This window comes from Methylobacter sp. (assembly GCF_030680395.1).
GTDB lineage: Bacteria > Pseudomonadota > Gammaproteobacteria > Methylococcales > Methylomonadaceae > Methylobacter_A.
Map to the genome: position 1 here is coordinate 57672 of NZ_JAUXVR010000034.1, position 54852 is coordinate 112523.

The 54852-nt window shown below is 45.7% G+C and carries 44 protein-coding genes and 2 pseudogenes (1 of these 46 cut by a window edge); 14 read left to right on the top strand and 32 right to left on the bottom strand.

Annotation, left to right across the window (positions count from 1 at the left end):
• Positions 1-334, bottom strand: partial view of a hypothetical protein gene (locus Q8L79_RS14275; protein WP_305272399.1) — the beginning only. It extends 1199 nt beyond the left edge of the window; 334 of the gene's 1533 nt are visible here — the first part of the coding sequence; the start codon lies at positions 332-334; its stop codon lies beyond the left edge, outside the window.
• Between the two features lie 808 nt (positions 335-1142).
• Here Q8L79_RS14275 and Q8L79_RS14280 point away from each other — a divergent pair.
• Both Q8L79_RS14280 and Q8L79_RS14285 read left to right on the top strand, forming a co-directional pair.
• Entirely contained in the window at positions 1143-1502 is a 360-nt protein-coding gene (locus tag Q8L79_RS14280) for a hypothetical protein (protein WP_305272401.1), read from the top strand.
• Positions 1503-1680: 178 nt separating this feature from the next.
• Positions 1681-2079 carry a rhodanese-like domain-containing protein gene (locus Q8L79_RS14285; RefSeq protein ID WP_305272402.1) on the top strand — a complete coding sequence of 133 codons (399 nt, stop codon included), beginning with the start codon at positions 1681-1683 and terminating at the stop codon, positions 2077-2079.
• A 147-nt stretch (positions 2080-2226) separates the two neighbouring features.
• On the opposite strand, the gene Q8L79_RS14290 is transcribed toward Q8L79_RS14285, so the two are convergent.
• Positions 2227-3603 (bottom strand): 3'-5' exonuclease family protein, encoded by a 1377-nt coding sequence (locus tag Q8L79_RS14290; protein ID WP_305272404.1) that lies wholly within the window; start codon positions 3601-3603, stop codon positions 2227-2229.
• Positions 3604-3733: 130 nt separating this feature from the next.
• Complete coding sequence (locus Q8L79_RS14295; protein WP_305272406.1) at positions 3734-6646, bottom strand: UvrD-helicase domain-containing protein; 2913 nt, start codon at positions 6644-6646, stop codon at positions 3734-3736.
• A 46-nt stretch (positions 6647-6692) separates the two neighbouring features.
• Here Q8L79_RS14295 and Q8L79_RS14300 point away from each other — a divergent pair, with 46 nt between their 5' ends.
• A complete protein-coding gene (locus Q8L79_RS14300; protein WP_305272407.1) occupies positions 6693-6947 on the top strand; it encodes a hypothetical protein in 255 nt (84 codons plus the stop codon).
• Between the two features lie 183 nt (positions 6948-7130).
• Here the strand turns inward: Q8L79_RS14300 and Q8L79_RS14305 are convergent, their stop codons facing one another.
• The 4 genes from Q8L79_RS14305 to Q8L79_RS14320 all read right to left on the bottom strand — a co-directional run bounded on the left by Q8L79_RS14305 (position 7131) and on the right by Q8L79_RS14320 (position 11992).
• Complete coding sequence (locus Q8L79_RS14305; protein WP_305272409.1) at positions 7131-7616, bottom strand: copper resistance protein NlpE; 486 nt, start codon at positions 7614-7616, stop codon at positions 7131-7133.
• A 353-nt stretch (positions 7617-7969) separates the two neighbouring features.
• Positions 7970-8440, bottom strand: a complete 471-nt coding sequence (locus Q8L79_RS14310) for a hypothetical protein (protein WP_370869989.1) — start codon at positions 8438-8440, stop codon at positions 7970-7972.
• A gap of 421 nt (positions 8441-8861) precedes the next feature.
• The gene (locus Q8L79_RS14315; RefSeq protein ID WP_305272411.1) at positions 8862-11288 is read right to left on the bottom strand and encodes an FtsX-like permease family protein; all 2427 of its coding nucleotides are present in this window, start codon (positions 11286-11288) and stop codon (positions 8862-8864) included.
• 5 nt (positions 11289-11293) lie between these two features.
• Positions 11294-11992, bottom strand: a complete 699-nt coding sequence (locus Q8L79_RS14320) for an ABC transporter ATP-binding protein (RefSeq protein ID WP_305272413.1) — start codon at positions 11990-11992, stop codon at positions 11294-11296.
• A gap of 19 nt (positions 11993-12011) precedes the next feature.
• Between Q8L79_RS14320 and Q8L79_RS14325 the strand changes: the two genes are divergently transcribed.
• The 8 genes from Q8L79_RS14325 (at position 12012) to Q8L79_RS14360 (ending at position 20902) form a co-directional block, all read left to right on the top strand.
• Positions 12012-12650 (top strand): isoprenylcysteine carboxylmethyltransferase family protein, encoded by a 639-nt coding sequence (locus tag Q8L79_RS14325; protein ID WP_305272415.1) that lies wholly within the window; start codon positions 12012-12014, stop codon positions 12648-12650.
• 50 nt (positions 12651-12700) lie between these two features.
• Positions 12701-14206, top strand: coding sequence for an NAD(P)/FAD-dependent oxidoreductase (locus tag Q8L79_RS14330; protein WP_305272417.1), 1506 nt, complete (start codon positions 12701-12703; stop codon positions 14204-14206).
• A complete protein-coding gene (locus Q8L79_RS14335; RefSeq protein WP_305272419.1) occupies positions 14203-15798 on the top strand; it encodes an aldehyde dehydrogenase family protein in 1596 nt (531 codons plus the stop codon). The genes Q8L79_RS14330 and Q8L79_RS14335 overlap by 4 nt, the downstream gene beginning before the upstream one ends.
• A gap of 44 nt (positions 15799-15842) precedes the next feature.
• Positions 15843-17342 carry an NAD(P)/FAD-dependent oxidoreductase gene (locus Q8L79_RS14340; protein WP_305272421.1) on the top strand — a complete coding sequence of 500 codons (1500 nt, stop codon included), beginning with the start codon at positions 15843-15845 and terminating at the stop codon, positions 17340-17342.
• A 338-nt stretch (positions 17343-17680) separates the two neighbouring features.
• The gene (locus tag Q8L79_RS14345) at positions 17681-17833 is read left to right on the top strand and encodes a hypothetical protein (RefSeq protein WP_305272423.1); all 153 of its coding nucleotides are present in this window, start codon (positions 17681-17683) and stop codon (positions 17831-17833) included.
• Positions 17830-18678 (top strand): 5-bromo-4-chloroindolyl phosphate hydrolysis family protein, encoded by an 849-nt coding sequence (locus Q8L79_RS14350; protein ID WP_305272425.1) that lies wholly within the window; start codon positions 17830-17832, stop codon positions 18676-18678. The genes Q8L79_RS14345 and Q8L79_RS14350 overlap by 4 nt, the downstream gene beginning before the upstream one ends.
• A gap of 27 nt (positions 18679-18705) precedes the next feature.
• Positions 18706-19845 (top strand): toxic anion resistance protein, encoded by a 1140-nt coding sequence (locus Q8L79_RS14355; protein WP_305272427.1) that lies wholly within the window; start codon positions 18706-18708, stop codon positions 19843-19845.
• A 715-nt stretch (positions 19846-20560) separates the two neighbouring features.
• Positions 20561-20902: a DnaJ domain-containing protein gene (locus Q8L79_RS14360; protein WP_305272428.1), complete on the top strand. Its 342-nt coding sequence runs from the start codon at positions 20561-20563 to the stop codon at positions 20900-20902.
• Positions 20903-20955: 53 nt separating this feature from the next.
• On the opposite strand, the gene Q8L79_RS14365 is transcribed toward Q8L79_RS14360, so the two are convergent.
• From Q8L79_RS14365 to tssB, 24 genes are all read right to left on the bottom strand, one after another.
• Positions 20956-21798, bottom strand: a complete 843-nt coding sequence (locus Q8L79_RS14365) for a VacJ family lipoprotein (RefSeq protein WP_305272430.1) — start codon at positions 21796-21798, stop codon at positions 20956-20958.
• A 100-nt stretch (positions 21799-21898) separates the two neighbouring features.
• Positions 21899-24106 (bottom strand): cache domain-containing protein, encoded by a 2208-nt coding sequence (locus Q8L79_RS14370; protein ID WP_305272432.1) that lies wholly within the window; start codon positions 24104-24106, stop codon positions 21899-21901.
• Positions 24107-24281: 175 nt separating this feature from the next.
• Complete coding sequence (locus Q8L79_RS14375) at positions 24282-25601, bottom strand: dicarboxylate/amino acid:cation symporter (RefSeq protein WP_305272435.1); 1320 nt, start codon at positions 25599-25601, stop codon at positions 24282-24284.
• Between the two features lie 2 nt (positions 25602-25603).
• Positions 25604-26464: an ABC transporter substrate-binding protein gene (locus Q8L79_RS14380; RefSeq protein WP_305272437.1), complete on the bottom strand. Its 861-nt coding sequence runs from the start codon at positions 26462-26464 to the stop codon at positions 25604-25606.
• A gap of 81 nt (positions 26465-26545) precedes the next feature.
• The gene (locus Q8L79_RS14385) at positions 26546-27802 is read right to left on the bottom strand and encodes an alginate export family protein (RefSeq protein ID WP_305272439.1); all 1257 of its coding nucleotides are present in this window, start codon (positions 27800-27802) and stop codon (positions 26546-26548) included.
• Between the two features lie 199 nt (positions 27803-28001).
• A complete protein-coding gene (locus Q8L79_RS14390; RefSeq protein WP_305272441.1) occupies positions 28002-28430 on the bottom strand; it encodes a hypothetical protein in 429 nt (142 codons plus the stop codon).
• Positions 28431-29377: 947 nt separating this feature from the next.
• The gene (locus tag Q8L79_RS14395) at positions 29378-29836 is read right to left on the bottom strand and encodes a hypothetical protein (RefSeq protein ID WP_305272443.1); all 459 of its coding nucleotides are present in this window, start codon (positions 29834-29836) and stop codon (positions 29378-29380) included.
• A 3-nt stretch (positions 29837-29839) separates the two neighbouring features.
• Positions 29840-33406: a hypothetical protein gene (locus Q8L79_RS14400; protein ID WP_305272445.1), complete on the bottom strand. Its 3567-nt coding sequence runs from the start codon at positions 33404-33406 to the stop codon at positions 29840-29842.
• On the bottom strand, positions 33407-36019 hold the full coding sequence (locus Q8L79_RS14405; protein ID WP_305272446.1) for an ATP-dependent Clp protease ATP-binding subunit: 2613 nt from the start codon (positions 36017-36019) through the stop codon (positions 33407-33409).
• 352 nt (positions 36020-36371) lie between these two features.
• A complete protein-coding gene (locus Q8L79_RS14410; protein WP_305272448.1) occupies positions 36372-37889 on the bottom strand; it encodes a DUF6765 family protein in 1518 nt (505 codons plus the stop codon).
• Positions 37890-37913: 24 nt separating this feature from the next.
• Positions 37914-39605, bottom strand: a complete 1692-nt coding sequence (locus tag Q8L79_RS14415) for an AMP-binding protein (protein WP_305272450.1) — start codon at positions 39603-39605, stop codon at positions 37914-37916.
• A gap of 27 nt (positions 39606-39632) precedes the next feature.
• Positions 39633-39953 carry a DUF4280 domain-containing protein gene (locus Q8L79_RS14420; RefSeq protein ID WP_370869991.1) on the bottom strand — a complete coding sequence of 107 codons (321 nt, stop codon included), beginning with the start codon at positions 39951-39953 and terminating at the stop codon, positions 39633-39635.
• A gap of 72 nt (positions 39954-40025) precedes the next feature.
• Positions 40026-40970, bottom strand: a complete 945-nt coding sequence (locus Q8L79_RS14425; RefSeq protein ID WP_305272452.1) for a type VI secretion system protein IglI family protein — start codon at positions 40968-40970, stop codon at positions 40026-40028.
• 12 nt (positions 40971-40982) lie between these two features.
• The gene (locus Q8L79_RS14430; RefSeq protein ID WP_305272455.1) at positions 40983-41837 is read right to left on the bottom strand and encodes a hypothetical protein; all 855 of its coding nucleotides are present in this window, start codon (positions 41835-41837) and stop codon (positions 40983-40985) included.
• Positions 41834-42178, bottom strand: a complete 345-nt coding sequence (locus Q8L79_RS14435) for a hypothetical protein (protein ID WP_305272457.1) — start codon at positions 42176-42178, stop codon at positions 41834-41836. Before Q8L79_RS14435 ends, Q8L79_RS14430 begins: the two co-directional genes overlap by 4 nt.
• A 14-nt stretch (positions 42179-42192) precedes the next feature.
• Positions 42193-42822 (bottom strand): DotU family type IV/VI secretion system protein, encoded by a 630-nt coding sequence (locus Q8L79_RS14440; protein WP_305272459.1) that lies wholly within the window; start codon positions 42820-42822, stop codon positions 42193-42195.
• Entirely contained in the window at positions 42819-44465 is a 1647-nt protein-coding gene (locus tag Q8L79_RS14445) for a type VI secretion system baseplate subunit TssF (RefSeq protein ID WP_305272461.1), read from the bottom strand. Before Q8L79_RS14445 ends, Q8L79_RS14440 begins: the two co-directional genes overlap by 4 nt.
• A gap of 5 nt (positions 44466-44470) precedes the next feature.
• A complete protein-coding gene (locus Q8L79_RS14450) occupies positions 44471-45058 on the bottom strand; it encodes a hypothetical protein (protein ID WP_305272463.1) in 588 nt (195 codons plus the stop codon).
• Positions 45059-45060: 2 nt separating this feature from the next.
• On the bottom strand, positions 45061-46695 hold the full coding sequence (locus Q8L79_RS14455) for a hypothetical protein (protein ID WP_305272465.1): 1635 nt from the start codon (positions 46693-46695) through the stop codon (positions 45061-45063).
• On the bottom strand, positions 46692-47060 hold the full coding sequence (locus tag Q8L79_RS14460; protein ID WP_305272466.1) for a GPW/gp25 family protein: 369 nt from the start codon (positions 47058-47060) through the stop codon (positions 46692-46694). Before Q8L79_RS14460 ends, Q8L79_RS14455 begins: the two co-directional genes overlap by 4 nt.
• Entirely contained in the window at positions 47060-48310 is a 1251-nt protein-coding gene (tssK, locus tag Q8L79_RS14465; RefSeq protein ID WP_305272468.1) for a type VI secretion system baseplate subunit TssK, read from the bottom strand. The genes Q8L79_RS14460 and tssK overlap by 1 nt, the downstream gene beginning before the upstream one ends.
• 47 nt (positions 48311-48357) lie before the next feature.
• Positions 48358-48936: a hypothetical protein gene (locus Q8L79_RS14470; protein WP_305272470.1), complete on the bottom strand. Its 579-nt coding sequence runs from the start codon at positions 48934-48936 to the stop codon at positions 48358-48360.
• 42 nt (positions 48937-48978) lie between these two features.
• Positions 48979-50520: a type VI secretion system contractile sheath large subunit gene (gene tssC, locus Q8L79_RS14475; RefSeq protein WP_305272472.1), complete on the bottom strand. Its 1542-nt coding sequence runs from the start codon at positions 50518-50520 to the stop codon at positions 48979-48981.
• Between the two features lie 18 nt (positions 50521-50538).
• The gene (gene tssB, locus Q8L79_RS14480) at positions 50539-51078 is read right to left on the bottom strand and encodes a type VI secretion system contractile sheath small subunit (RefSeq protein ID WP_305272474.1); all 540 of its coding nucleotides are present in this window, start codon (positions 51076-51078) and stop codon (positions 50539-50541) included.
• Positions 51079-51757: 679 nt separating this feature from the next.
• Here tssB and Q8L79_RS14485 point away from each other — a divergent pair.
• Both Q8L79_RS14485 and Q8L79_RS14490 read left to right on the top strand, forming a co-directional pair.
• On the top strand, positions 51758-53422 hold the full coding sequence (locus Q8L79_RS14485) for an ExeA family protein (protein ID WP_305272476.1): 1665 nt from the start codon (positions 51758-51760) through the stop codon (positions 53420-53422).
• A 4-nt stretch (positions 53423-53426) separates the two neighbouring features.
• Positions 53427-54194, top strand: a complete 768-nt coding sequence (locus Q8L79_RS14490) for a general secretion pathway protein GspB (protein WP_305272478.1) — start codon at positions 53427-53429, stop codon at positions 54192-54194.
• A gap of 89 nt (positions 54195-54283) precedes the next feature.
• Here the strand turns inward: Q8L79_RS14490 and Q8L79_RS14495 are convergent.
• Positions 54284-54670: pseudogene (locus Q8L79_RS14495) on the bottom strand (transposase); the annotation flags it as partial.
• A 49-nt stretch (positions 54671-54719) separates the two neighbouring features.
• On the opposite strand from Q8L79_RS14495, the pseudogene Q8L79_RS14500 reads away from it, so the two are divergent.
• Positions 54720-54852 (top strand): annotated as a pseudogene (locus Q8L79_RS14500) (IS30 family transposase); the annotation flags it as partial.

A 54852-nucleotide genomic window follows, 5' to 3' on the forward strand; every position in this document is an offset into this window, starting at 1 on the left:
ACAGCCCGGCGGTAATCAAAGGTATGATCGTGCGCCCGTCCAAGCCATTCAGAAGATTTACTAATTCCCCTGAGCGTAAGTTCTTCACGATCAGTGTCACCAGCGGTTCCAAGGGCAGCCACTGCCAAGTAAGCAGCCAATAAAGTGCGGCCATAAGCGTGCAGTACGATGCGATCCCTACCCAGTAGGTGCTTCTGCGACTAAAGTATTGGGGTAGCGTCGGTTCTGCGCCAAGCTGAATCCGGCGTTTTTGGAAGGATCGATAGGCGAGGAAGAATGCGGCCCCGGTGCCCAGAAACTGCACCGCAAAGTTAATCAAGAGTTCGGAAGTCATCGTGCGGCTGCTCCTATGTACTTTTCACAAGGTTTCGAGTTTAGAAAAAAGCCAAGTCCCGCCTGATTATAAACGCGCTCATTAAACAATTCCGGTCGTTTTTACGCCAGTTTTACAAGGCCTGAATTGGCGTGATAGGGCCGGGCGCGCGTTGCGGGATTGAGTGCTTGTATTATAGCAGGACATAGCGTGTCAAGGTCCCTTCATGAGTCGAAGCGGGGGTAGACAGAACTTCCTGCATCGGTCCGTTGACGCGCTCGGTTATGCTATCTCGGTGAAAGCAATAAGAAGGAAGAATACCGAACCAAGCCTTTGACGTTATTATCTAACTCAGTCAGTCTTGTTATGTCGTGTAAAAATCGTTTAGTTCAGCGTAGATCCGCTCATCCTTCACTTCCTGGTCGACTGCGGCCGGTCGTGGCAATCAGTTATCGCCCCATTCTTTGAGTAACGGCCCTTTCTATAAGGTTGTACGTGAATTATGACAACGGTTGCCAGATGGTTCGAATTACCAAACTTGCGTTTGGTAATTCGATTTTGGAAGCTGGAACTCTTCAGATTGGAAACCAGCGGATTATATTAAATTCTCGTTAATTTCATTAACTCTTGGAATCTTTCTTGGATTTCTTCACAGCCTTCTTTTCTTTCGGACTCAGAGCTGGTTTTTTCTTGTCTTCTTTATTGCTTTTTTGTTCTTTGCTCATGGCACTTACTCCAAATAATTGATGGGTTTTTTTGAACATTCATACGAATGGCGCCGGTATGTCAATGTTTTGATGATTGATATGGCAATGCTTGACTGCCGAATGTGGAAGATTCAGCATACTCCGGTAAACTAAAAAGAACAACTTTAGCTACTTCTACCTCACTTTTTAAAGCGATGGAGCTTATTGAAAAGTCTATGAATACGGATAAGCTAATAATTCGTGTTGAATGTTATGCCGGTTACCAGGGCGAGGAAACACCTCGACGTTTTTTTATGGGCGCTAAATGTATTGAAATTGAAGAAGTAATCGACCGCTGGTTAGCTCCCGAACACCGTTATTTTAAAGTGCGTGGATCTGAAAACGATATTTACATACTGCGGCATGATGAATTAGCGCATCGATGGGAGCTGACCATGTTCCAAAGCGGGAAGTATGATGGCAGCCCATTGTCCTCAACCTGAAAAGGCACTACAAAGCCCGGCGGATTAGCCGGTCAGTTCAGATGTGGTTGTTAGCGATTGTTAAAGCCAATATACTGATCTTCAGATCAGCCATAATTGGCTTCAATTTCCTGTGATTTTCAGTTAAGTCAATATCTGAATCACTCGATTGTCCAGTATCAACGAGGTACCTGCCGTTATGAACTCCAAAACTATCGTTATAAAAAAACTTTATCCCATCATAGCTTTTATTTTTATCGTGACCGGCTGCGCGTTTCAAAAGCCTGACTACGTGAAAGTTATAACCGCGCCTGAATTAAACCAAGTCATGCAAAAAGAGGATATATTTCTTGTTGACGTTCACACACCCAAACAGCGACATATAAAAGGCACCGACCTTTTTATTCCTTACAACGAAATCGAAAAACAGAAAGACCAACTTCCCAAAGATAAAAATACGCCTATCTATCTTTATTGCGAAAGCGGCCCGATGGGAAATGCAGCTGCAAAGTCTCTTTATGAATTAGGTTACCGTAACTTAACCAATCTTGACGGCGGCGCAAAGGCCTGGAATAAGGCTGGTCTTGATTTTGAATAAGTAGATGCTTCGACCGGCTCGAACCTTACATTGACTTACCGCTATTTGACCGATAGCGGTAAGTCAACAATGTCTATTTCCGACGACCCGCTTGACTGACATAAACGCCCTTTTCAACACTACACCAATCAACAGGAAACACGGGGATCATTCGTAAGTACGCCCTCCCCTGTCAACGTGTATCAACCGCACAGGTTTCTTCAAGGCTTTGCTCAGAATCAGGTAAGTATCGCGATCAAATGCCGGTCGACTGGAATCCAATAAATCCTGTACGTCTACTTCATTTTTCGCGGTCCCCAAGTAGCACCAATGATCAATGACATGAATCTCGTCACCTTCCTGAATACCTACCGCGCCTGGATAGGTCCAGGTGGCGAGTTTAAGCGTGTTCATCGCGATGAGCAGTCGCGCGGCATGATCGAGCGGCTTTTCCTGACCGATGCAGGCGCCTTTACATTTTTTTAACTGCTGAGCAAAACAAGGACGTCCCTTTGCTGTCTTTTCGATGCCGAGCACGCTCAAACATAGCTGGTTTTGATCGGCGATACTGCGGAGCGCTTTTTGGGCATCGCGTTGGCTGTGGTACAGACCATGCAGATTACTCTGCGCACCAAAATCAAGGTCGTCAGCCCACGTCAGCACCGGACGCAGATGTTCGGCGTGTTGTTGCAGCTGCCATGCGCACAACGCATTGTTGCGGCGCAATCGCCGGTTATGGATCGGCTGCAGAGTCTTGATCAGTTTCGCTTCCATCAGCAGCGCGCCCAGCTCGCCAGCGGTTTCTATCCATTCAATACGGCGCAGCTGTTGCGATAAACTCATTTCCTTGCCATGACTGTGATCGGCTGAGAAATGCGCTAACACCCGCTGCCTGATATTGATGCTTTTGCCGATATATAACGGCAAGTCATTTTCGCCATAAAACAGATACACGCCCGGTGAGTCGGGTAGATCGTCGATCAGACCGCGATCAATATTCGACGGCAGACTGGATCGTCCGACAAGCTTTTTTACGGTCTCGGCAATAAGCGCCGGATCATGGATTAAATGGATCTTCTGCCAAAACTGATGAATCAGCTGAGCGTCGGCCAGAGCCCTGTGCCGACCGTTAGCGTTCAAGCCATAACGTTCAATCAAGCTATCGAGATTATGATGTGGGTAGGCTGGAAACAGGGCTCTGGACAATTTGACGGTACACAATACGTCGGGCTGAAACGTTAGCCCGACGTATTTGAATTCATTCTTCAGAAAGCTGTAGTCAAACCGGGCATTGTGGGCAATAAACAGATACCCGTGCAACAGCGCTGCCAGCTCTTTTGCAACGGCTTCAAAACGTGGGGCATCGGCTACCATGGCGTTGGTGATGCCGGTTAATTGTTCAATGAATGGAGGTATGCGGGTTTGCGGCTGAATCAATCGGCTCCACTCATGCACGCCGTCTTCGTCCACCAGCACAACGCCGATCTCAGTGATGCGATCCACCGTCGCTTTAGCCCCCGTAGTTTCGAGGTCAACAAACGCCAAGCGCGGGAGTGTAGAAATTAAAATACAGCCTCCAGTAATCTACTGGATTTAAAAATAAAAATCATAGGCGCTAAATATGCGCTTTAAGTGCTGACCAAATCAAGCGATTTATCTATCAGCTGTCAGGCAGTTACGATGAATGGGCTTTTAAATCAATAAATTTCTCGGTATGCGAACAAGAGAACCCGGCATCTTTACGGTAATGCGAACAGCCCCAAAACTGTCCTGAAGGACCTTTTCTTAAGATCATTTTGCCATGACATTTGGGGCAAACAGGCTCAACATAATCGCAGCTTTTGTTTTCACACACCCGAAACCGGCCTTTCTCTTTCAAGGCACTGCCGCACCATTGGCAGGCTGACTGGATATGATTGCACAACGGATATTGGCTGCACCCCAAAAAACTGCCGTATTGGCTATCCCTGGGCAACAGGTAACCGGTTTTACAATGGCTACAGACAATGTCGGCCACTTTCTCCTGGAATTTTTCACCCCTAAATTCGTCACAGAGAATTTCGTACTTTTTATCGATCAGTTCTCTGACAAAATCGGAGGCTTTACCGGCATCGCTGACCAGATACACATGGTGTCTGGCTCGGGTCAAAGCCACATAAAACAGGCGCCGTTCTTCGGCATGCGCAAAGGCTTCGGCTTTAGGCAGTAACAGATCCAATAACGGGTGCGTTGCTTTTTCAGACGGAAAGCCCTGTTTGCCTTTTTCAAGGCCCAGCACGATCACGTAATCGGCTTCTTTGCCTTTTGACGCATGCACACTCATAAATTGCAGCCTTAATTTCGGGTACTGCCGCGCCAAGACAGATAAATCCGGTTTTCTAAAATTAAACCGAGCCAAAATAAGCACGCTGGCCTTCGCATCGGTTTTAGCATTAATAGCCGATAACGCGGCATTCAATCCGGCCTGATCCTGGGAGGTCTTGATTAAGGAGACCGCAGCGTGTTCGATAATATTATGGCTCTGGATTTTCTTGGCAATTTGCGTCGGATTTTGCATGACAAACCGTGATGCGACCGCGCCGATTTTGTTATTAAAACGAAAAGTTTTATCCAGTACGCTGGTAGCGGTATAACCAAAATGCGTTTCAAATTCTTTGGTAATAGTGACGTCGCTGCCGGTAAAACGATAAATCGACTGCCAGTCATCGCCGACGCAAAACAGGCTGTTAGCCGGATTTTGCGCTATTAACGCCTTTACCAGTCTGGCCCGACTGGCTGAGATATCCTGAAACTCATCAACCAGCAGATAGCGGTAAGGCGATTGATAACGCCCGTTCTCGACATACTCAATCGCCCTGCCGATCATGTCTTCAAAATCAATGGTATCGGTGTCGCGCAAGTGCTGTTGATACACTTCATAAATCGGCTCAAACAAAAACGCGGCGGCCTGCATACGTTCATGATCTTCATGCTGTCTGGCCAGTGAAACCAGGCTTTTCAAATTCAGGCAAGCCGCTTTAAACAACGCCAGCACTTGAGCAAGCAATTGACCGAATTCCGAAACCCGCCCGAACTCATTTAATTTTTTCAGCAGTTCATTATTGGCTAAGGGCTTAAACTTAACGCCCGCCTGAAGCAACTTATCTTCCAGAGACTTGGTCAAAATACCTTGCTGCTTGAGATAGCTATAGGTTTCGATCAAGGGTGTTTGATGCTGTTGATGTAATGCCCGCTTCCAGGCCATTCCGTCCAGATAGCTTTGCTGCTCAATAAACGGCGGCGTTTGATTGTTTTCATTGACGGCAAAGTGTTCAATATAAATGCCATACTCAGGCAAATAAAAGTCCGGCTGATAAGCGCGATAATCAGGCCCCGCCGTATTTACCTGATAATTGGCTTCATATTCATAGTTGATGCCCTGACGAAACAGGCAATTGGCAATCTCGCATTCTTCATAGCTTTTTACCAGCTCGCCTTGCAGCGTGCGTATGTCATTTTCCAAAATGTAGTTGTTGTATTCACCCAGGCTTTTAAAGTTAAAAGCGCTTTTATAAGGGTGGCTGAACCGTAAAAAATAGGTGACCAAACGCGATTTATAAAGTTCATCCTCTAATAAACGCTGGATTTGTTCATCGACAAAACGAATCCGAAGACGCTCGTCTTCCGCCATTTTATTGATCGCCGGCACCACACCTTCCACCTGAGTGATGATTTGTTTTCCAAGACCGTGAAAGGTTTTCGCGGTCAGGTTGTGAATGCCCAATTGGCTCCGGATACGCTGATCCATTTCCTCTGCCGCCTTTCGGGCAAACGCCAGCATCAGGATTTTTTCCGGCGGGGCAAGCCCCGCTTTGATTAAATAACCGGCGCGGCCGATCATGGTGCTGGTCTTGCCGGTGCCCGCACCGGCCAACACTAAATTATGCTGTTCATCGATAACACAAGCTTCACGTTGATTGGCCGTTAGCGGATTACTTTCCACCTGATCGAAAAACATCTGAAAAGTTGCCAATTGTTGCCGTACATAGGATTTATTGCGTTTGGCGATGTAGCCATACCCTTGGCTTAACAACGGCTGGAGCGTCTTTAAGTATTGCCGCGCTTCAGACGGCAAGAAGTCTTGGATATCCTGACGTTCTATTGCTTTCGCTAAATGCTGGTGATTTGTAAACCATTGCTGTGCAGCCGCATAACGAATATAACGCTGCCCCGAAAGTAAAATACGGGCCTGTTGCCAGGCTTGCTGCAAATCAGGCCCGATGCGTTGGTAAAAGGTTTTAATATAGCTGCGGCAGTGATGATTAAGCGCCTGTTGCAACGGCCCCGACATTTTCTTGGCCACCCCCCTGAAACGCAGGATGTCTCCACTTTCAAGAGGTATAACCAAAATATTCCAGAAATAGCCCTGCTCTACCGTTATATCAGGATTTATTTCCAGATATGAAATCCTGTTCTGCGCAGATTGACCCCCTGTCAATAAAACGCCGCCGCCAGCTAAAGAAAGCGAGTCATAATCGGAGTTTGAAGCAAATAAAGAGGCTAACCAGCTAACTCGATAGCTTAAGGGTTTAATTGATTTTGTTCTCAAAATAACATGTCCGTTGCATGAACTGAAAAAATACAAGTTTCTGTCGATGAAAAAATTTGCCGGTTTTTACTATCAGGCGCTTGATGAAATCGGCTTTTTCCAAGGACCGTTTGGGCATTTTTCCCGCCAGCTGATCGGCTTAAATCTGGTGCAATGCAGCCTGTTAACGGTTGCAGGCATGGCGCAAGAAGATCACGCCCAGCACCGGCATGCAGTATTCGCTGGATGGCAACTTGGAATTGGCGCGCAGTTGATCGGCGGCTTCCCAGAGACTATCTTCGATTTTGGAAATGTTTTGTAAGGCGTTGGCAGTCATCAAGGATTTCAGTTTCAGATTATTCAGGGGTGATTTTGGAATTTGAGGCCGAATAAGCTGGATGACAGGTCATTCCTGACAATGCAGAGCTGACTTGCTTAATCGGCGCATACAATTCTTACGCGTTAAACCGTTCATGCTATGCCGAACGGTTTAAGCATAAGCGGCTCAATGTGATGAATGTGAAGGCGTTGATTTTGTTACATCATTTCTACGCAAAACATAGCGATCCGCCAGTTTTCCGGAGATACGATTGCCGTTATTATCGAGCTGAATGAGCATATTTTCGCCGATAAGATATTGCTGCGTAGTTGAGCTATTGCGTGGCGTTAAAACAATCGTATTGTTTTTATCACCCCAGGTAAATTTCCCTTTCTCGACAATTTCTCTTTCTGATTTACCAACGTATTGAGTAATCAAAATATAACTGTTGTTTTTGTTCAAAGCGAGCGTCGATTTAACCCCTTTGCAATCATCACAGGGTATAAAGCCGTTATAAATACCCGGCCAGTCAAGGCTATTTTGTGCATGATGCGCATCTGTATCGTTTGTCTCAGCCGTCGTTTCAGCAAAAACAGGGTTGTAACCCGAAGAAATTGTGATGAAAATAAAAAAAGTTAAAATTTGTTTAAATTGTTGTCTAAATGTTCGCATATTTGCTCCTCAGTTAAATAACGATAGTAAAGTAGAATGAGTGGAATGTAAAAACAACAGCGAAACTCGTCTTGCGGGTTAAATTTGACTTGCCAACTTACAAATCTCCTTTAATGCCGTCAATCAGCGTACAGCGCTTATAGAAAAACAGCGTGATAATTGCTTATCCAATTGTTTTGTAATATTTATTTTTAGAATATCTGGTGAAAATCCTGGCAGCCATGCCTGACATGGGTATTGAAGAACCGGTTAATAAAACAGCGTTACCAAGCCATTTCTCCATCACGTTCCGCCGCTTGCAACCCACCAATAAATATCAACGGAGGATGCCCTGATTGATCGGCGTCTACCCTTTAATTATTACCGCCCCATTTGTTTTGCAAATAGTCGCGACGGGTATCAAATATGCATTCAAGCTTGCTTGCGATAAGAGCCGAGTGTACCAACTGTCCCAGCCAGCCCAAAGGCATTGCGTAGAAGATGATGTCTTCAAACACTATTCCATTTTGTACCTCAGTTAAGCATACTTCATGGCTCAAAAACTTGAACGGTCCGATGCGCTGCTCATAAACAAAACGTTTGGGCTCGTCGCAGTGACTAACCTCTGACAACCAGGCCATCGGAATACCCAATACGGCTTTCATTTGATAATTAACCATCAAACCGGCATAAATCTTTTTCGGCACTTCAGAGATGATGGTCACATGAAAAAATGCCGGCGTGATGTCGTTCAGGTTATGGGGCGATGAAAGAAACGCCCATGCCTCTTCGATAGTTAAATTGAGCTGTTGCCGCCGATAGAGTTGATAAATTTTCATGCTCATAAATTGGGTTATTTTTATTTCACTATACTGAAAATGGATGTTAAGAACTTTCAACCGGCAATAGTTTGTTTAGTCTTTCATATAATGCAGCAGCGTGGCAGTTTAGCTGCCGCAGGAACCATCATATATTTACGGAAAGGAGCTGGATTTTCAATACGCGTAGAATCATAGTGTCTTACCAGCCCGGGATCAGCCTCCTGTTTTGCAAATCGCATCACCTTAAAAACCATTTCCGCTCGACTTGGTTATTTACTTTTTCGCCTTTTGCAGCCGTAATTGTTCAGGTTAGCTGTGCTTTTCGCTTTGGTCCTAAAGGCCTGTTGGCGACGAGCAGGATTTTGTCATGGCTAAACCCAATTATCAAAGTATAAGCCCGTTGATAGCAGCCTCGTATCATCGAACAACGTTTGATGATATTTGCTCAATAGCTCAACCCTGCCCTAACTGCTATTTTAGACGCATTTCGAGCAGGAAAATAAGCCGCCAGCATAGCCAGAATCAGCACAAAGCCTAGCCAGAAGCCTACCGATAACAGTGAAAAAACAAAATCCAGGTGTATGCCCAGCATGGTGATTCCCAGTTGCTCGGCTAACGGTTCGGCGACCAGAAAGGCGAGCGGAATGCTGATCAGCCACGCCAATAAGCCATGAAACAAACCTTCGAGCATGAATAACTTGAAAATGGCAGACGAGCTTGCACCGATGGCGCGGAGCACGCCTATCTCGCGGGTGCGTTGCAATACGCCGATAGCCAAGGTTCCTGACAGGCCGATCGCGCCGACAGCGGCAATCATGACCGCCAACCCCAGCAACATGCCGGTAATGGGACGGAACTGATTTTCGGCAAACTGGCGTTGTTCCAGTTTGGCGAGCGTGGTGTAAAAATCGAGTTTGATGTGTTGCTGTTCGAATGCGGTTTTTAACGTGTCGACATAGGTTTTTTCTTCCGCCAAGGAGCTAATATTGGCGGACAGCAGCGCAAACGCATGTTTGTGTTCGTTCAGGTTACCCGGCTGAAGAGTGCTCAAGGGTGCGTAAACCGGTTCCACGGCATAGCCGGAACCGGCAAACCAGCGATATAAACCGATGACCTGCCATTCCCGAGCCGGTTGTTGCAACAGCCTGGCGTTAAGTCTATCGCCAACGTGTATGCCGTTGAGTTCGGCGGTCGCGGCGTTGATGACCAGCCGGTTTTGTTGGTCGTCAGCGGGTTCAAACCAGCGTCCGGCGACGATTAGCGGGCGGTACATCGAGGTGTCGGAAGGCAGCGCGATCATTTGCAGGCCCAAACTGCCGGATTGCCGTATTAATTTATCGTGCAGAAAAAGTTCGGCAGGCAGGCGGTTCCAGAATTCTACGGCGGTGGTTGGCGGGATATTGCGCACAATATCTTTAACGATGTCGGCAGGTTGGTCTTGGGTAAAGCCGATACGTACCGCATAGCGGCTACGCGCCAGTTCGTTATTCAGGGTCAGATTAACCGATGCAATCAGGCTCATGATGACGATGAACAGCACACCGGCAATAATCAGCACGCTTTGCGTCCACAGCAAACGCGCCTTCCGGCGCAGCAAATTACCCAGCGCGACGGCGTAAATCGTCGGCAACAAAGCGGCTGCGGCGCGCTCAAGCCAACGGTCAACGCCGTGACTGACAAAATCCGCGCCTAAGCCGTAACTGGCAATGGCCTGTCGCACCGACATTGAGGCGCCTTTCCAGATAGGCCGTAATGACGCCAGCAACGGTGCGAGCAAGCCGCCTGCAATCATCAAATACAATGATCGCGATGAATAGACAAAGCTGTTTAGCTCGATATTGAACACATCCAGAATCCAGCGACTGCTGTAAAAAGCGCCTGCCCAACTCAACGGCACGGCGATTAGCAACGCGATCAACGACAGGATAAACACTTCGGACAAATAAATATTGGCTATTGTCCGGCGGCGTGCGCCCAGCGCTTTCATAATGCCGATCTGGTCGGTTTGCTGGGTAATTAAGGCGGCAACGGTGTTTAAAATCAGCACCGAACTCAATGCCAGCGACGCCCATGCCATCACCGTCAACACCAGATGAATGCCGGAAAAAATCGCCCGTCCCCAATGCCGGCCGGGATCTTGCAATAATGTGGCATTGACGGCTATGCCCGATACCGCCAGCTTGGCGCGAATTTCACCGGCGATAGAACGCGCTTTATCCCCACTGTACGGCGGTTTTATTTGCACTAGCAATTGCCTGAAAGTGTGCGCGGGGATACCGAAAGCCGTGGCCAGTTCCGGCGCGATAAAGAAATGCAATTGCCCGCCAAACGCAGGCGGTTTAACAAACGGATGCCGGATAATACCGTCGATAGCCAGTTTTTCGGTACCGTTCGCGGTGCTGAACTCGATAGTATCGCCGGTGTTAAGCCCCGCAAATCGTGCCGACAAGCGTTCGACGGCAATGGTTTTATCGCGTGGAAAATTGCCGGACAATAAAGTCATCCGGTCGTATTGTTGATCTTGGTAATCGGCCCGGAACAATACCGTTCCGGTCTGCCATTGCGCCGATTGGGGCGTTTTAAATTGCACGGTGAACTGCGTCAATGTGTCGATATCGGCAACGCCGTCGAGGTTTTTGATGCTTTCAGCAACAGCAATGTCGGCGTCCTGTTTGAGTATCAAATTAATGTGCGAGGGTTGCGATTGCCGATGCGCATTGTCCATGCTGCCCAGTTGCAAGTCCATCATGCCCAGCAAGGTGCCGATCACAAACAAGCCTATCGCGATACTGGAGATTGCCAGTACGGTGCGGGATTTATGGGTCAGTAAATCGGCGCTGACTTTTTGCCAAAGATTGGAGTTGAAAAACATAGTTTTTATTGCTGTTTGGGCAGGTACTGATCGTCATGAATGCGGCCGTCATGAATGGCGATGCGGCGCGTGGCGGATTGCGCGAGGTCTTCGTTGTGCGTCACTATCACCAGCGTTTTGCCTTGTTGCTGCAATTTAGAAAACAGCGCAAACACCGCATCGGCGGTGGCGGAGTCGAGATTGCCGGTCGGTTCGTCGGCGACAATCAAAGCCGGATCATTGGCCAAGGCACGGGCAATGGCTGCGCGTTGTTGCTGTCCGCCCGATACTTGCCCCGGCAATTGCTTGGCCTGTTCGTCCAAGCCGACCAGATTAAGCAAATAACGCGCGCGTTCCAGACGCTCCCGCTTGGGCAGTTTGCCGACAAAATCCATAGGCAGCTGGATGTTTTGCAACAGGTTCAGCGAGGGCAATAATTGAAAAAACTGGAACACAATGCCGACATTGGCGCCGCGCCAAACGGACAATTGCTCTTCCCGCAAGCGCTGCAAGGCGCTGCCGTTCACCATGACTTCGCCCCGGCAAGGACGATCTATGCCGGTCAACAGATTCAATAAAGTCGATTTGCCGTTCCCGGAAGGTCCGACGATGGCGACAAATTCTCCGGCGCTGATGGTCAAGGAAATGTCATGTAAAACAGGCTGTTTTAATTGCCCAAGCGTATAGGCTTTATGAACGTTGGTGAGTTGGATGATAGTGGGCATGACGACAGGCGTATTTATAATGGCGTTATCCAAAAAAGATGGTAGATTCTATCATGCGCTGATTTTAAAGGCCGATCACACCGGAATGACTTCTATACAACACCTTTGGCTGCTGCTGGGTAGCAGTTGGGCGATGCTGGAAATGGCTATCGTTTATAAAACCCGTTTGCCTTGCAACCGCTCAGATGAGCAAAAATACCGTTCGGAACAGTTGATTTGGGGCGTTGTCGTTGCCTCTTTATCGGTAGCGTTGGGCTTCAAACAACTGCATCTGGCAGTATTGCCGCTGGCTTATTTTCAGCGTCAGGGCATTGCGCTGATCTTGTTCACTATCGGGCTGGCGTTAAGGTTTTATGCCGTCCTGAGTCTGGGACGTTTTTTTAGCACCACCGCAATGACGCAATCTCAGCATGTTTTGATAGACCACGGCCCTTATCATTTCATCCGTCATCCGGCCTATACCGGGCTGTTAATCAGTTTTTTCGCGGCGGGACTGGCAATGGGCGATCTATTGGCGATACTGTCGCTGCTGTGCCCGGTTACTTATGTGTTAAACCAGCGGATTCGCGTTGAAGAACAGGGGCTCATAGACCATTTTGGGCAAGTCTATTGCGATTACTGCGAGCGTACCCGGAAACTCATTCCTTGGCTTTATTAAGACTAAAGCATCTTACAAATCCACCTATCAATTTTTAAGAAATCCTATTCATGTCAGAAAAAAAACATATTGTCATCATCGGTGCCGGGCCCGGCGGCCTGTGTGCAGGCATGCTATTGAGCCGACGCGGCTTTAACGTCACTATTTTCGATAAAAACACCGAAATCGGCGGCCGCAACCGTCCGATTCGTCTGGGCGAATTTGTCTTCGATACCGGCCCTACTTTTTTGTTGATGAAGCATGTACTCGATGAAATGTTCGCGTTATGCGGCAAAAACAGCGCTGACTATCTGGACTTTATCAAACTCGATCCGATGTATCGCTTGTTGTTTTCCGACCGTGCCGTCAATGTCTTTTCCGACCGCGATAAAATGCGCGAAGAATTGACGCAAGCCTTCTCTGAAGGCAGCGCAGGCTATGATTTTTATTTACAGCAGGAAGGCAAGCGCTTCGAAAAGCTTTATCCTTGCATTAAGCGCGATTACAGCAGCCTGAAAGCCTTTTTTTCGCTCGACTTGCTACGCGCTTTGCCCTCTCTTGCGCTTAATCACAGCGTCTTTTCCAATTTGGGCAAATACTTTAAAGCAGAGAAAATGCGTTTGGTATTTTCTTTCCAATCCAAATACTTGGGTATGTCGCCGTGGGATTGTCCTGCGCTATTTACCATGCTGTCTTATCTGGAACATGAATACGGCATTTACCATGTCAAAGGCGGCTTGAATAAAATTGCCGCCGCGATGGCGAAAGTCATCATCGAACAAGGCGGAGTTATTCATACCGGCACAGCGGTTGAATCGCTGATTATTAAAGACAAGGTGGTAAAAGGCGTGCGCTTGCATGACGGCAGCGAGATTGTCGCCGATGAAGTGATTGTCAATGCCGATTTTGCCTACGCGATGACTAATCTGGTCAAGCCGACTGAGTTAAAACAGTATTCCCCCGAGAAAATAAAAAAACTCGAATATTCCTGCTCGACGTTTATGCTGTATCTGGGTCTGGATACCCGTTACGATCTGCCGCATCACTCCATCGCTTTTGCCGATGACTACACCACCAACATCAGCAATATTTTTCATAATAAAATCTTGAGCAAAGATTTCTCGTTTTATGTGCAAAACGCCTGTGTCAGTGATGAAACCCTGGCGCCTGCCGGAAAATCGGCCTTGTATGTGCTGGTGCCTATGCCCAATAACGACAGCAATGTCGATTGGAATACTGTCTGTGCCGATATGCGCGAGCAAGTGCTGGATACGTTGGAAGCGCGCCTGAATTTAACCGGTATCCGCGAGCATATCGAATACGAAAAAATCATCACCCCGCAGCTGTGGGAAACTGACGAGCATGTGTTCAAAGGCGCGACGTTCAGTTTATCGCATAAATTCAGCCAGCTGTTGTACTGGCGGCCGCACAATCAGTTTCAGGAACTTGGCCACTGTTATCTGGTTGGCGGCGGCACTCATCCCGGCAGCGGCTTGCCGACGATTTATGAATCGGCGCATATTTCTGCGAAATTGATTTGCCGGAAGCATGGGGTCAGTTTTGGATTGGCTTCGTGAGTGACACAATAACCGCTATCTCGGCGCTCAATGAACAGGCATTAAAAACCTATCCGGTCAGCAGCGCCGCCGAAATCAACGAGGCAATGGCCTGCGCCAGACGCGCAGGTGCTGTCTGGTCGCGAACCGATGTCAAACAACGCGTTAAACAGTTGGCGCAATTAGAAAGCGTCATTCTGACTGAGTTGGACACCATCACCGACGTGATCATGGCTACAACGGGCAAGGTAAAAACCGAAGTCATACTCGGTGAAATCTATCCCGTGCTTGCCTTGTTGCGCTATTACCAAAAAAACGCCGCGCAAATTCTCGCCCCTTGTCCTGTGCATACCGCCCCGCTGGCCTTTCCGCAAGCCAACGCCGAAATTGAACGCCGCGCTTATGGCGTGGCGGCAATTATTTCACCGTGGAATTTTCCTTTTCAACTGACTTTAAGCCCGATGTTGACGGCTCTGTTCTGCGGCAATGCCTGTGTTTTCAAAATGTCCGAATTAAGCTTGCCGGTCGGAGAATTGATAATGCACTTATTGGCTAAACTGGATTTACCGCTGGGATTGGTGCAACAAGTCATCGGTGCAGCAAAAACCGGCGAGCAGTTAATCAATTCCAGACCCGATTTGGTGTTTTTTACCGGCAGCGTTCCAGCAGGCAGAGCGGTGATGGCAAAGGCAGCGCAACATCCGATACCGGTGATTCTGGAACTGGGCGGCAAGGATGCGATGCTGGTATTTGCCGATGCCAATCTGGAACGGGCGGTGAAAGCAGCCATGTATGGCGCGTTCAGTAATAGCGGGCAAGTCTGCGTATCGGTCGAACGGTGTTATGTTGAAGCCGCTTGTTATGAGGAATTTGTCGGCATGCTAAAAGACGCGGCGACTGATGTCACCGTCAGTCACGGTGCCGTTGGCGATCTGGGAGGACTGACTACGTTAAAGCAATTCGCTGTCATCGAAGCCCACTATAACGATGCCATTGCCAAAGGCGCAAAAGCCTCATCGCCGTTGCGTTTGGAAGGCCGTTATCTGTATCCGGTGGTGTTATGGGAGGTTAGGCAAGACATGCGCATTATGCGTGAAGAAACTTTCGGCCCGTTGTTGCCGGTGATGGCGTTCGACTCGGAACAACACGCCGTAGACTTGGCTAACGACAGCGATTACGGCCTGAACGCCAGTGTTTGGAGTACAGACATCGCCAAAGCCGAACGGGTCGCCAGACAATTACAAGTCGGCAGCTGGGCGGTGAATGATGTCATCAAAAATATCGGTCATGCCGGTTTGCCGTTCGGCGGCGTTAAAAACAGCGGTTTCGGTCGCTACCACGGCGCCGAAGGCTTGCGTCAATTCACCTATACCGTCGCCGGATTGACCAGCCGCAGCCGTCTAAACGACGAACCCAACTGGTTTCCGTATTCGCACAGCCGCTACCTTGAAATGCGCGGATTTATTGATTTGATGTTCGGCAGCGGCCGTTTGTACCAGCGTATTGCCAGGAATTGGCGGGCATTGCAGGCGTTTCGAGGCTATGCGTCGTTGAACTTGCGCCAACACTGGCATAATTTACTGATTTTGATATTTAAAAAATCTATCGGCTGAGCTGGATAAACTCAGGCTTACGCTTTCTACAATGAGATGATTGAATGAACAACAACAATAAACCCCATGTCGTCGTAATCGGTGCCGGACTGGGCGGTTTGTCCGCCGCAATTTCCCTGGCAACCGAGGGCTTTAGCGTCGATTTGCTGGAGAAAAACGACAAAGTCGGCGGCAAGCTGAATGTCCTGAAAAAAGAAGGCTTTACCTTTGATTTGGGCCCTTCGATCCTGACCATGCCGCATATTTTCCGTCAGCTGTTTGAGCGCGCCGGTAAAAATATGGACGATTATGTCACGATAGAAAGCGTCGAACCGCATTGGCGCAATTTCTTTGAAGACGCCAGCACGCTGGATTTAAGTTCAGATCCGGCGCGTATGAAACAGCAGCTGGACAAACTTGGCCCGAATACCGCCAGGGAGTTCGAGCAGTTTTTGGCGTATTCGAAAAGGCTGTGTGAAGTGACCGAGGAAGGTTATTTTGCACAGGGTCTGGATTCATTCTGGGAATTGCTCCGGCATTACGGTCCGGCAAAAAGTTTGCAGGAATTTGATGTGTTTCGCTCTATGGATCAGGGCGTCAGGCGATTCATCAAAGACCCGAAGCTGGTCGATGTGCTTAATTATTTTATTAAATACGTGGGTTCTTCGCCTTACGATGCGCCGGCGTTAATGAATTTACTGCCGTATATCCAGTTCGGTTATGGCCTGTGGTACATCAAAGGCGGCATGTACGGCATGGCGCAAGGCCTGCAAAAATTGGCGCTTGAGTTGGGTGTGAATATCCGGGTGAATGCCGAAGTCGCCGAAATCCAGCACGATGCCGGACGCGCTTCCGCCGTACGCCTGACCGATGATAGCGTTATTGCGGCGGATATAATCGTTTCTAATATGGAAGTGATACCGGCTTATCAAACTCTTTTGAAAGGTCAGGACAAGGAAATCCGGCGAATAGAAAAATTTGCGCCGAGTTGTTCGGGGTTGGTTTTGCATCTGGGTGTAGATCGCATTTATCCGCAACTGGCGCATCATAATTTCTTTTATTCCGATCATCCTCGCGAGCATTTCAAGGCCATATTCCACGAGCACCGCTTATCCGAAGATCCGACCATTTATCTGGTTGCACCGTGCAAATCCGACCCCAGCCAAGCCCCGGCAGGGTGTGAAATTATTAAAATTCTGCCGCATATTCCTCATCTTGATCCTGAACATCCGCTACAGCCGGATGATTACGCAGCGATGCGCGAGCGTGTGTTGCTTAAACTGGAACGCATGGGGTTGACGGACTTAAGAAAACATATCGTCTGTGAAGAAAGCTGGACGCCGGTTGATATACAGGGGCGATATTATTCCAATCAAGGTTCTATTTACGGCGTCGTTGCAGACCGGTTTAAAAACCTGGGCTTTAAAAATGCCCAGCGCAGCAAGGTGTTAAAAAACCTGTATTTTGTCGGCGGCAGCGTCAACCCGGGCGGCGGTATGCCGATGGTAACTTTGTCCGGGCAGTTGGTGCGGGATAAAATACTGGCTGATCTGGGCAAAAATTAGCCGGATTTGAGCAACCGGGAGCTTAATTTTGCAAGAAAATAAGGCTCCTTTTACCCATTGATTACAGTTCCCCTGAGCTTTTTTAAACTTTATCCCTCAATTATGAGTTGTCCAGGGATGACCAAAAACCCGAACCTGCAAAGACCTTATTTCCTTCAAGCGCCATCATAAATTAAGGATGCGCCGTTGGAACCAATGCTGGAAATTTAAAATCGATATCCGCATAGCTGGAAACTCAGGTTGCTTAACTGGATTGCAAAACGGATCACGCATTGTTTTACAGAGGTCAAGCCTTGGTAGATAATAAAGACTCAATTAATACTGATGGGAGTTGAACGATGCCCGGATTATTACGCAGCTTGCTCGGTTTTATCGTATTGGTGGCAACGATTGGTCTTGCAACCTGTCAATCGATGGTGAAAGCCGATCCATCAAGCTCAGCCTATTCTGCTGAAACCTCTTTAGCCAGCCGCTTGCAGGCCGCAAAATGAATCAATTCAATAAACTCAAACAGTCCGTTTCGGATGCCCTGCAGCCCTATTCTCCGAGGGGCTTGCTGCTTTATTTTCTGCCGATAGCGCTGATTCCGGGAACGTTTATCGCCTTGGGGAAAGGCCATGTACTGGATGTTTTGGTCAACGCCGCGGGTTTTGCGTTTTACATGATGGCCGCCTGGTGCTTGCGCAAGGGGCTGCAAGCCGAGTATGTTTACGGCAAAAGCCGGATTGCCCGCCCACCCCAAAAACCGTTAAAAACGATCGCCGCCGTCATTACGGCACTGACGACCGGAATGATCGGCTGGCTGGGCGCGGGACATTCGCTGCCGGTGGCGTTGATGTTTGCCGGCGGGGCCTTTCTGGGCATGTATTTGAGTTACGGCTTCGATCCGCGCGATGAAAACAAAATAACCGCTGCACATGGCTATTCCGGGGATGAGATCCAGCAAGCCCTTGAGGATTCGTCTCACATCATCCGCAGTATCGAGCAGGCCAACAACCGGATTCGCAATACCGAGTTAAACCGGCGCATCGAACGCATTTGCGAAGTTGCCTACAGTATTTTGGCGGAAATTGCTGCCGATCCGCGCGATTTCCGGCGTGCGCGCAAATTTCTTAATGTCTATCTGGACGGTGCCCGACAAGTCACGGAAGGTTACGCTAAAACCCACCAGCAAACTCAATCAGGGGAACTCGAACAGAATTTCCGCAATGTGCTCGAAACGATCGAGTCGGTATTTCGGGAACAGCATCAAAAATTACTGGAAGAAGATGTTTTTGATCTGGATGTGAAAATTGAAGTTTTAACCACGCAACTCAAACGGGAAGGCATCCTTTGATGCCATCACACTACAGAGGGTTTAAACATGAGTGAACAGCAATCGTCGATGACCGGCATGACCGATAATTCCGCAACCAGGGAAATCGTTCCCGGCGTCAAAGCCGAAATGGTCCCGCTTGCCGAGGCGCCGGCGGAGAGGCAACAGCTCGTTCAGAAATTGCTGAACGAAATTGATATCAGCAATACCCAATCGATCATTTTTTTCGGCAGCAAGGCGCAGGAACAGTTGACCACGATTTCCGACCGCATGCTGGATGGCGTTAAGAATAAGGAAATCGGACCGGCCGGCGATGATCTGAACGAAATGGTCGCGACGATACGCGGTTTCGAGGTCGATGACCTGGATCCGAACAAAAAACAGGGGCTTTTCGACCGTTTGATGGGCAAGGCCAAACCGGTCGTTAAATTTCTGCAACAGTATGAAGAAGTGCGCAAACAGATCGATACTATCACCGACAAGCTGGAGCGACACAAGACCCATTTGCTGACCGACATTACCTCGCTGGATCGTCTTTATCAGGCCAACCTGGACTACTTCCATACGCTTGAGGATTATATCGCCGCCGGCGAAGAGAAACTGCGCGAACTCGATGAAATTATCATTCCTGATCAAGCCAGGCAGGCGCAAGTCAGCACTGAAGTCATTGCCGCGCAAAACCTTCGCGATCTGCGCGCCGCCCGCGATGATCTGGAACGGCGCGTGCATGACCTGCGCCTGACCCGGCAGGTATCGATGCAAAGCCTGCCCGGTATTCGCCTGGTGCAGGAAAACGATAAAGGGCTGGTCAGCAAGATCAATTCGACCATCGTCAACACCGTCCCGCTGTGGCGTCAGCAACTGGCGACGGCGGTGACCATTTACCGCTCCTCGCAGGCCGCGGAAACGGTCAAGGCCGCGACCGACCTGACCAATGAGTTGCTGGCCGCGAACGCCGAAAGTTTGAAGCAGGCCAATGCCGAAACCCGCAAACAGCTGGAGCGCGGCGTGTTCGACATCGAAACGGTCAAAAAAGCCAACGAAGCGCTGATCGCGACGATAGAGGAAAGTCTGCAGATAGCCGACCAAGGCAAGAAGATGCGCAGAGAAGCGGTTGTACAACTAGAACACTGCGAAACCGAACTGCGCAAAACCCTGGCTTCGGCGCAGGCAAAGTCGACCGGCTAATGTTGGTTTTTTGGTAGATTCGATAAGCGGTAAAAGAGCTTCCAACTTTTCCATGTTCGGTGCCTGCTTTTCCAGTTAAATAATCTTATTCGCAGTTTGGAGCATGGGATAGTCACGGTTCCGGATAAATGCAGACGTTCTTTACCGGTAGAATGTTTCATATCAGTTTCTCTTGAACATGATGAGATTGAATATTTCATAACAATTTCTCTTGAGCAATATACAATTTGCTAACTCATATATTTCAGCATAGCCGGATATATAGCGCGTCTGTTGCATATCCATATAAAGATATAAATAGCGCTGGGGAAACAGCTGGATCTGATACCGCATAGTATCGAAGTCAGTTCAAGACCGGCCGATATGATAGGGGGATACGTTTGTTGGCAGCGGATTAATGGCCATCGCCGGCCGAGAGTTGAGGCGTGGATTTGTGGGCCGGGCTGCAACCAAAATGGTAAGTGATCGGTTGAACTGGTGAAGTTTCAGTTCACAGCAACAATGCACCACGGCTTTAATTGACAGTTACCGTATTTTCGCTATTCTTACGAGCAATATAGAAACATGTCGAATACGTCAACAATTCTGTGACGGTATTGGGATTCTTTAATTAATAATTGGCCAATGGGTTTTCTTGCTCCACTTTTACCAGCTATTACAGGCCGGGCGAACTGGACGTTATAACACCCAAATAACTAAACATTACTGATACTAAATGAGTGCAACACAAAAAGATTTCTACACAATATTAGGTGTTATTGGTAGCGCAGAGTTAGCGGTAATTAAGGCCGCATATAAGACTCTAATGATGATTTATCACCCTGACAGATATGATGGTGATAAAAAAGACGCTGTAAAAAAGTCAAAAGAAATTAATGAAGCATATGCTGTATTGATTGATCCGGATAAACGTAAAAAATATGATGCACAGCGATTGAATAAGCCTGAGAAGATAGTAGATACGTCTGAGATCGAATTGAATAGGGTATTGAGTGAGTTTAAGAGAACATTGAAAGAATCCGAGGCAATATTGAAAATATTAAATGAGCCCGACTAAAAGCCGCTAAAGGCCATCCGTATATTTATAGACGAATATCTAAAATCCCCTTATTACGGGCTAATAAACGAGTGTTGATAAGGGTTTTTTGTAACCGCCGTCTGCTGGGTATCCGCGCTCTCTGTCGTGGATTCATCTGCCAGTTGGAGTTCATCTTCATCAGGAACATTGCCGTCATGAACCAAATATTCGCGACGCTGCCGGTAAGTATTTTTGATGAAGTCATAGCGTTCGATTGAAGTTTCATCAGCACTTTTTTCAGGCTGAATCAAATCGATATCGGTATCGGTATCGTTGACATCAAGCGCTTTAGCTCCTGCATTGATCGCACTAAAAGCAGCGCCGCTACCTGTAAACACAAAGGTATAGGTGAGCGGATTCATTAAAGCATCACCCAAAACGCCCACAACTTCTCTAGGTGAACTGGCACCTAAAAACGGCATCACCAGATAGTTACCCGATGGAACCCCCCAAAATCCTAATGTTTGCCCAAAGTCTTCATTATGCTTGGGCAGATCTATCATTTTTGCCACATCAATAAAGCCGCCAACGCCAGCGGTAGTGTTAATCAGAAAACGACTGGCATCCATACCACCCTGTGCCATTTTAAGCTGTAACAAATCATTGATGGTTACGCCGATATCTTTAAGATTACTGAAGAAATTGGCTACCACATCATTAACAAATTCCGGAGTTATCAAGGAATAACCTTTCGTTACAGGTTTTACAATGGCATTGTCGAAATCATCATTGAATCCTTGCGCTTCCCGATTCCAGTCTTGCCAAGGGTCATTCTGATTAACTTTTGGTGTGCCTGTACATCCCCACAGCAGGCTTGATATAACTAAACCAATCATTAATAACCGAGTATTGATAATGATTTTCTTCATGCTCATGGTTAATCTCTATCGGCTGGATTTTGAACGGACTGTAAGTCCATATCGAACAGTTATTATATTTTCGGTAGTCCCTACAATTTTTAAAGAATTGATTAACTTAATTAAATAGCATGAATAACGTTATCACAAACGTAATGCCTGATACCAAAGGGAAAAAAGTTAATTTTGGCAGTAAATTGTTTCTATAATGCAATATACTTAATTCATAACGGCAAGCGAGCAATACGCTATTAATACAGACCAATGAAATAATAAAGTAGCAAACAAAATAATAGGTTTCAAAATAAGTCACACCTGTTGATGATAAACTGGTACGCAGACCACTATGCCATAATGCGACTGAAAATAACAAACCCGCATTAATACCTAACACCGCCAAAAGATCATCTAAGGAACTAAATAAAACCACAAACAAAATTAAATAAATAAGGCAAATAGGTACTACGGTTGAGAAAATAGAATCTAAAAATACGCGTTTAATGGCGATATTAAATAATAACTCCTGAGGCGTTTGTTGGGTATGGTTATTAATACCAAAATTACTGTTAAGGTCAGATGTCTGGACGCTAAAAAAAGTACCAAAAATTTCCCAACTAGGCAAAATAAACTGGCTTAAATTAATTCCCATCAAAGACCGTTCATAAATATTGGAATAGCTGGAGAAATCCGGCGTCAACACAATATAATCAGTCAGGCTGCTAGGTCGCATACGTAGCCAGATTGTATTTTTATCTAGAGGAAAGTTTGAATAATTAAACGGTTGCCGTAACTGTACTTTAAAATACCAGCCTAATGTGACAATACGATCTTTGGCTTGCGTATAACTACTTTGATCACAGGTAAGCGTAGTATTTTCTCCCGCCTCAAATGCATCGGATAATACTATATTCTTGTCTTTCGGTATTTTATCCGAAGACAGAGTGCAAAAATCATTTGGCATCATATTCGGCTCTAATGCATCATCTAATTGATATTTTTGCCAAATATAACCAGAAACCATTATATTATTAGAGCCTTGAAACTCCGTTCCATTAATAAACACCCCCGTGGGTATATAAAACGGCGGTTTTTTGTGTATGGCTGTAAAAAAATCATTTTGACTTTGTTTATAGGTATGAATATCCTGATTTGAATTTATCTTTTTTACATCATCAACTAATTCCATCTCTTTTATATCGGCGTTATGCCATAAAAAAGCAGTCCCTACTAAAAAAATCATTCCTACAAAAGTACTGAAAAACCATAAATTTACTGTCTTTTTATTCGGACTAATAAGAAAATAAGAGCAAAGAGCAATAAAAAAAACAATCAACGAAGTAATTAAATAAATCTTAATTCCTAATATTTTTTGCTCAATATCTAATTCGCTTTCTAAAAAAACAACCTGATAAGTCCACTGTGATGCTGGAATAGTTTTAGACAGTACCCATGCTTTTTCATGGGTTTTTGGGAGTTCATAAGTTTTAATGGCTTGGCTTTCTTTAATATTATTTCTTATTTTATTTATAAACTCGAGATCATCTTTGAAGCCCTCTTTATAATTACCGACATCAATGAGAGGCAATAGATCATTAGGATGATAAATTAAACTTCCTGCATCGGACAGAATGATGCCAAAACCGGTCCGTCGATAGTCCTGCTTATCCATAATAGTCTTTAATTCATCAGTGGAAAAACCGACGGAGACAACACCGGCTACTTTTTCTTTGCTGGCAGATGTAAAAAAAGGAGTGGTATATGAAACAAGAAAACTATTGGAAATATCGCCATATTTAGGCTGCTGCCAATAGGCTTTACGCTCCTGGACGGCTTTAATAAACCAGGCCGTTTTTGTAGAGTTATCATTAATGGTGTAATCGTAATCGCGTTTGAGTAATGTTATTTCCCCTGTTTTTCTATCGGAGACATAAATAACATTGGCTAATTGATTAGGCTGGTTTGAGTCGTACGCGCCTTTAGCAAAGGAAACACTGAGATTATAAAATTTAGAGGGCTTAGCCGTGGTATTATCATGATTAATAACCATAATTTGCCTGGCATGCTGTTCAAAATCCGTATAGGGTATTTCCCCGCTAGTTAATCCATCCGCAAAATCCTGCCCTGTTTTCATAATATATAATAAACGGTTATTTATATCACTGACAGAAATGTCTACTTCGGTATTAATAGCAATTTTTGTTTGCTCAAGAGTTTCTTTATCAGTTTTCCAACATTGATAGCTGGAAACCACTACGACAAAAAAACTAATGAAGACAATAATTAGGTTAAATAATGACTTGGATTTTGATTTTTTTATAGTTGTCATGATTTATATGTTTTATATGCTCTCAATACTTATGTAGTATAGATTAGAAAGGAATAAAGTCTGCATTTACACTACGTAATAAAAACACCATGTAAAAACACAGGTTTTAATGCGCTATTTTTAATGATAAATACTCAAACAAGAGAAAATAAATATCACGACTACAAAAACATTATCAGCTATTGGATTCGACGGGAATAGGCGGACCATACTTCAATTTTGGCACTTGTTTAGGCAGTATTAAAGTTATAATTGCACAGGCGGTATGCACAATAGTTAATACACGAAATGGACCGATAATAGGATCAATGACAATAAATAATACTAATACCGCTTCCACAGGAAGATTTAAAGGAGCTAATACCAAACTTAACATGGATAATAAAATAACACCGGATGCCCCGGCTGTTGCCAATCCCGCAAAAATAGAGCCCATAATAACGGTAAATAAGCCGGATATACCCAAATCGACTTTATAAAGCTGTGCGACAAATAAAGTCGCTAAGGCAAAATACAAGGTTGGCCCTGTTCTGCATATCGTAAATGTCAGCGGCACCAACAAATCAACGGTCTTTTTGTCATAACCCAGTTTTTCGTGCATGGCTGATAAGGCTGAAGGCAGACAAGCCAGTGCATTGCCTGTACCTAATGCCATAACGATAGTATCTTTAAGCGCCAAAAAAGGCCTTATGAATGAACCGGTACGTTGCCACATAATGAGGCTGCTCAGGATGAATAGCAGGAAAAAACCCAATAATGCTATCGGCACAAATTTCATCATTGCCATTAAAACATTAACGCCAACTTGAGACACATCGTGGGCGATTAAACCCAAAAGACCAAATGGCAGGAAAAACATCAACCATTTCACCATCTTGGCAAATGCCAAATAGACCGATTCTAAAGATGAAAGTAGAGCATGCGATGAATCTTTATTTAAAGAACCAATTGCAGAGCCAAATAAAATAGCGAAAAAGAGAACTTTTAAACTGCTGCCTGAAGTTAGCGCCGAAAAAATATTTTCAGGTATTAAATTGACAACAAAAGTTTTAATAAAAGATTGCTTTTCTTTTGCAACAAAAGGTTCATAAGCGGATATTTCAAGATCCGGCGCACCGGATTCCCGGACGATAGAACCCAAGGACGCCAATGTGGCATCGTCATAACCTGATCCGGGTTGACTTATCATGCCTAGCGTCAGACCTAAAAAACCGGAAACAACAACACTGATGGCGAATACGATTAGCATCCGGGTTATATAGGTATTATCCCCTTCGGATTGCATTAAACGCGCGATACTCACAGAGATGGCTGTTATCAAAATTGGCAAGATGCACATCTTTAAAATATCAAGGTAAATATGGCCTATTGGGGCAACATATTCTACATACTCATGTTTATATAGTCCTATATAGATACCGATACTAACCGCTATTAAAACAGTCCAGCCACTACGCAGCACTTTCGAAATGTTTTTTATTAATGATACATTCATAACTAGATCCTTTGTTTTATTTTACTTTCAATATTTTTAATAACATTATCGTAGTCATTTATTATCTTGTCGGCGGTTAAATCCATATTTAATGATTTGAGATAAAAATTCATTAAATCCTGTAAATTACGATGATCAAGTGACATAGCGATTGCTTTAGGATCGTCAGCATCCTTTAACATTACGGATAATAAGCTCAGAGCCATATCCGGTCTGTCACGCAAGATCATTTTTACTTCAGCCTCATCACGAAAAGCGGCTGTTATTTTCCCGGTACGGGCATCATCGACTACCTGGTCCCAACTAGGATACTCAACCATTTCCATCTCGCTAAAGTGTGCAGCAAACCCGGTATAAGATGACTTGGCTACTACGCCGATCTTGCCGGTCAAATGTTGAATGACTGCCTCCTGAGGCCGTCCTTGTAATTGTTTGGCGAGTTCAAGTCTATTAATCAACAGACTTTGATGCAAATTAATATAGGGCTCGGAAAAAAGCACTCGCTTTACTCTGTTAAAGGTCACGCTAAGTTTACAAATAGCCAAATCTACTTCATGTTTTTCGACTTTATCAACAACATCATCGAGAAATTTTGCGCTACGGTCAAATTCTACGGTTACGCCTAATAAATCGGCAAAACCTTTAATTAAAACCACATCGACACCGGTCAGGACCTTATTCTCATCCATGTAATAAAACGGTGGCGTATCTTGTGAGTACATGGCGACTATCAATTTGCCTCTGTTGACGATAGTTTGAATCTCATTGACAGGTTCATTTGCAACAGATTGCTCATTAGCAAGCACCAATTGAGGTATAAACAAGATAAACAGGTAAGCAAAGATCCTAATAGTTTTTTTCATTTTATTAATATATCGTGTTAAATAATAGCTGCTGGTTTATAGGAAATAACAAGTATTTTTAGTAAAAATTTTTTAATGCCCCTAGAAAATTATTCCGCCGCCAAACCATATTTTCTGTGTATCGAATTTACCAATAGATGTGCCATCTGCATCGGCACTGAAATAAGCATATTTTGCCATCAGGTTATAATGTTTAAAAAAGTTTTTACTAATCATAAAGTCCATTTCGTTACCATAATGTTTTTTACTGGTGTCGTCGGACCAATCACGATAAAAACCTGTTAATTTAACCCCCATGAGCTCTTTTTCAACACTGGCATAAACGTCGCGATAACCATCATTAGGTGCTGTAAGAAATACATCCGCCCAACCACCGAATTTATGTAATAAGCCTAAAGGGGTATCAAAGGTTTTATTTAAGCCTTTGCCTCCCAATTGTTCCATAGCGCCTTTGACAATAAAACCGTAGGCGGTAAAACCGCCAATAATATGACAATAATCCGCTTGATAAGGAGTACTGTTCTTATAATCGCTCTGATAAGCATATTCAGCCCTATAAACAAAACCTAAAGTATCATTGACTCTACGCGCACCATCAAAACTCACGCCGTAAGTTTGATTGGAATTTTCGGACAGATAAGCATCTCTAAAATGGATAAGATATGAATAGCCGGTTAACTTGCCAATATCAGCAAAATTATAGCCAATATTTACCAGAGGTACTTCGAGATTTTGCATGATAGAGTTGGTGTTTTTGGCTTTGCTGATATAGCCGATAATAACCGTAGTATTCGACAATGAGGTATTATTCAATAAAAATGCATTATACGTTCTTTCTAATTGTCGCCATCCAGCTACGCCGATAAAACGGTCATTATCTAATTGAATGACTTGCCGACCTAATCTGGCTTCGGTATGGGGAATACCTTTATAGCTTAGCCATAATTGGTTGAGTTCATTTTCTTGTGGGTCAGCAATTGTTTCGTACTGGGTTTTGCCATTCATTGTGCTGTTATAGCTATTAACGCCTATATCCTGATTGCCTTGAAATTCGGCATAACCTTGCAGCCCTTTAAAGACAGGCGTTAGGTAGCCCAGTCGTAAACGTAGCGTGGAGGCATTAGCAACTTCTTTTTTTGGATTGGTGCTATCGGTGTTGTCGTAGCGATAGCGCAGATCCAATTTGATTTGCCCATATTTGGCATCGTCTTGTCCAAATTTCAGGGCTTTTTCAAGAGCGGTATTAACATCGTCAGCCATAGCCGTTGTAGTAAGAACTAACGATAGCAAGCTTACCGCCAGTTTTATTTTTTTGTTATAAGTATGACTATAATGCATTAATATTTTTCCAAAAAAATAGCGCTTTTATTAGTACATTTATACGCCATATATTCTATTTTTTGATTTTAACTTGGCCAGCGACTGATTATTACATCGAGGTAAGTATTTTTTATTTTCAGATAAAATAAAATATTGAATAATAGAAATAAATACATACTTTTGATAACCGCAAAACTGTTGGGTAGCTGTGTACCCTTTATTTAAAGAACAGCTTTCTAATCAAGCGCTGAGTTAGACTCTCATCTATTATTTTTTTATTTGGCTTCACTACTTCAGTAGGTTTAATCTGAACTGCTTGTGCCGGCAACCATTTCTGTTGAGATGCTATTACCCGATACAATTTCTCTTTATCTTGCTTTAAATCGGTATTTGAACGGCGAAGAAGGTCATTTATTTGATATAACTTCTCTTTATCTTGCTTTAGATCAGCGTTTGCACGGCGAAGAAGCTCATTCTCACGGTGATAATCTGTAGAGCCCTTAGATGCCCCAAACAAGCGAATTAGCTCTGTTGTATCGATTTTGTTATCCGTCTGCAAGAGCTCGCCGTCTTTTATGTGGCGGTAAATTGTCGGAATGGATTTACCCGTCAGTTCTGACGCTTCAGATATTGAAATTAATGACATCTCTAAAATTCTCTCGGCATAATATCTTTATCTTAATAAATCTTTAAATTACTGTCGGGCAAAACATTTTATCGTTGCCCGATATTTAATCGCATAGGAAACAGGTTGACGCGGGGCGGTTTCCCGCCGGCAATCCGCCAATCGACGCACAATACTACATCGGGCATAAAAAATTTCCGCTAGCAAAAGTTCGAGTGGAGATCGGATTAACTCATCCCGACCATGCCGAATTACTGGCGCGAATCCGCCTTACAGCGTTTTAAACTTCAATAAGTACATTCATGAAGGGAGAATAATTGGGTGACTCGCCGTTATATGGCGATTAAGCAACATATTCGATCTAAACTTAGAACTGCATTTTGGGTACGCAATACTTGCATTATTCAGTTCGAGTCGCCTCCTTTCTTTCTCTGCCTCAGCAGCCTTTTCCCTCTCTATGCTTATTATGGCATCTTTATATATTTTACTTGTCGGACTTATTTTTCCATTACTGGTTCCGTTTATGTCTCCGTAGTTATCTCTGTACGGGAGGCCAAGCTCCTTGCATATAGGCCTCTCATGTCGCGCCATGTTGTCTGATTCTATTTAGACTGACCATGATGTTGGCCTATCTACACCCACACTTTGAGCATTGTACTCACTCAAAGATTGAACACTTCTAGGTTTTGGGATGGGGCTTGCGCTTCTTAAATTATTAGCTTTAGCTCTGATTGCATCGCGAAACACATTTGCATTACTTCGGTGGTCGGCACCTTTTCCGGTTGGTATAAACAGTATCGGGTTTTCAATCCAACGTATTGTCATCTTTTACTCTAATTTAGGTTATGTAGTATGCGCATTACTCATCGAACAACACTTAATTGATAATTATTGTTTAATTAACACGCATAAACAAAATCCTCACCAGCCGTATGGTCAAGCAAAAAGACGCTTGCCCCTGCCCGGCTTCAAAACCACGAATACCAAGACTTATCTTCGCTGATCTCAATCTGACCGGTTGCCTTTAAGCTAATGTTGTATTTATCTTGAAATGGTATGGAAAGCAGTTTTTTCCATTGCGAACCCGGTTCAGTGAATAAAAAGTACAAGGCCACCATACCTTGCGCCGGTTGATTTAGCGTGCATTCCTGTTTGGTGCCGGGAACTATCGAATAAATCCCCAATACGCCAGGGTCTGGCGGGTCGGAGAATGCTTTCCTGGCAACATCCTGGTAGCTTTCGAGCATGAATTGCTTTTCGTTGGCACTACGAACGACAAAATAAAACAGACCGCCATTATTGGCCTGAATATTCGCCTTGACATTAAAAACCAACGACGGCGGCGGCTTTGGGTCGCTGGAACACCCCGCTAATAAGATGGCTACAACCAGTAGCGGAAAAACTTTCCAAGGTGAAAATAATATCATTGCTTAACTCCCGGCAAGATTGGCGAACACTGCCAACGGATTGGCTTGGAATGAGAATTCAAGGTTTAACGGTTGTTTCGGTAAGTTGGGATGGGCAAGTTGCCACCGATAGCGTTGAGTGCCGGAGAGCTGACCTTGTTGCAGCAGCCGAAAGAAACTCCAGGGAGAATCAGTAACGCTAATGTCAGTGTAGATTCGGGTCGGATTAGCATCTTTACGAAATTCCATTCCTACTTCTGCCGGCTGCGCGGTCCACCAATCCAGCGGCAATTTCTGCCAAACTGCTTGCTGGTTGAAGCCTAATACCGAGTTTTCGCCTTTGCGCAAATAAGATAAGGACACTAGTGGCGCATGGGGTATTTGCTTGCTGTTGTAGGTCGGCAATAATCCCGGCTTGACTGACAATTCCAGCGGCTTGGGGCTGCCCTGCCCGTCCCATAGATTAGCAGTGAGTTGTTGCGCGGCATTAAGCCGCTTCAGGAAATGTACCGGCAACACAACGCTGTCGGATAATTCATCACGCTTGACCCATACTCCGTTGCTAAAAGTGGACAGTGGAGACAGGTATTGCTGGAAGGTGACCCAAAAAACGCCCTGTTTCGGATGAAAAGTTCTGATTAATTCATCCAATGTCAATTCTTCATCGCGTCCTGCATTGGACATAAAGGGAAATTTGACCAATAACGGCGAGACATTGGATTTCCAAATATCAGACCAAATACCATCGATATGCTTATTAATCTCGTCAGTGCCAAATTTTTGAACCTTTTGCACGGGTGCCAGAAACGGCTGCTGCCACTCATCCTGAATGCCGACATTTTGCAGCCAGCCTTTAACCAAGGCTAAGTATGAGCTATCCTCGTTTAGCAGCATTGCCCATGCCACCCGTCCTATCGGGGTCAATACTCCTTTCAGGGAGGCGGCGATATCATCGGCAGATTTTTTCGGCACGTAAGGTTCATTTTCATCCATCTCATGTTGCATTTGTGCCATGAGGAATTGGTACTTTTGGAATTCAGGGTAAACGCCATTTTTTTCTTCCATCAAACGCTGGATAAAACGAAACGCGCTAAGCTTTTGTGCGAATGGTTGAAATTTTGACGAGGCCGGAAAATTAAGTGCCGTGTTGCTTTTTATCTGCACCAGAGTTTCCACAAAGGGGGAATTGGGTTGTTGCAAATCATTAAGCACATAGTTCAACGTCCAAGTGGAATCGATACGTACCTGGAATTGACGAAAATAGTTCAAATAAGAGCCCACGTAACGATCGGAGTATGTACCCAGATTCTTCAACACAAAATCGACAAAATATTTTTTCTCATTTTCATCAATAGGCAGTTTCGCAACGATGTCGGACAGCGCCATGACTGCAGGCTTGACATCATGCTCGAAAGCATCGGCGGTCATCCGCCCATCAATACGCGCCTTGCCGGCAAACAGCATTCCGCCGTTATTGGAGGAATTCATTTCCAAATCGATGTAAATCGAAGGCGAATTGAAAAACACCCAACCATCGTAATTCCTGTGGCTGTTAATCAGGTTGCGCAACATCATACTGACGCGGCTGCGTGTCATCAACTCTCCCCATTGCTTGGCGGTGAACGAAAAATACTCCCCATCCAGACTAAAGGCCATGTCGGAAGATACGATCTCTATTTTAGCGTTGGCTACAGCTTGCACCAGCCCCAGGCACTCGTTCAGGGATAGCGAGGCCTGGCAATTCTCAGCATTGCTAAGCTTGAGGTTAGTGACCAAGCTTAATAATTGAGCGATGCTCTTTTGGCGCAATTCCGATTGATTGTCCTGTTCCAGGCGCAAGCTGGTGTGTTGTAACAGCCACAGGCTAATATCTGCATCATCAGTGTAATAGTCAAGCCGATCGATAATATCAAGAAACGGCACTAACTGCTGTTGCAGCGCTTTAAACTCAGCCTCTTGAATAAACGGCTTTCTCAGTATTTGCTGGAAGTTGCGAAACAGCGCTATCCAGGGTGCATGATCTTCAATGTATGCCTGAGACTCGGCATAAGTGACTTTATTGAGGAGGTTATCCAGTTCATCGGTATGAGTATTGTACTGTAGATAGTCGTTAACGAGCTGTCCGTACTTGACCATGTCGACTGGATTCTTTTCCGGGTGTTTCGCTATGATCTTACCTATTTCGTTAGTCGGCGTTGCATATAACAAACCGAGAAATCTATTGGTTTTGAAAGTAGCATCCGGTTCAAACTGGATTTGTTTTAATAACGGCAATAAATAATGTTTCCGTATTTCGAGAATCAACAAATAATTATTACGCTCCTCAATTTCCAGGAAAAAATTAGGCATAAAAGTTAATAGCGCATTTTTATTCAAATTCGAGCTAAAATCGAGAAACAGTGGACTGACCTTTTCCGAATATTGTTGAACCGGCGTTGTTGCGACAGTTTGAATGCTTTCATATACCTCGGCTACCATATTTTGTTGATAGCTATAACTCCCAACCAGATAGACAAATCCTGCTAATGAGAGGGCGAGCGCAGCTTTGGCATGACTATTCAGGGTAAACCGAGGTTGCTCTACGATACCAGGCGGTAGCGAGAAAGGCTGGCAACCAAAACTATGGGTATGTTCCGATAGCAGGCAAAGCCTAACGACTGGGGGGGATGCCACATCTTGTTCCAATCCGGCCACGCGCAGAAAATCGACCAAAACCCTGAATAAGTGGGGTGCTTCGTTAAGGAAGGTAACTATTTTAAGATAATCTTGTGTTGGACGGGTCACCAGCGCCCGGCGCAGATGCTGTTGGTAACCATCCAGGCAGTTCTCCAGCTGATTGATGCCGTCCCGTCCCGGAAAATCCAATTGCAAAGGGATGCCGGCCTCTTCCAAAAAAGCACAAAACTCCACGAATCCCGTGACTTTTTCCATGTGGCTCAACGCCACAATCAGCGGCAAGGGTTCGCGTTCCAGTTCCCCGAATACTTTCAGCTTACCGAATAATGCCTGACCTGACTGGCGCAGCTGTTCCATTTTTGGAGTCAGCAAGGTAGTCGCATCAATGACCATAACGGCTTGAGGACTTGGAGGCAAGTGCCCCCACAATTTCTTTATCGCGGTATAAGCGGCAGAACTGGTGTCATAGAGCAGTGAAGAGCCAAACTCCAGCACCAAGGATTTGGCACCCAGATAAATTTGCAGCAATGGATCATCAACGGCACTCGGATGAAAACGAAAATCTTGTCCTTGCCAGTCAGCATATCGATCAATGATGCCGGTCTTGCCGCAACCCGCTTCACCGATGACCAGGGAAAGCGGCACACGCAATGCACCCGGGCGCAGCCGCCATGGGATGGCGCGAACAAAATAACGCCACACCGATAATAAGCAATTGGGAGGCAATAAAAGCTTTACTGGAACAATCAGTTCCGGAATAACCAGTTTGCCGTCGCTTTTGGCGTGCTTGCGCCGCCAAATCAGAAATCCCAAGACGCACAGCAACACCATCACCACCGTCAAGCCTACCCAATCAAGCCAACTCAATACGGAGATCATCGCATCCAGCCCGCCCCATGATGAACCAGAATCCATTTATCCCCCTTGTTTTGCAACGGTCGCGTCGGCATCGTCCAGGTTGACTTTTCCGTCAACACCGGTAAATACCAACTCCCCATCGGCCATGCTAATGATGACCTGTTGACCGTCGCATAGTTCTCCCGCGAGCAAAAGCTCGGCCAGCGGATCTTGAAGCTTGGTTTGAATGACCCGTTTTAGTGGACGTGCGCCATACATGGGATTGAAACCCCATTGTGCCAGGCTATTGCTCGCTTCATCACTGATATCAAGCGTAATATTGCGTTCTTCCAGGCACTTGGCCAAGCGCCGCAGCTGAATATCGGCGATAGGTCGCATGGTTTCCAGGGTAAGTTGGCGGAAAATTAAAATGTCGTCGAGACGGTTGAGAAATTCGGGACGGAAATGATCGCGCACCCTGTCCATAATTAGCGACTGCATCTGTTGCTGTTCTTGCTCGGTTTCTACCGGATCAATAAGTTCAGACCCCAGATTGGAGGTCATCAGAATCAGAGTGTTAGTGAAATTGACCAACTGCCCCTGACTGTCAGTCAGACGGCCTTCATCCAACACTTGCAAGAACAGGTTAAACACGTCAGGGTGGGCTTTTTCCACCTCATCGAACAGAATCACGCTGTACGGTTTGCTCCGCACCTGGTTGGTTAGCAACCCACCTTCCTCATAACCGACATAGCCAGGAGGGGCACCGGTAAGGCGTGCGGCCGAATGCTTTTCCATAAACTCGCTCATATCGATGCGCACCATCGCTGAATCGTCGTTGAACAGGAACTGCGCCAAGGTCTTTGCCAATTCGGTTTTACCAACACCGGTTGGCCCCAGCATCAAAAAAGAGCCGAGCGGGCGGTTGGCATCCTGAATGTTGGCACGGGCGCGTCGAATTGCCTTGGACACGGCGGCAACGGCGTCTTCCTGGCCCACCACCCGCTCCCGTAAATGGCTTTCCAGGTTCAACAGTCGTTGCTGTTCGGAATCAAGCATCCTCGCTATCGGAATGCCGGTCAATCGGGCAACTGTGGCAGCGATATCCTGCTCGTCAATAAAGTTTTTCTGGGGATGAATGTCGGTAATGTCAATATCGGCGTATTCGGCCAGTGCCCTTTCGGCTTGCGGAATCACCTTGTGCTGCAATTCGGCAACGCGCACAAAGTCTTCCTCGCGAATTTTCAGTTCCATTTCCCGGCGTGAATCTTCCAGCAGCTTGCGGGCGTTTTGCACCTCGGTCATCGCCCGTTTTTCATGTTCCCAGCGCTCAGTCATTTGTGCGCTTTTTTCGCGCAGTTCAACCAGTTCGTCATGTAACTGTTGTTTGCGAGTTTCAGCTAGTTCATTGGCCAGCGAAGACCATTCGATTTCCAGCGCCACCAAGCGGCGATCCAGGGCCTCCAGTTCAGCAGGCTTGGCGGAAAGACCGATACGCACCGTCGCGGCGGTCTGGTCGATCAGATCGATAGCTTTGTCCGGCAGGAATCGGTCGGCAATATAGCGTCTGGAATAGCGCACCGCCGCAAGCAACCCCGCTTCAGTAATGCGTATGCCATGATGCATCTCGTATTTCTCTTTGATGCCCCGCAGAATCATCAATGCAGTCTCGTCATCCGGCTCCTCCACCCGCACGACCTGGAAACGCCTGATCAGCGCCGAGTCTTTCTCAAAATGTTTACGGTATTCCTCGTTGGTAGTGGCGCCGATACAGCGGATTTCTCCCCTCGCCAATGCCGGCTTGAGCAGGTTCGCGGCATCCATGGAACCTTCGGCCTTGCCGGCGCCGACCAGATTATGAATCTCGTCGATGAAAGTAATCACATTCCCGGCATCGGTGATTTCCTGCAACAGCCGTTTGAAACGTTCCTCGAACTCGCCACGGTATTTTGCGCCGGCGACCAACAAACCCATGTCCACGGCTAAAACCGAACAACCTATCAAATCCTTGGGTACATCGCCTGCCACAATGCGTTGCGCCAGCCCCTCAACGATAGCGGTTTTGCCTACGCCGGGCTCGCCAGTGATAATGGGGTTGTTTTTAATTCGTCGACATAACACTTGAATCGCCAGATTTATTTCATCCGTGCGACCGATCACCGGGTCCAGTAAGCCTTGCCGAGCCAATTCGGTCAAATCGCGGGCATATTTGCCCAAATATTCGAACTCGCCGGAACTCTCTTGGCTTTTGTAGCCACTCTTCGGCATCTGATCTTGCGCGCTGATAAACGCCTCCTTATTTCCGCCTGCCTCCGTCAACGTAGCAACCAATTCTTCAAGCTCCCACAATGCAAGCAGCAGGTGGTTGATTCCCATGTATTTATCGCCCATGCGCGTGGATGCTTGTTCGGCGTAAATGAATAACCGTTCGAGTTCACGGTTGATAGGAGTTTGTTGGGCATTTTTCAATGCCTTGGGCTGGATGATGAGTTGGGCAGTCACGGCATCTCCCAGCTTCGCCAAATCAATATTAGCCTGCTCAAGGTATCGCCGACCTATGCTGTCTGTTGATTCGAAAAGGCTATGCAAAAGATGCCAAGGCGTAACCACACCATGGTCATTTTCAACCGCCAGACGGCAGGCACGTTCAATAATTTTTTGCGCTTTCAGATTAAATTTTTCGATGATCATGATTTTTTATTGTTCTTTTGTTAATTATGCCGTTGAAAGCGAACGTCAGGAAATCCTGACAAGTCAATACAATTAGCGATTGAGCATCCACCAGTTATCACGTCGCTTTGCCGGCTAGTGCTGGTTTTCTTGGATCCAAAGTCAGTTCCATGTCCGTGATACTGACCTCCCCTTGCAGTAAACTTGCCGAAGAGTTCGGGGGCGTTTGATATGCTCGCCACGAACGGCATATGTCACATAATAAGTTGCCGGCCCATTTACCTCTCCCATAAAGAATTAATGTCTTAATTAATACCATGATCTTGGAACATTTTTAATGATTGAATATTGTGTTATCAAAAGAAAAATGGAATTACATTGAGCTTTCGCAGGTTTTGCATATTCGATCTCCCCTTAATCTTTTTTCAGGCGCACAGCCTGAGCAAACTACTCGCCCACAAGTTCTGCAATGGTGTTTACGAAAAAAAGTACCAAATGATTTATTACAAATCGGGCATTTTGAAACTGAACTATCTGGTTGCCAAACCACTTCAGTAGACAGCCCTACTTTTGATTTATCAAAGGTTGCGATGTCATCTAACTCATATTTAAGATCTGTTCTTAGTCTGGTCTTAACAAAAGCAAAGTGATGTTCAGCAGCAAGATTAAATTTGTAAAGATTGGTTTTGATGAATTTACCATGGTCCCATCGGTATTCCCCAGTTGTCCTGCTTGCATTAGTTAGTGCAGGTATCGCTTCTTGTTTCCATTTTTGATTATCAAATGTAATGTCAAGACCACCACAATGATCCTTTATCAGTTCCTTCCACTTATCTACAGTTTTCTGAAAAACAAGCGTATCAGTATAGAGATCTTCGGACCTATCTAAGGTAATAGCTTCCCTGACTGCATTGGCAATTACATCTACTTTATTAGTCCCAAATATGAGGGGAAGTGTAATTCGATTAGGGTATGTCGGTATTTTATTTTTTAATGCATATAAAACCTTAACTATTTCAAAAAAAGCTGTTTGAAATACGACAGGGTTATCACGCACTAGCATTTTTACATTATTTGCATTACTGTTTGGATTAATACTACCGCCCGCTTGCATCCAGGCAGGTGAATAATAGTATCTGCACCAACTATAATCTGGAAAATGCCCAAGTCTACCATGGCCTAGATAAGCCCTTGGTAATTGTACATTCGGAGCATAACCCATGTTCAAGTCATCTTTAAAAGGGTTAAAAGCCCAATTCAGTTGCTCCAAACACTCCCCTTTTTCAATGAAATTGTAATAGCCCAGACAGTCATTTATAGCTTGAACTCCATCGCCAACAAAGTCTTGATGCGCCCAAGTGTCAGCAAAAACATGCATGCGTAATCCCACTAGCTGAAGTAAATAATCATAATTACTTCCGTCATGATTTTTATTGAATTCCAATAAATCATTAATCATTGCTATTGCGAGTGGACTGAAGGGTCTACATAGCAGGTCAAAATTTTTATTAGAGCAACCTTCCCGTTTAATGTGCCTGGGATCTCTTTCGCTCTTTTTGCCATAGTTACCTGGAAGAAAATGAAATGGTATCCATATATCTTTTCGTACATGGAGGCTCTTAATACATTCTGTAGTATTTTGAACGGTTCTTCTCGGTCTTATTTTAGAGCTACCATTTTGATGATTTATCTGATCAAAACGGAAGGTTCCCATCTTTGGCGAAGGTAACTGCGATGTTGTAAAACTCCAGGGCTCGCTTGAGCTTCCATACCTCATATCAAACTCATCAACAAACTGAGCCGAGTAGGCTATCGTTTCTGCCTCTTTTTTATCCCACCCGGCAAGTCTTGCCGCTGCAAAAGTTGCATAATAATGAAAATCCACATCCATAACACATTCTCCGAAATAAATGAACTACGCCAAAATATTCTGCTTCAACTCGGACAGGCAACGGTACATTTCGCTACGTTGCCGTCGATAAAGCTCTCCAGTCAAATAATGAAATTGACACCACTCTTGATCCGCTCCGCCTTCGGCATTGCGTTGGGGCAACAGCGGTAAACACTCAATACGGTCGGGCAGAAATTCACTGCCCAATTCACTCTCAATCAGTACCTGCAATGCTCCCGCATCCATGCCCGCGCCGAAGGTTAACAGCACTTGGCGTGGATCAGCATCGCCGCCATGCACAGAGGTCTCAACCAATGCCGGATAACGTACCCGGTCTGACAGCAAATCCAGCACTTCCAGTTTCGGATAAGTGCGCCCCGCCCGACCTTGCGGATACTGTCCCAGGTAATCCCAGGCTTTCAGGTAGGGAGTCAAGATATAAGGTGTGGCTGCCCAAACGATTTCGCCCTCTTGTTCTTTACCCAACGCCATCCGCCCCCAACCACCCACGCAAGGCAAATCCGGAGAATCAACCATGCCCAGTTGCCAACGCATGCCAGCTGCGGGCAATACTCTATGATGGGAGTGCCCACGACACCTGGCTGAAAAAAGCATAGCCCCCCCCCACGTAGCGTGCCATAACAAATTACCCGAGTAACTGTCTTCCAGTTGCAATTTCCGGATAAAATCCTGCCATACGGTAAAGTTAGCCGACTCGGCCGGATGGCGGAACCAATAGCGCCAGGATTTTTCACCACCAGGAGGATTGACCAGCAACAGATCACGCAAAGATCGGCTTACCCCCAACACATCAATGTGCTGCTCCAGCAGTCGTTCCGGCTCCTTTACCAAATCTGCAAAGTCGATGTGTACCCAGGTCGCACCGCTTAATAAAACTGCCAAGACCAAGGCAGGCTGGCTTTCCAAACCATGCCAACCGGGCGCAGCACATGCCTGTCCAGGCTTGATTCCTAAAGACAAAATACCATCCCGCAAAGCCCCCAGATAGAGGGTGTCGGCATCAACAGAGCCCGCTAAATCGGGCGTTGGGCTGGTCGGGTCGAAGCACTGGACAACAATAGCCGTGCCAGGATATTCATAGGGTCGCCTGGTTGGCACCAGCGACGACAGTTTGTTGGGCAATACCCTATCCTGCCAAACTGCGGCAAGCTGGTGCCGATACAACTGATCCATTGCCAACCATTGCGGAGCCAGATTTTCCAAACGGCGACTGACGAAGGCATTGCCTTGCGGCGGCAATAGCGACACCACCAACCCCAGGCGTAAGCCGGCTAGCAAGGCTGCCAGCCAGTGCGGCCCCTGCGGATGCAATATGGTGAGCGTATCCCCTGGTTGTACGCCGATCTCTTCCCACGATGCGGCCAAGCCATTCACCACTTTCCCCAATTCGGCATAAGACCAGGATTGCCAAATCCCGCTATCGAACCATACCAAAGCCGGTATCGTCTGGTCTTTTTGTCGCACTATCACATCGTGATAAAAATCGTAACGAGACCAAGGAACACTTTTCGATTGGCCCGCTTGTCGCCGCACCCCGTAAGCGTGCAGTGCTTTCCAAAAACGAACGGGGTCTTTCCAGCTCAATTCCAGCCAGGCTAAATCGACGGATGCCTCTTGATTTTCCTGCCATAAAGACGATTCAATCAGGGCAAAATTAGCAGCGGACCAAGGCCCAGTGCCGTCATCGCTCCACATGGGATTCCCGACAGGATGAATTTATCATTACACCATCACCTTGACCTGACCCGCAAAACTGATGCTGATAACACCCGCCCAACAACACGTCAGCTTGCTATCGCTGCTAAGGGCCGGCATGTTGCCTATCAATACGGTGGGAGCGCCTGCCACCCAAGGCGCTACGGTCATCGGTATGCAGGGCATCGGAGTGGGCACGCCCAATGCCGCCGCCGTGGCCGCTATCACCATCGGATTTGCCATGCTGCTGCACATGCCGAACGGCAAAATGTTGAGTAGCGGTATTTCGTCTACGATATTGGCGGCGGGCATGTCGACCATCACTTTATTGGTTGGCAACACCATCATGGTTGACGGCGCGGCACCGAAGGAGCATGAAAGAACAGCATTACCGGTCACTAAAAATCCCACAACAGCCTCCTAATTATTGATAAAACTATCGACATCAACTTTTAACCAGTCCTGCATGACTTGCCATTGCGGACTATCCTGATTTTCTACGTAGCTAGACAATTCTTCGAAGTTCAGCGCTTGCAGCCTGACGAATGTTTCGAAAATTTTCGGAAAATAAATTTTGGGGTCGAAATTACTTAGGGTTTCGTTGATGTCGACCGCCATCAAAGCCGCACGGGGAAACTTTTCGTCCTTAAGCAAGCGTTCGAAGGCTGCCAATTTTTTCAGTAACAGCTCCATGTGATAGGAGCTTTCCATTTCCAGCCCAGTGATTTTAACGGCCATCGCCGGGAACACATCGACTTCAGTGGAATCGTCCTCAGTCTGTTCGGGTTCAGTCTGCACCGGCACGGCTGGGCGATACATCAATTGTTGAAATATCCGTAGCCATTCTTCTATCTTGCTCCATAGACCGATTACAGCCCCGGCTTTATCTTCAAGTCGATGGTTAATACCTGAACGAAATATCTCGCCCAGTTCCAGCATGTTATTCATATCATCTGCATTAAAGCGGGCTTGCCACTGTTGCCACAACGCAGTATTTTTGTTTTCTTCGTATTGTATTTTTTTCAGTAATTGCTTGAATAGCCAGTCCAGGCTTTTTTCGAAGATTTTTTCCCGCCGGGTGACAGGACCAATAGCCTCCCAATTTTCCAGAAGGGCATTATTCACACAATTGATAACCTCCAAAATGCTGGCCAGTCCCTCCTCCAACCAATAGCCATAGAGGAAATAACAGATCAGTCGGATGTCATAAATCCCTTCAGCAAGTATGGCTTCGCTCAGACTGGCCGCCTCTGCATATTTTCCTGCTTGTACTAAGGTTGTAATTTCGTCAAACCGGAGGTCTGTGGAATCAAGGCCAGGATTTTCGGTTACTGGAAAACCGCCTTGTAATAGCTCAATTCTCATATTGTTTTATCCTTAATGCCCATCGTATAAACGCCCGGAAAAGATTCGGATGCGTCGGAACTGAAGCTTGTCACTGAGTATATTTTCATAACCCAAATAACTGTTTTGCTTTAAGCCAAGATAACTCCCCTGAGTGCGGATCATCAGCCATATCTCCAAATGTAGATCCACGCCCTGTAAAGTCGGAAACATCAGCTTTTGTAACCGCAGCTCAATCTCATGCGGCCAAGGCTGGTCTCTAGTAAAATTATCCTCATCGGTAATTAGGGTAATTCGCCGTCCTGACACCGGCAGCTTTTTTATTTTTCCAAATACGGCCTGGTAACCAAGACGGGCTTTACCCAAAATAGGAGCACCTAGATCAATATTCCGCTGGAGCGTAACTTTTTCCACCCTAGTTTGCAATTCAGGGAAAACCAGCTGTGTCAACCAATGGAGAGTAGCAATACTATCCATCCTCAGCGTGTAACGTGCCGCTCTTTTTCTGGTTTCCCAATCCTGGAAAACTGTTTCATCAAATTCAGGATAAATGGCAAGCAAGAAACGGCGCAATAATCTATCGTCGAAATAGCCAAAGAATTCAGCAAACCGTTGCGCATCTATGGTGCCATTATGCACTTGCTTAAACAGATAATTGGGTAATACGCTTTGTCCGCCCAATAAGCCTAGATTAAGCATAATAACCACTTTTTTTGGCGAGTTATGAAATTCGATGGACTCAAGCAGACGGGATTGAGAGCAGGCGCCAAAGTAACTGCTAAACAAAATCTCGTCCATGCTATAGCCAAGATGAGCCAATAGTTTGAGGAGGCTGATCGGGTCAAATCGCCAAATATTCTGCACAATACGGCTTTCCAGTAGCGTCATCGCACCTCCTTTCGAGCCATGTCCATTGCCCATAGCAAGGCCTCCAGTTGCTCCAACATACCGACAAGAGTTTCTTTGGATTTGGCATCAACGGGGGGGGTAACCGCCTCCAGAGGGAAGGTATGGTTGATTGTCTCAGTCAATGCCTCGAATCTACCTGACAGTCTTGAGACATCCGGAAATTTTTCACCTATCAACCGCTGCAATTCATCATATTTGGCGTGGATATCGAGATTAGACGCGACCTGCGGCGGTTCAAGCACAGCCGTGGTATTTATTTGCCAATTCTGACGTAATCTTTCAGGTGCAAATAGTTCGTCAAGCCGCGATGTCGATGTCATAGGGCCGCCTGCGATCATTTCATGGGTTGCCAGGAACTGGCCAGGAAAGAAAGAAACCAATAATTCATTATGAATAGCACAGCGGCTCCGACATAATAAACATAATTCGGCATGCGAAAATAGGAGCGTTTGATCGCCCCAGGAAGCGCCGGATCTATCGCTGCTATCGGCTGCAAACAGATATGTTTGCGCAACTTCTGGAGATAAGTGTCAACCATGTCAGGGTTGATGCTGTAACGGCCGCAAAAACCGTCATGCAGGCAAAAGTAATACACTTCATAAACCAAGGCCAGCGTTTCCTGCTTGCTTAATGCATTATCAAGCAACTCGAAGAATAAATCGCCCGCATCGTCCACTTGATAAAACTCTTGTTGCAATGGCGGCCATTCCAACTGGTTACTCTCCAGAATCATCTTTTTAACTACTTCGTCACAATGGGCAGTGAGTGGAAATAAAACGTAGTAAGCGTCGCGCTCCGAATATTGCTCGGTAATGGCGGCGCGCAAATCTTCCAGTTGAACGCGCATCTTACGGCGCAATTCCATCAAATCAATCATGGCAACGGTGGACTGGGTACCTGCTTCCCTCAAAGGATTCAGAAAATTGTTGATGGTTACAATCATTTCCCATAAATCTTGGTTCATCGTCTTTCACCTGAAATAGTTTCGTCGGTTTCATCCTGTACTTCCCAGCGTGTCTCGACCCGCGCATCGGTAAGCCATAGATCAAGCACTCGTCCGACATGGTCGACAAAAGTTTCGATTAGTTCACGACCCTCATCCAATTGTGGCTTAAATTGCAGGTAATAAGTTTGTTGAGTCTTGTTCCCGTCGACCCCACCCAAAGGCACTTCTTCCAAACGCAAATCAACCAAGCTGTTGAATACGCCTTGAAATCGACCTGCCGTAACACTTCCCAAGGCAAGCAACAGATCTTTCATATTCTGACCGCTGAGACAAGGGTTATGCATAAGAGTCAGCAAATGCATATATCTCGCAATATTATCCATTTGGCGGTTTTCTGCATGAGGAATTACGGTGTCCAAAAGTTCCCATTTCACCCCCGGCAATTGCCGACGAAACGCATTCAAAGTATAGGAGCTTTGCACGATTTGGTCATACCAGGGTTGTTGCCATAACGCTTCGACCACCAAGGTACGAGGTTCCTCAAAGCTGGCGGGAAAATGAGGAACTACCCAATATAAATGCCCTCCGCCTTCTTGCGGTGGACCTTGTTCGATCTCGTAAGAGCCATTGCCACCAGCCAATATCCCAGGCCGAAAAGGCAACATACCCAGCTCACCGACTTCGTAAACACCTAGCACCTTTTGCAAACTAAATCCTAGTCCCGGCTCTATATGACGGATCGGATAACGTTCCTGAGTACCATCGCAAATAATCGGTTGAGCCAAAGTTTGTTGATTATTCGCCAATGGCACGGCAAACAAGTGAAATAAATTCCGACTTAAACGTAGTTGGCGTGGCCATGGCTGATCACAGTCCAATACTACGGTAAATTGCTTCCAGTTCCGTGGCGCCGAGGGCAGCTCCAGATTCAGATAAAGTTCTTGCTGAGGAAAATGAAAATAGTAACGCTCGCTCTCCAGCGGATGGTGCCACTCATCGGTTGCAATATCGGCTGGAGGAACACCTAGGCTGAATTCACATGCAGCGCAGGGTTGGTCGGGATCATACGCGCCGAACTGGACACCCGCGCTTTTCAATGACCGACCCAAGAAATTAAAAACCTTAAGTGACAACGCAAGGTCGTTCAAATAATTAATATGCAAATTGATGGTTTCTGGCTGTTCGTTCAACGGAAAACCAGCTTTGAATGACAATAAAAGCCTGATACCTGCATCAGGGAGCAGTTCTTGCTTGACCGCCTCCAGACTCATAGGCAGTATCCTCAAAGGTCGGGTGGAGCGAAACATCACCAGACCGCCTTTTTCCGGCCGCAATTCAAATTCGGTGCCTGCTGGCAAGCTTAAAGCTTCGGTAAGGTGACCGGTTGGCTTTGCCTGAATCATTGCCATCGCGGCAAGCGGTGTCAACAAATAGGAAAAAAACTGCTGATACAGTCGGCGGTTGGTAGCATCCAAACTGCGCAAAGACGCAATCTGGGTGCGTGCGCCAAAAAAAGCCAGGGCTTCGATGATACGTTTGACATCAGGGTCGTCTCCCTCCAGTCCGGCACCAGGATAATCAAGGGCATAATTAAACCGAAAATCGGCTAGATCCTGCAGTTCCTCAAGAAATGCGCGATACTGTGTGTTGTCAAAAGTCATAAGCCTTATCCGAGCGTTACCAGGCTACCCTGGATATTGGTGATTTGTCCTTTGACAGTGGTTGTTAGTCCCTCAACGTCCATCGTGGTATCGGCTGCTGCTTTAACCGTGGCACCTTTCAAACTGGCGCTGGTTGTCCCGGTAAGTGCCAGTTCCAAGCCGGTAACGCTGGCTTTATTGTCGCCGTTTATGGTTGTTGTCAAGGCCGTCACTTTTGCGCTGTTATCTGCTGTAACGGAAAAATCGGCCGCCTCCATGCTCAGTTTTGATGTGGCCGAAACATCAAAGTCGGCCGATGAGTTGAATGAAGCTTTGTCAGTGCTGTTGATGCTAAATGTACCTTCGGCTTCATGCAGGGTGTCCTTGGTAGATTTGCAGGTAATACTTTCTGCATTGACGATGAAATCCTTGCAATCTACGGTTATGCTATCGGTTTTCTGCGTTATCGTACTGGTATTATCTTGACCTTTGCAGGTGTGGGTGATGGTGGTGCCATCGAATGTTGCCGTCTGGGTGATATTGCCATCCTTGTTGATCACTGTCAGAGTAATCCCATCCGTTTGGCTTAACTCAATTTTGCAAACTAAAGCCATGTTCAGCTTTCCCCTTCTTCTTGTTGGGTTTGCAAAATGATGTAACCATTGGAGAACTGTAATAGTTCGGTATCTTTATCGTCAGTACGCTGAATTTGCAACTCAGGCTTACTATCCACATAGCTATGCTTAATAATGTTCTGACTGGTCGTTGATTTGCCCATGACTAACTGATTTCCCTGAGAATCCATAGGTAGAGCGGTACCACTGCCCCAATCAAGAAAATCCGCAATAACCGCATTATCAAAACCTAACCCGACCAACACCCGGGCATTTTTATAAGGCGGAAAATAAAATTGCCCGGTGTCCAAATTTGGTTGATAGGCGGCGCGTACCTTTTTTTCGGCCCATAAAGGAATGCTAATCTGATAGTAATTAACCGATGTGTCCGGGTCGGTGTAAAATTGATAAGTTACATCGGTATCTTCGCCTTGTTCGCTGACGACTTTGCCTTCCACGAAAAAAGGATAGCTCGGTAACACGTAGGGAGGCAAAGCCACGCACAGTTCATCGCTACTCTCCAGCTTCAGGCTATGTTCCACTTGATAACGGCTATAGGGATTATTGAGATCAACAGTTAATTCCTGCTCCACCGAACGCGCCACCAGAGTCCATTGTTTTACCCGATAGGTGTTGGCCTGAATAAATAATGACGAATTCCAGGCAGAAGAGCCCTTAAAATTGACCAACTGCCCCGGCGGAGTAATCTGCATTTGCAGACTTTTATACTCCACCCATACTTCGTGCAAGTGCTGTTTTAATCTCGCCGTTTCCAGAGTGACCCGGGCAGTCATATCGGCAGCGATGGGATAGCGTGCTACGTAATCACGGCGGATTGGGCTCGCCACCTGATCATTGCTGATTGCCGTAGTCTGCGGAGTTTCCGAGTAAGCATTCAGGACATTCGGCTGATGACGTAAAACTTCGGCAAAATCGACACCAAACGCCGAAATCTCAAGGTAACTTAGCGACTTGGCTTCACCCTCCTGGCTTTTTACGGCACTTAGGGTGTATTGATTTTCGGCAAAATCATAAGTAAACACGCCATTCTGACTATCCACCAGCCACAACAGGTAATCGTAAAAACTTGCCAGATTGCCCTGCGCCCCCAAAGGCAAAGTCAGCACGGGATACTGGGTATCTAAGACTGACCAATCATAATTCAGATTTATTTTTGCACTAGCGTGGGCGGTAATGAGTGCTTTCAAGGTGGAATCGGTCAGTAGATCGCAGGGATAATGTTGTTTCCATAACACTTGGGCTGGATCGGCAAACACCAGATGGTAATGACGGTGCAATATCAAATCCTGGGTTTTTAAAACATTGCTCAGTGTCTGTTCCGAAAAACTCCGGGTAGTGACTAAACCGCTCAAAGTAAGCGGAGTGATCACGGCATCGGCACTCTCTACATGAGCTTCCACCTGCAATGACAATTCGATTAAATCGTTTTGCGTCATCGGTAAAAATAACGCATCAGTCGACTCTTCGGCGGATACCACAAAACTGACTTTGCCGTTAAAACCATAAGGAGTTAGGCTAAGTTCCAGAGACTTGACGTTACCCGCAGCAATGCAGTAAGACTGCCCGGCAATAGTCAGTGTCAGCGTGATCGTTAAATCATCAGTAAAACTTATCATGAATTAACCTGATAGTGACCGAGTACCGGATCCATGAATAACTTTAAGGTGTGAGGCCTGTTACGTATCATACAGTCAAGGCTAAAGGACAACTTAAAAAGCTTGTCATCCTTGATATGCACAATATTGTTCAACACCATTCGTGGTTCGAAAAGCTCAATATTTTCAGTAATTTCATCAATGAGTACTTTCGCGATATAATCATTAGAACCGTGGTATTTGTAATCGGACAGGCCGAAATTATGCAAAAAAAAGCCATAGTCGCGCTTGCTGCTGAGCACATTATTGAGATTGTCGATGATACTCTTGATTTCATGGTCTTCAGCCAACCCCTTGTGACCCGCCAACTTACGCAGCAACGCCATCAGACTGATCGCCAATAAAGGAAAAAGTTTTCTTCCGTAAACTTTGGATCAGCGTAGAAGCCAAGTGCCAGCTCATCCAGAGCGTGATCCCACTCTTCTCCCAAGCTAATTTGGTAAATTTCCACCTCAGGGCCAAAAGAGTTCTGGAACGGCGGACGCTCCATGCGTTTGCAAGGAATGCCTTGCAAATAAAATTTATGCACTATCGGAATGCGGGTCACGGCGGCAATTTTAAAACCGTCAAGACTGACAGCTTTGGTGACGCCTCCTTTTTGCACCAGCAGGTAGATTTCTTTTGCCTCACGAATCGACTCGGGTAGGCTAGCCCGCACGATGCCGTCAAGCATCGTAAATGGCAAATAGGGTGAACGCATCTGACTCAACTTTAATTGGTCATTCAGTGGTCCAAGCGTTTCCCTGAATACATCGACAAGTTGCTCATGGCGATAAGGACTCGTGGCAAATTGCGGTGTGCTATTATGATAAAAGCACAAATCGACATAAAAGTGCTTTAATTGTTCGTACACCGTATAGGGGTGCGGGGAAATTTGGGCAAACAGATTGGCAAGAAAGCGCTGCATTTGCACGACACTTTTCAGGCACTGCTTAGCGTTGACCAAATCGGCACCCGATAGGTAAATGGCTGCAATTTCCTGGGTCAACTGATAATGATAGGCCTCAAGCTTGTGACTTAGCCCCTTCAAGTCCTCTTTCAGAAACGGCACTGAACCCAAGCATACTAACGGTGGAATGTAACGAGACGAAAGCCGCCACAAACCATCAGGCTGTTTCTCAAACTCCGCCAAACGAAAACTCTCCAGGGTATCGGGATTTTCTTGTTCGGTAGAAAGTTCAAGAGGCCAAAGCCAACAATTGACATTATCGCGTTTAATCGCCTGTGAGCCAGCAACATGCTCGCCGTTTTTTTCAGGAAGACTCCGTACATGTAAATAAACCGGCACCAAAGTAGTACCGGGAATATTAAGATTCAGCGGCGCTACTTGCGCATTACCCTTCAATTCCAACAGCAGACCTGAAAGCAACACCAGCGTCAGCTCTTCCAAAGACAAAACCCCATCGACTAGCAGGGTTTCGTTCCAACGCAATCGGTAAAGCCCATAACTGGGAGCCGCCTGCAGACTGAAGCGCAACGCGCTGTCAGCCAACATGGATTCTTCAAGGGCACGCAAGTGGGCAGGCAATAATGCCTGCCCCATCGACCATAAAACTCGTGATAAGCGGTTGTACATAAATTACTTAATGGTCATAAGGCTTATGGTGTAGTTAGCCAGGAAGCTTAAGTAGATACCGCCACGCCCCATGTTTTGACGAATTTATCGGTATTGGATACCGCAAAATTAATCACCTGAGCTTCTTCCTGGGGCATAATACCAGTGTACATTTGAAAGTTTAGCGGTGAAACCACTTGAGAGTCGGGTTGTGCAGCAATTTCAAGAGCCAGTTCGCCGCCCTGTTTGAATACCAGACCATTCATATCAGTGTCATCGGTATGAAAGGCCAGATAGTACACCTTGGCAATTGGATCAAAGTCATAGATCTTGAACTTAAATACCACTGTAGTGTCTGATAAGTCAGTGTGCTTCATGATACTGACCAGTTTTGCGTTCTCATTGCTGACATTAAAAGCAATTTGGACCGGATCCGCATAGCCGCCTTTCCAAGAGATATCGGAAATAATGCCGACGACGTCAAGATTATTGTCGACACCGAAGTTCGTCGGGTCGGTCACTTTGATGTCGGTACCTAATTCTTGTGTGCCAATTGTCATACTGACAAGATGACCCACCAGAACCTGTGCGTCTTTCTCAAAGTTGAAACCTTGTCTTATACTGCAACTATATTGTGAAGATGCCATAATAAATTCTCTCTTAAGTTAGTTAGATTGTTATTCCCAATATTACAAACGTGCGTCCAAGCGCAACTCAACATCCATACCTTCGAATTGAATATGCGGCAGCACCGAAATCTGACAATCATACCAACCTATCATTCCAGGACGCTCTACCACTTTTACCGACGCAGCCTTGAACGGATAGTAGCGCAAGGTCAGATCATCAGGATTAACCACAGTGGTCACATAGCGGAACATCCACGAATTAAGAGTATTCGCTATATATACGGCGTCGGCACTGCTACCGATATTATCGCGCATGATACTTTTGACGTAATGAGCAATTCGGGTGATTGATAACGTGTAGGAAAGGTTTGTCACCAGCTGGGAGTTTTCAGAATCTTTGGGATCTTTGAACTTCTTGGATTTCTTCAGTGACTGGCAGCTGAAAAAACAGGCATCGGCTGTGCCTTTACGGTAAATCAATGGCATGAAACCCACGTTGGCGAAATCAAGCTCGCGGTAGTCGGGAATGACCATTTCCACTGGAATTTTCATCTCCTCTTCACCGCGCATATTGAACATATGCACAGGTAACCCGCTTACTAAGCCACCGCCTTTAGGTCCTCGAAGATATTGACACCATCCCGAAGTCGTAAAGGAGCGAATCATGTTTTGTGCGAACAGAATCGTGGCACTACCCCAAAGGTAATCGGCATCGTTGTCGCCACGCACTTCCTCTTTGAAAGTGAAATTTCCCCGTCCACAAGGGTTGGTTTCTGGATCGTAGGGTTGGCGCAGAATATAACGCGGTAAAGTCAAACCAATATAAGCGGCCGCTTCCGATTCCCTCAAGGCATTCCATGAGCCATAACGTGGATGGTTCATCAGCCCTTCCATATCCTTGATAGCGGACAATTCTTCGATGTTTTGGCAACCAAAAAATTTGGGAGAAACCGCACCGATGAAAGGCGCGTGACTGGCAGAGGCGATTTTACCCATGATTTTCAACCAGAATTCATCGCGAGGAGTATGTTCAATTTCATATAACCCCACAATACTGCCATAAGGTTTACCGCCGTATTGATCATACTCGGCCAAATAAATCTTCTTAAACAGAGCACTTCCGGTAATATCGACGGCGTTGCTGTCGAAATCATCGTACAACTCATCTTTACTGACATCAATGATATCAATCATTACGTCAGCTTTGAAATTGGTGGTGCGCACCAGGTCGTTTAATGAACGCCAATCGGCTTCCATACTTTTAAATTTTTCGTTGTGAATGATTTCGTTCAATTGCGCATTGACTAATTCATCGATACGGGCGATCAAGCTTTGTACAGCGCCCTTGTCAAACTTGCCTGCTGCAGAATCGATATTCATCAACACCGCAGCCATCCCGGAAATAAATCGATCCTCGTCACGAATATTTTCAGTGACTGTTTCCAAGTTATTGGAAATCATAGGGACCGGATCGGAAACATCAGAATCTAGCCTCATACTCGACAAGAAACGCTTTATATTCAGCGCCTCGCCAGTTTCAGCAGGAACGGTACTAACGGTAGTAGCAGGAGCAGCAGCAGGAGGAGCAGTGTCATCAGACATAATAGTATTCCTAATATTCTAGTTGATGGTGGTTTCGGCAGATTCGTTAGAACTTGGCAATTTGAAGCTTTCAAAGCCCTTCAAGTCGGCCAAAACTTTTTCCAGACTTTCGGGATTACTCATTAGTTCATCCATTAATTTATGCAGCTCCTTGCGGTTATCCACATTAGAGAGCATTTCTCCGATCAATCCCTTTAAGGTGAGCAAGCCTTTTAGCTTAGGAACATGCTCAGCCACTTGGTCGGGAGAAAAAGATTTCATTGAGTTAATGGGCAGGGATATTTGCAGGTCTTCTTCACGGTCGCCGTCGATTTTGTTTTCGACCGCAAAGTTCAGACTCATGCCCATGTCTTTCATCACCAAGTCGGTGTTGGTTCCATCCAGATTACGTATTCGCCTATCATCGAGATCAAATATACGATCACTGGAAGATCCTTGCGAAAAATCACCGGTGACAAGCAGTCGCATAGGTAAGGTGATGTCTTCAGGCTGGCCATTAACTTCGGTTTTGTACCGCAATGTTAATCGTGATTTTGGAATTTCGTCTTGTATTGCCATTTTTTTCTCCGCAGATAACAGAAATTGTAATTTTTTACCCGAGTTAGGAACAAATTTTTACGCCATCAGTCTAAGCTTTGATTTTAAAATATGCAATTAATTTAGTAACAATACGTATTGACTTTCTGGAAATTAATTTTAGCTCAAAATAGATTCGAGGGAGTTAGCTGACAATCAGTTCCAACAGCGAACAAAATAAGGCTTTTCCGCGTTTTTTTGCGCCATGCACAAACTCGAAAAAGCCTAAATAAATCTGTAGACACACCAGAAAAATACCGTGATGCGGACGTAATCAAGAACGCCAGAATAGTCTAAAGACAGATTTGCCATCATGGGTGAACATGAATCATTAAAATAAACATAAACGCCCCCAAATAGACTCTTGAGATTAAACAAGATGCGGTAAAGTTAGTTAACGAATTTTGATCCAGACACAAAGAATCGGTATTTTTGTAGAAGTTACATGATTTATCTGTTTTACTTTACTGAGTCTACGACTCCGTCAACTCGTTTACACATCCATTGGGCTATACCGGAATGACGATTCAATACCAATCAACACTTAATATCGTAGATACAGGTTATTCAACGCTATCAATTTTGCCTAATATTCAGATTTTCTTTTCCGTTGTTGGTTACATAATTTATAATTTTTTCTTTACTGAAAAGTCTCATAACCGTGTATACCCAATACTTTCATTTTAGCGAATTGCCGTTTTCCATAGCGACTGATCCGCACTTTATTTATATGAGCCCGCGTCATCAGGAGGGTTTGGCTCACCTTCTTTACGGCATTAATTTTGGAGGAGGCTTTGTTGCTTTAACCGGCGAAGTAGGTACCGGCAAAACAACGCTTTGCCGCTGCCTTTTGCAAAAAATACCGGAAAATATAGATATTGCCTTGATATTGAATCCAAAGCTTAATCCGGTCGAATTATTGGCTACCATCTGCGATGAACTGGGCATTATCTATGACAAAAACCAACATTCGTTAAAAAACCTGATCGATCTTTTAAACCAGCACCTGCTCACCAGCCATGCTAACGGCAAACGTACGGTTTTACTCATTGACGAAGCACAGAATTTAAGCATGGAAGTGTTGGAACAAATTCGCCTGTTGACCAACTTGGAAACCAACAAAACAAAACTGTTACAAGTTATTCTGGTCGGCCAGCCTGAATTGAAAGAATCGCTTAAACGACAGGATTTACGCCAGTTAAATCAGCGCATTACCGCCCGCTATCACTTGTTGCCGCTATCGTTAGATGAGACTCGAGCTTATATCCATCATCGATTGATTGTTTGCAATGGTCGTCCGGAAATCTTTAAAGAGCGCGCGATACGAAAAGTTTACAAACTGTCTTCCGGCATACCCAGAATGATTAACATCCTCTGCGATCGCGCTTTGCTTGGAGCCTACTCAACCAATACTCATGTTATTACTCCGGCAATCGTTAGCGCTGCTGCCAATGAAACGCTGGCTTTTACCGATAAAAAATCCCCTTACCTGAGCGCATCATTAGGTTTGCTATTTTTGGGTTGTATTATTGCCACAGGCGCTTATTTCCGAATGTACTGGCTCAAAACAAGTAATCAAACAGCAATTAATTTGGCAACGCCCTACCCTGCTATCCAGACAAAACCTGAGATCATCAGACAACTTCTGCCGCCTGTTCAAAAAGAACCGCTTCTTATTGAACAATTTAACACCGCCGCTATCGCTAAAACAAAACCGTTTGATGACTGGATCAATAATCCCAACTATTCATTAAACGCTGCATTAATCAGCACGCTGAAACTCTGGGACAAGCCTATCCCAGAGAGTAATCAGGTGGATTGTCATTACGTAGAAACGACAGGACTGCGCTGTGTATTTGGCAAAACCACCTGGAAAAATATGCTGGCAATTAATCATCCGGCTATTTTGGAGTTCTCATTAACAGGTGAACAAAAGTTCTATGCCTTACTTACCGGATTCGGGCAAAATCAATCCATGATTCATTTTAAAGATAACGCGACATTTCCGGTAGCGGATGCATTGAAGTATTGGAACGGCTATTATTTAATAGTGGAACCTCCGCCAATTCCGGTTGTCAAAATGATATATCCTCACCAGACATCAGTTAACATATTATGGTTACGGCATCTGTTAAGCAGTATTGACAGAAAAGCTGAAGCAGTAGAGCAGCCACGTTTTTATGATGACCAATTAGCCGCCCGCGTTATGGATTTTCAACGCCAGCATCAATTACCGGAAGACGGTAAGGTGGGCGACAAAACCATGCCTTATCTTAAAAATATAGCAAGTACACTTGATTTTCCTCACTTAGAAATAACCGATTAATCATATGTCTTTTATCCTAAATGCCTTACGTAAATCAGAACAGGAAAGACAATCTCTTCAGTCTGAGACTGTAACTGACAAAATTTCTCTTCCTCAGCCGCCACAAAATCGCAGTAAGACAACAACGAAACCATTAGTGTTTTTTATTATTGCTAATGTATTGGTTATTGCCGGCATTGTCTGGTTCGTGCGAAATAACTCAACGCCGACGCCCAGCACAACAGCGCAAACTATTTCAAACCCCTTATCGGTACAAGAAACAAAGCTTGAGTCCAAAGCGATGGCTAAACCTATTCAGCCGAAAAGACCGGCACAAAAACCGGAATCCGAAACAACTTCTATTGCAGAATTGATTGATAAAGAAACCCCGGAACCGGCTCCATTACCGGTTAAGCCGGTTATCAAAAAAAAGCCGACGACTGACTTCGTTAAGCAACCAGCCATTACCAACAATTCCGAGATACCGATACAAATCACACCGGTAATAGCGCCCACGGCCAAAGTTCAATCGGATACGCCAGAAACAATTCCTATAACAAAAGACATTCCCTTTTTAAGCGATCTGTCTTTCGAATTTCGCAAGACGATACCAAAATTTACCATCAATGCATTTGTTTACTCACCGCATTCTGAAGAACGCTTTGTCATGATTGACATGGTCAAATACAAGCCGGGACAGCAAATAAAAGACACAATGCTACTCAAAGAAATCCTTCCTGGCAGCTTTGTCGTGGATTACCAAAACCGGGTATTTAAAATTAAGCGACCGTAAAACTTAAGGTTTTATAGCAATATTCACAGGGTCTAAAAAAGTACTACAGTACAGCAGTTTTAGAGGTTCTTTTTTACTGTTTGATTTTGCTGCAGCGGTTTTCGCACCAGCTCAAACGCAACCGGAATCGATACGTCACCGCTGTAATACAGGGCATTCAGCAAGTTGATTCCCCGTACCGAACGCCCGCTGCAATGATCGAAATGCCAGCACATCACCTCATTTTCGTCCGTCCAGGCCTTCTCCTGGATGGTGTCGTCGAAAATCAATACGCCATCGTCCCGCTCTATCCGGCGAACTGTCGATTTTACTTGGCGCCATAAGTCTCGCGACGTATATTCGCGCTCTGACAAAAAACGCGTCACTCGATCATGGCTCACATCACCCTCCACAATCGACGATAATCCCGTGGCTGTCGCCGCTCCAAACGTGCTGATTAAATAATCTGTGTATAACTCTAATTCTGCTTTTTTCATTCGCACAGAATAACCGAATCTAGTGATGACTGCGTAACATCAGATATTAATTACAGCGGGGAAAAACCAGAAAGAGATAGCAGAGTTATTGTGCCTATCGGGATCTACCGTGTGCCGGGAGCTGAAACGCAATCGAGGCAAAAAGGGCTACTTCCCACAGCAGGCGCAAATAAAAGCGGATA

What these genes read in the sequence shown, in the direction of transcription:
- Q8L79_RS14285 (WP_305272402.1), top strand. Translation starts at nt 1,681, where the DNA reads ATGAACTCCAAAACTATCGTTATAAAAAAACTTTATCCCATCATAGCT.
- Q8L79_RS14300 (WP_305272407.1), top strand. Translation starts at nt 6,693, where the DNA reads ATGAAAAAATTTGCCGGTTTTTACTATCAGGCGCTTGATGAAATCGGC.
- Q8L79_RS14305 (WP_305272409.1), bottom strand. Translation starts at nt 7,616, where the DNA reads ATGCGAACATTTAGACAACAATTTAAACAAATTTTAACTTTTTTTATT.
- Q8L79_RS14310 (WP_370869989.1), bottom strand. Translation starts at nt 8,440, where the DNA reads ATGAGCATGAAAATTTATCAACTCTATCGGCGGCAACAGCTCAATTTA.
- Q8L79_RS14315 (WP_305272411.1), bottom strand. Translation starts at nt 11,288, where the DNA reads ATGTTTTTCAACTCCAATCTTTGGCAAAAAGTCAGCGCCGATTTACTG.
- Q8L79_RS14320 (WP_305272413.1), bottom strand. Translation starts at nt 11,992, where the DNA reads ATGCCCACTATCATCCAACTCACCAACGTTCATAAAGCCTATACGCTT.
- Q8L79_RS14325 (WP_305272415.1), top strand. Translation starts at nt 12,012, where the DNA reads ATGGCGTTATCCAAAAAAGATGGTAGATTCTATCATGCGCTGATTTTA.
- Q8L79_RS14330 (WP_305272417.1), top strand. Translation starts at nt 12,701, where the DNA reads ATGTCAGAAAAAAAACATATTGTCATCATCGGTGCCGGGCCCGGCGGC.
- Q8L79_RS14340 (WP_305272421.1), top strand. Translation starts at nt 15,843, where the DNA reads ATGAACAACAACAATAAACCCCATGTCGTCGTAATCGGTGCCGGACTG.
- Q8L79_RS14345 (WP_305272423.1), top strand. Translation starts at nt 17,681, where the DNA reads ATGCCCGGATTATTACGCAGCTTGCTCGGTTTTATCGTATTGGTGGCA.
- Q8L79_RS14350 (WP_305272425.1), top strand. Translation starts at nt 17,830, where the DNA reads ATGAATCAATTCAATAAACTCAAACAGTCCGTTTCGGATGCCCTGCAG.
- Q8L79_RS14355 (WP_305272427.1), top strand. Translation starts at nt 18,706, where the DNA reads ATGAGTGAACAGCAATCGTCGATGACCGGCATGACCGATAATTCCGCA.
- Q8L79_RS14360 (WP_305272428.1), top strand. Translation starts at nt 20,561, where the DNA reads ATGAGTGCAACACAAAAAGATTTCTACACAATATTAGGTGTTATTGGT.
- Q8L79_RS14365 (WP_305272430.1), bottom strand. Translation starts at nt 21,798, where the DNA reads ATGAGCATGAAGAAAATCATTATCAATACTCGGTTATTAATGATTGGT.
- Q8L79_RS14370 (WP_305272432.1), bottom strand. Translation starts at nt 24,106, where the DNA reads ATGACAACTATAAAAAAATCAAAATCCAAGTCATTATTTAACCTAATT.
- Q8L79_RS14375 (WP_305272435.1), bottom strand. Translation starts at nt 25,601, where the DNA reads ATGAATGTATCATTAATAAAAAACATTTCGAAAGTGCTGCGTAGTGGC.
- Q8L79_RS14380 (WP_305272437.1), bottom strand. Translation starts at nt 26,464, where the DNA reads ATGAAAAAAACTATTAGGATCTTTGCTTACCTGTTTATCTTGTTTATA.
- Q8L79_RS14385 (WP_305272439.1), bottom strand. Translation starts at nt 27,802, where the DNA reads ATGCATTATAGTCATACTTATAACAAAAAAATAAAACTGGCGGTAAGC.
- Q8L79_RS14390 (WP_305272441.1), bottom strand. Translation starts at nt 28,430, where the DNA reads ATGTCATTAATTTCAATATCTGAAGCGTCAGAACTGACGGGTAAATCC.
- Q8L79_RS14395 (WP_305272443.1), bottom strand. Translation starts at nt 29,836, where the DNA reads ATGATATTATTTTCACCTTGGAAAGTTTTTCCGCTACTGGTTGTAGCC.
- Q8L79_RS14400 (WP_305272445.1), bottom strand. Translation starts at nt 33,406, where the DNA reads ATGGATTCTGGTTCATCATGGGGCGGGCTGGATGCGATGATCTCCGTA.
- Q8L79_RS14405 (WP_305272446.1), bottom strand. Translation starts at nt 36,019, where the DNA reads ATGATCATCGAAAAATTTAATCTGAAAGCGCAAAAAATTATTGAACGT.
- Q8L79_RS14410 (WP_305272448.1), bottom strand. Translation starts at nt 37,889, where the DNA reads ATGGATGTGGATTTTCATTATTATGCAACTTTTGCAGCGGCAAGACTT.
- Q8L79_RS14415 (WP_305272450.1), bottom strand. Translation starts at nt 39,605, where the DNA reads ATGTGGAGCGATGACGGCACTGGGCCTTGGTCCGCTGCTAATTTTGCC.
- Q8L79_RS14420 (WP_370869991.1), bottom strand. Translation starts at nt 39,953, where the DNA reads ATGATGGTGTTGCCAACCAATAAAGTGATGGTCGACATGCCCGCCGCC.
- Q8L79_RS14425 (WP_305272452.1), bottom strand. Translation starts at nt 40,970, where the DNA reads ATGAGAATTGAGCTATTACAAGGCGGTTTTCCAGTAACCGAAAATCCT.
- Q8L79_RS14430 (WP_305272455.1), bottom strand. Translation starts at nt 41,837, where the DNA reads ATGACGCTACTGGAAAGCCGTATTGTGCAGAATATTTGGCGATTTGAC.
- Q8L79_RS14435 (WP_305272457.1), bottom strand. Translation starts at nt 42,178, where the DNA reads ATGACATCGACATCGCGGCTTGACGAACTATTTGCACCTGAAAGATTA.
- Q8L79_RS14440 (WP_305272459.1), bottom strand. Translation starts at nt 42,822, where the DNA reads ATGAACCAAGATTTATGGGAAATGATTGTAACCATCAACAATTTTCTG.
- Q8L79_RS14445 (WP_305272461.1), bottom strand. Translation starts at nt 44,465, where the DNA reads ATGACTTTTGACAACACACAGTATCGCGCATTTCTTGAGGAACTGCAG.
- Q8L79_RS14450 (WP_305272463.1), bottom strand. Translation starts at nt 45,058, where the DNA reads ATGGCTTTAGTTTGCAAAATTGAGTTAAGCCAAACGGATGGGATTACT.
- Q8L79_RS14455 (WP_305272465.1), bottom strand. Translation starts at nt 46,695, where the DNA reads ATGATAAGTTTTACTGATGATTTAACGATCACGCTGACACTGACTATT.
- Q8L79_RS14460 (WP_305272466.1), bottom strand. Translation starts at nt 47,060, where the DNA reads ATGGCGTTGCTGCGTAAGTTGGCGGGTCACAAGGGGTTGGCTGAAGAC.
- tssK (WP_305272468.1), bottom strand. Translation starts at nt 48,310, where the DNA reads ATGTACAACCGCTTATCACGAGTTTTATGGTCGATGGGGCAGGCATTA.
- Q8L79_RS14470 (WP_305272470.1), bottom strand. Translation starts at nt 48,936, where the DNA reads ATGGCATCTTCACAATATAGTTGCAGTATAAGACAAGGTTTCAACTTT.
- tssC (WP_305272472.1), bottom strand. Translation starts at nt 50,520, where the DNA reads ATGTCTGATGACACTGCTCCTCCTGCTGCTGCTCCTGCTACTACCGTT.
- tssB (WP_305272474.1), bottom strand. Translation starts at nt 51,078, where the DNA reads ATGGCAATACAAGACGAAATTCCAAAATCACGATTAACATTGCGGTAC.
- Q8L79_RS14490 (WP_305272478.1), top strand. Translation starts at nt 53,427, where the DNA reads ATGTCTTTTATCCTAAATGCCTTACGTAAATCAGAACAGGAAAGACAA.